Origin of the sequence: Nonomuraea sp. NPDC050663 (assembly GCF_044456985.1) — a bacterium.
Taxonomy (GTDB): domain Bacteria; phylum Actinomycetota; class Actinomycetes; order Streptosporangiales; family Streptosporangiaceae; genus Nonomuraea.
This window is the reverse complement of the sequence record NZ_JBITGL010000001.1, coordinates 274,596-331,292: the sequence shown is the minus strand read 5'-3', so window position 1 is coordinate 331,292 and position 56,697 is coordinate 274,596. Positions and strand designations below refer to the sequence as shown.

At 70.2% G+C, this 56,697-nt stretch carries 48 protein-coding genes (2 of these 48 running past the window's edge); 26 read left to right on the top strand and 22 right to left on the bottom strand.

What is annotated here, in order from left to right; all coding sequences use genetic code 11:
- Positions 1–213: the 3' end of a DegT/DnrJ/EryC1/StrS family aminotransferase gene (locus ACIBH1_RS01735; protein ID WP_397311619.1), read on the top strand. 912 nt of this gene lie to the left of the window's left edge; 213 of the gene's 1,125 nt are visible here — the last part of the coding sequence; the start codon falls outside the window, past its left edge; its stop codon occupies positions 211–213.
- Here the strand turns inward: ACIBH1_RS01735 and pseI are convergent.
- Complete coding sequence (pseI, locus tag ACIBH1_RS01730; RefSeq protein WP_397311618.1) at positions 206–1,270, bottom strand: pseudaminic acid synthase; 1,065 nt, start codon at positions 1,268–1,270, stop codon at positions 206–208. The two genes, ACIBH1_RS01735 and pseI, sit on opposite strands and share 8 nt — an antisense overlap.
- A gap of 68 nt (positions 1,271–1,338) precedes the next feature.
- Between pseI and ACIBH1_RS01725 the strand changes: the two genes are divergently transcribed.
- Genes ACIBH1_RS01725 through ACIBH1_RS01715 form a run of 3 tightly spaced genes read left to right on the top strand, consistent with a single transcriptional unit; the run spans position 1,339 to position 4,117 of the window.
- Positions 1,339–1,581: a phosphopantetheine-binding protein gene (locus ACIBH1_RS01725; RefSeq protein ID WP_397311617.1), complete on the top strand. Its 243-nt coding sequence runs from the start codon at positions 1,339–1,341 to the stop codon at positions 1,579–1,581.
- Positions 1,578–2,618: an HAD-IIIC family phosphatase gene (locus tag ACIBH1_RS01720; protein ID WP_397311616.1), complete on the top strand. Its 1,041-nt coding sequence runs from the start codon at positions 1,578–1,580 to the stop codon at positions 2,616–2,618. The genes ACIBH1_RS01725 and ACIBH1_RS01720 overlap by 4 nt, the downstream gene beginning before the upstream one ends.
- Before the next feature lie 5 nt (positions 2,619–2,623).
- Positions 2,624–4,117, top strand: coding sequence for an SDR family NAD(P)-dependent oxidoreductase (locus ACIBH1_RS01715; RefSeq protein ID WP_397311615.1), 1,494 nt, complete (start codon positions 2,624–2,626; stop codon positions 4,115–4,117).
- Here ACIBH1_RS01715 and ACIBH1_RS01710 read toward each other — a convergent pair.
- From ACIBH1_RS01710 to ACIBH1_RS01695, 4 genes are read right to left on the bottom strand one after another with little or no spacing between them, the layout of a single operon-like run.
- Positions 4,062–4,580: a GNAT family N-acetyltransferase gene (locus tag ACIBH1_RS01710; RefSeq protein ID WP_397311614.1), complete on the bottom strand. Its 519-nt coding sequence runs from the start codon at positions 4,578–4,580 to the stop codon at positions 4,062–4,064. The two genes, ACIBH1_RS01715 and ACIBH1_RS01710, sit on opposite strands and share 56 nt — an antisense overlap.
- A 9-nt stretch (positions 4,581–4,589) precedes the next feature.
- Positions 4,590–6,314 (bottom strand): class I SAM-dependent methyltransferase, encoded by a 1,725-nt coding sequence (locus ACIBH1_RS01705; RefSeq protein ID WP_397311613.1) that lies wholly within the window; start codon positions 6,312–6,314, stop codon positions 4,590–4,592.
- Complete coding sequence (locus tag ACIBH1_RS01700; protein WP_397311611.1) at positions 6,311–7,171, bottom strand: hypothetical protein; 861 nt, start codon at positions 7,169–7,171, stop codon at positions 6,311–6,313. Before ACIBH1_RS01700 ends, ACIBH1_RS01705 begins: the two co-directional genes overlap by 4 nt.
- Before the next feature lie 9 nt (positions 7,172–7,180).
- On the bottom strand, positions 7,181–10,633 hold the full coding sequence (locus ACIBH1_RS01695; protein WP_397311609.1) for a CDP-glycerol glycerophosphotransferase family protein: 3,453 nt from the start codon (positions 10,631–10,633) through the stop codon (positions 7,181–7,183).
- 210 nt (positions 10,634–10,843) lie between these two features.
- Here ACIBH1_RS01695 and ACIBH1_RS01690 point away from each other — a divergent pair, with 210 nt between their 5' ends.
- The 10 genes from ACIBH1_RS01690 (at position 10,844) to ACIBH1_RS01645 (ending at position 23,093) form a co-directional block, all read left to right on the top strand.
- A complete protein-coding gene (locus ACIBH1_RS01690) occupies positions 10,844–13,066 on the top strand; it encodes a hypothetical protein (protein WP_397311608.1) in 2,223 nt (740 codons plus the stop codon).
- Between the two features lie 177 nt (positions 13,067–13,243).
- A complete protein-coding gene (locus ACIBH1_RS01685; protein ID WP_397311607.1) occupies positions 13,244–14,485 on the top strand; it encodes a glycosyltransferase in 1,242 nt (413 codons plus the stop codon).
- 1 nt (position 14,486) lies between these two features.
- Entirely contained in the window at positions 14,487–15,182 is a 696-nt protein-coding gene (locus ACIBH1_RS01680; protein ID WP_397311606.1) for a class I SAM-dependent methyltransferase, read from the top strand.
- A 45-nt stretch (positions 15,183–15,227) separates the two neighbouring features.
- Complete coding sequence (locus tag ACIBH1_RS01675) at positions 15,228–15,881, top strand: class I SAM-dependent methyltransferase (RefSeq protein WP_397311605.1); 654 nt, start codon at positions 15,228–15,230, stop codon at positions 15,879–15,881.
- A gap of 212 nt (positions 15,882–16,093) precedes the next feature.
- A complete protein-coding gene (locus tag ACIBH1_RS01670) occupies positions 16,094–17,761 on the top strand; it encodes a CDP-glycerol glycerophosphotransferase family protein (RefSeq protein ID WP_397311604.1) in 1,668 nt (555 codons plus the stop codon).
- Positions 17,762–17,856: 95 nt separating this feature from the next.
- Positions 17,857–19,140, top strand: a complete 1,284-nt coding sequence (locus ACIBH1_RS01665; RefSeq protein WP_397311603.1) for a nucleotide sugar dehydrogenase — start codon at positions 17,857–17,859, stop codon at positions 19,138–19,140.
- A gap of 90 nt (positions 19,141–19,230) precedes the next feature.
- The gene (locus tag ACIBH1_RS01660) at positions 19,231–19,917 is read left to right on the top strand and encodes a class I SAM-dependent methyltransferase (RefSeq protein ID WP_397311602.1); all 687 of its coding nucleotides are present in this window, start codon (positions 19,231–19,233) and stop codon (positions 19,915–19,917) included.
- Entirely contained in the window at positions 19,917–20,609 is a 693-nt protein-coding gene (locus ACIBH1_RS01655) for a class I SAM-dependent methyltransferase (RefSeq protein WP_397311601.1), read from the top strand. Before ACIBH1_RS01660 ends, ACIBH1_RS01655 begins: the two co-directional genes overlap by 1 nt.
- Positions 20,610–20,644: 35 nt before the next feature.
- On the top strand, positions 20,645–21,319 hold the full coding sequence (locus ACIBH1_RS01650) for a polysaccharide deacetylase family protein (protein ID WP_397311600.1): 675 nt from the start codon (positions 20,645–20,647) through the stop codon (positions 21,317–21,319).
- A 43-nt stretch (positions 21,320–21,362) separates the two neighbouring features.
- The gene (locus tag ACIBH1_RS01645) at positions 21,363–23,093 is read left to right on the top strand and encodes a hypothetical protein (protein ID WP_397311599.1); all 1,731 of its coding nucleotides are present in this window, start codon (positions 21,363–21,365) and stop codon (positions 23,091–23,093) included.
- On the opposite strand, the gene ACIBH1_RS01640 is transcribed toward ACIBH1_RS01645, so the two are convergent.
- Positions 23,020–23,439, bottom strand: coding sequence for a winged helix-turn-helix transcriptional regulator (locus ACIBH1_RS01640; protein ID WP_397311598.1), 420 nt, complete (start codon positions 23,437–23,439; stop codon positions 23,020–23,022). The genes ACIBH1_RS01645 and ACIBH1_RS01640 overlap by 74 nt on opposite strands.
- A 77-nt stretch (positions 23,440–23,516) precedes the next feature.
- Between ACIBH1_RS01640 and ACIBH1_RS01635 the strand changes: the two genes are divergently transcribed.
- Positions 23,517–24,905: an MFS transporter gene (locus ACIBH1_RS01635; RefSeq protein WP_397311597.1), complete on the top strand. Its 1,389-nt coding sequence runs from the start codon at positions 23,517–23,519 to the stop codon at positions 24,903–24,905.
- Between the two features lie 12 nt (positions 24,906–24,917).
- On the opposite strand, the gene ACIBH1_RS01630 is transcribed toward ACIBH1_RS01635, so the two are convergent.
- From ACIBH1_RS01630 to ACIBH1_RS01605, 6 genes are all read right to left on the bottom strand, one after another.
- Positions 24,918–25,097, bottom strand: coding sequence for a hypothetical protein (locus ACIBH1_RS01630; RefSeq protein ID WP_397311596.1), 180 nt, complete (start codon positions 25,095–25,097; stop codon positions 24,918–24,920).
- A 51-nt stretch (positions 25,098–25,148) separates the two neighbouring features.
- Complete coding sequence (gene guaA / locus ACIBH1_RS01625) at positions 25,149–26,696, bottom strand: glutamine-hydrolyzing GMP synthase (protein WP_397311595.1); 1,548 nt, start codon at positions 26,694–26,696, stop codon at positions 25,149–25,151.
- A gap of 51 nt (positions 26,697–26,747) precedes the next feature.
- The gene (locus tag ACIBH1_RS01620) at positions 26,748–27,578 is read right to left on the bottom strand and encodes an SDR family NAD(P)-dependent oxidoreductase (RefSeq protein ID WP_397311594.1); all 831 of its coding nucleotides are present in this window, start codon (positions 27,576–27,578) and stop codon (positions 26,748–26,750) included.
- Between the two features lie 34 nt (positions 27,579–27,612).
- Positions 27,613–29,088, bottom strand: coding sequence for a DUF885 family protein (locus ACIBH1_RS01615; protein WP_397311593.1), 1,476 nt, complete (start codon positions 29,086–29,088; stop codon positions 27,613–27,615).
- 38 nt (positions 29,089–29,126) lie between these two features.
- Positions 29,127–30,377: an MFS transporter gene (locus ACIBH1_RS01610; protein WP_397311592.1), complete on the bottom strand. Its 1,251-nt coding sequence runs from the start codon at positions 30,375–30,377 to the stop codon at positions 29,127–29,129.
- A 207-nt stretch (positions 30,378–30,584) separates the two neighbouring features.
- Entirely contained in the window at positions 30,585–31,592 is a 1,008-nt protein-coding gene (locus ACIBH1_RS01605) for a LacI family DNA-binding transcriptional regulator (protein ID WP_397311591.1), read from the bottom strand.
- A gap of 40 nt (positions 31,593–31,632) precedes the next feature.
- On the opposite strand from ACIBH1_RS01605, the gene ACIBH1_RS01600 reads away from it, so the two are divergent.
- On the top strand, positions 31,633–32,337 hold the full coding sequence (locus ACIBH1_RS01600; RefSeq protein ID WP_397311590.1) for an alpha/beta fold hydrolase: 705 nt from the start codon (positions 31,633–31,635) through the stop codon (positions 32,335–32,337).
- On the opposite strand, the gene ACIBH1_RS01595 is transcribed toward ACIBH1_RS01600, so the two are convergent.
- Together ACIBH1_RS01595 and ACIBH1_RS01590 are read right to left on the bottom strand one after the other, a co-directional pair.
- Positions 32,334–33,167, bottom strand: a complete 834-nt coding sequence (locus ACIBH1_RS01595; protein ID WP_397312178.1) for an NAD-dependent protein deacetylase — start codon at positions 33,165–33,167, stop codon at positions 32,334–32,336. The two genes, ACIBH1_RS01600 and ACIBH1_RS01595, sit on opposite strands and share 4 nt — an antisense overlap.
- 14 nt (positions 33,168–33,181) lie before the next feature.
- Complete coding sequence (locus ACIBH1_RS01590) at positions 33,182–34,558, bottom strand: pyridoxal phosphate-dependent decarboxylase family protein (protein ID WP_397311589.1); 1,377 nt, start codon at positions 34,556–34,558, stop codon at positions 33,182–33,184.
- Positions 34,559–34,648: 90 nt separating this feature from the next.
- Here ACIBH1_RS01590 and ACIBH1_RS01585 point away from each other — a divergent pair, with 90 nt between their 5' ends.
- Positions 34,649–35,395 (top strand): N-acetyltransferase, encoded by a 747-nt coding sequence (locus tag ACIBH1_RS01585; RefSeq protein WP_397311588.1) that lies wholly within the window; start codon positions 34,649–34,651, stop codon positions 35,393–35,395.
- Here the strand turns inward: ACIBH1_RS01585 and ACIBH1_RS01580 are convergent.
- From ACIBH1_RS01580 to ACIBH1_RS01570, 3 genes are read right to left on the bottom strand one after another with little or no spacing between them, the layout of a single operon-like run.
- Positions 35,385–36,125 carry an MBL fold metallo-hydrolase gene (locus tag ACIBH1_RS01580; protein WP_397311587.1) on the bottom strand — a complete coding sequence of 247 codons (741 nt, stop codon included), beginning with the start codon at positions 36,123–36,125 and terminating at the stop codon, positions 35,385–35,387. The genes ACIBH1_RS01585 and ACIBH1_RS01580 overlap by 11 nt on opposite strands.
- 8 nt (positions 36,126–36,133) lie before the next feature.
- Entirely contained in the window at positions 36,134–37,123 is a 990-nt protein-coding gene (locus tag ACIBH1_RS01575) for a pyridoxal-phosphate dependent enzyme (protein ID WP_397311586.1), read from the bottom strand.
- Positions 37,124–37,136: 13 nt separating this feature from the next.
- Positions 37,137–37,571 (bottom strand): VOC family protein, encoded by a 435-nt coding sequence (locus ACIBH1_RS01570; RefSeq protein ID WP_397311585.1) that lies wholly within the window; start codon positions 37,569–37,571, stop codon positions 37,137–37,139.
- A 70-nt stretch (positions 37,572–37,641) separates the two neighbouring features.
- Here ACIBH1_RS01570 and ACIBH1_RS01565 point away from each other — a divergent pair, with 70 nt between their 5' ends.
- Positions 37,642–39,663, top strand: coding sequence for a protein kinase (locus ACIBH1_RS01565; protein WP_397311584.1), 2,022 nt, complete (start codon positions 37,642–37,644; stop codon positions 39,661–39,663).
- Positions 39,664–39,677: 14 nt separating this feature from the next.
- Positions 39,678–41,621: a beta-propeller domain-containing protein gene (locus ACIBH1_RS01560; RefSeq protein ID WP_397311583.1), complete on the top strand. Its 1,944-nt coding sequence runs from the start codon at positions 39,678–39,680 to the stop codon at positions 41,619–41,621.
- Here ACIBH1_RS01560 and ACIBH1_RS01555 read toward each other — a convergent pair.
- Positions 41,605–42,816: an MFS transporter gene (locus ACIBH1_RS01555; RefSeq protein WP_397311582.1), complete on the bottom strand. Its 1,212-nt coding sequence runs from the start codon at positions 42,814–42,816 to the stop codon at positions 41,605–41,607. The genes ACIBH1_RS01560 and ACIBH1_RS01555 overlap by 17 nt on opposite strands.
- A 111-nt stretch (positions 42,817–42,927) precedes the next feature.
- On the opposite strand from ACIBH1_RS01555, the gene ACIBH1_RS01550 reads away from it, so the two are divergent.
- Positions 42,928–45,825 carry a M36 family metallopeptidase gene (locus ACIBH1_RS01550; RefSeq protein WP_397311581.1) on the top strand — a complete coding sequence of 966 codons (2,898 nt, stop codon included), beginning with the start codon at positions 42,928–42,930 and terminating at the stop codon, positions 45,823–45,825.
- A 347-nt stretch (positions 45,826–46,172) separates the two neighbouring features.
- Here ACIBH1_RS01550 and ACIBH1_RS01545 read toward each other — a convergent pair whose 3' ends face one another.
- A complete protein-coding gene (locus ACIBH1_RS01545) occupies positions 46,173–47,459 on the bottom strand; it encodes an aspartate aminotransferase family protein (protein WP_397311580.1) in 1,287 nt (428 codons plus the stop codon).
- A gap of 86 nt (positions 47,460–47,545) precedes the next feature.
- Between ACIBH1_RS01545 and ACIBH1_RS01540 the strand changes: the two genes are divergently transcribed.
- The 3 genes from ACIBH1_RS01540 to ACIBH1_RS01530 all read left to right on the top strand — a co-directional run bounded on the left by ACIBH1_RS01540 (position 47,546) and on the right by ACIBH1_RS01530 (position 51,010).
- Complete coding sequence (locus ACIBH1_RS01540; RefSeq protein ID WP_397311579.1) at positions 47,546–48,493, top strand: GntR family transcriptional regulator; 948 nt, start codon at positions 47,546–47,548, stop codon at positions 48,491–48,493.
- A 146-nt stretch (positions 48,494–48,639) separates the two neighbouring features.
- Positions 48,640–50,064 carry a VWA domain-containing protein gene (locus tag ACIBH1_RS01535; RefSeq protein ID WP_397311578.1) on the top strand — a complete coding sequence of 475 codons (1,425 nt, stop codon included), beginning with the start codon at positions 48,640–48,642 and terminating at the stop codon, positions 50,062–50,064.
- A 49-nt stretch (positions 50,065–50,113) separates the two neighbouring features.
- Positions 50,114–51,010: a toll/interleukin-1 receptor domain-containing protein gene (locus ACIBH1_RS01530; protein WP_397311577.1), complete on the top strand. Its 897-nt coding sequence runs from the start codon at positions 50,114–50,116 to the stop codon at positions 51,008–51,010.
- Here ACIBH1_RS01530 and ACIBH1_RS01525 read toward each other — a convergent pair.
- From ACIBH1_RS01525 to ACIBH1_RS01515, 3 genes are read right to left on the bottom strand one after another with little or no spacing between them, the layout of a single operon-like run.
- Positions 51,007–51,489: a GNAT family N-acetyltransferase gene (locus ACIBH1_RS01525; RefSeq protein WP_397311576.1), complete on the bottom strand. Its 483-nt coding sequence runs from the start codon at positions 51,487–51,489 to the stop codon at positions 51,007–51,009. The two genes, ACIBH1_RS01530 and ACIBH1_RS01525, sit on opposite strands and share 4 nt — an antisense overlap.
- Positions 51,490–51,544: 55 nt before the next feature.
- Positions 51,545–53,287: a glycerol-3-phosphate dehydrogenase/oxidase gene (locus ACIBH1_RS01520; protein ID WP_397311575.1), complete on the bottom strand. Its 1,743-nt coding sequence runs from the start codon at positions 53,285–53,287 to the stop codon at positions 51,545–51,547.
- A 30-nt stretch (positions 53,288–53,317) separates the two neighbouring features.
- Entirely contained in the window at positions 53,318–54,082 is a 765-nt protein-coding gene (locus ACIBH1_RS01515; protein WP_397311574.1) for a DeoR/GlpR family DNA-binding transcription regulator, read from the bottom strand.
- Positions 54,083–54,168: 86 nt separating this feature from the next.
- Between ACIBH1_RS01515 and ACIBH1_RS01510 the strand changes: the two genes are divergently transcribed.
- The 3 genes in view from ACIBH1_RS01510 to ACIBH1_RS01500 are tightly spaced (each overlapping or abutting the next) and all read left to right on the top strand, a layout consistent with a single transcriptional unit that may run on beyond the window.
- Complete coding sequence (locus tag ACIBH1_RS01510) at positions 54,169–55,041, top strand: SIS domain-containing protein (RefSeq protein ID WP_397311573.1); 873 nt, start codon at positions 54,169–54,171, stop codon at positions 55,039–55,041.
- Positions 55,038–56,165: an N-acetylglucosamine-6-phosphate deacetylase gene (gene nagA, locus ACIBH1_RS01505; protein ID WP_397311572.1), complete on the top strand. Its 1,128-nt coding sequence runs from the start codon at positions 55,038–55,040 to the stop codon at positions 56,163–56,165. Before ACIBH1_RS01510 ends, nagA begins: the two co-directional genes overlap by 4 nt.
- A protein-coding gene (locus ACIBH1_RS01500; protein ID WP_397311571.1) for a 1-phosphofructokinase family hexose kinase crosses the window boundary here: on the top strand, positions 56,162–56,697 show its 5' portion. 430 nt of this gene lie beyond the right edge of the window; only the first 536 of its 966 coding nucleotides appear in the window; its start codon is at positions 56,162–56,164; its stop codon lies off the right edge, out of view. The genes nagA and ACIBH1_RS01500 overlap by 4 nt, the downstream gene beginning before the upstream one ends.

Here is a 56,697-nt window from a genome sequence, read left to right as displayed (position 1 = left end):
TACGACCGCATGCGGGCCGCGGGCATCGGCGTCCAGGTCAACTACATCCCCGTCTACTGGCACCCGGCCTTCGAAGACCTCGGCTACCGCAGGGGCATGTGCCCGCGGGCCGAGGCCTTCTACTCGGAGCAGCTGTCGCTGCCGCTCTACGCGGACCTGACCGACGCCCAGCAGGACCGTGTGATCGAAGAGCTGTCCGCCATCCTCAGATGAGGTCCCAGGTGAGGGGCGTGCCACGGGAGACGTCCCGGCGGAACGTGCGGCCGACGACCGAGCCCATCGCGTGCGGCATCAGGCCGCCGGCCGGCCGGATCGACCGCACGTTGTCGGGTGTCACCGGCTGCCCCTCCCGCACGTCGGCGATGACGTAGAGCGAGCGGCGGAAGCGCAGGCCCTCGCGCTCGGAGTCGCGGGGGCCGATGACGGCGCGGCCGAGCGCCCGCCAGCCGCGCTCGGTCTCGGCGACCAGTGCCGCCAGCTCCGCGGGCTCCAGCGAGAACGCGGAGTCCACGCCGCCGCCCTCCCGCGACAACGTCACGTGCTTCTCCACCAGGCAGGCGCCCAGAGCCACCGCGGCGACGGGCGCACCGATGCCGGGTGTGTGGTCGGAGAGTCCGACCGGCAGGCCGAAGGCCTCCGACAGGACGGGAAGCGCGCGCAGGTTGCTCTCGGAGACGTCGGCCGGATAGGAGGCCGTGCACCCGAGCAGGATCGGCCGCGGGCACCCCGCCTCGCGCGCCGCCCGCACGGCCGCGTCGATCTCCGACAGCGTGGCCATGCCCGTCGACATGATGAGCGGCTTGCCCGTGGCGGCCACCTGCTGGATCAGGGGCAGGTCGACCAGCTCCGACGAGGCGATCTTGTAGGCGGGCACGCCGAGATCCTCGAGGAAGGCGACCGCCGAAGGATCGAACGGACTGGAGAAGGCCGCCAGCCCGAGCTCCCGGGCACGCTCGAAGATGGGCCCGTGCCACTCCCACGGCGTGTGGGCCTTCTCGTAGAGGTCGTAGAGCCGTTCCCCGCCCCACAACTCGTGACCGTCGCTGAGCCGGAACTGCGGTCCGTCGGCGTCGATCGTGATGGTGTCGGCGCGGTAGGTCTGCAGCTTGACGGCGTGCGCTCCGGCCTTCGCCACCGCCTCGACGATCTCGAGCGCGCGATCGAGCGATCCGTCGTGATTTCCCGACATCTCCGCGACGATGTACGGCGCGCTGTCAGGGCCGATCGCCCGGCCCTCGATCTCCACGACGCCCTGCGATTCAGAATTCACGGCCCGTATACTACTCAGCGTTATCGTGCGGAGGCTAGACGTAATCACATCCCTGGAGGCCCACCCCGATGCGCACCTCGAACGACGAGCGGACCGCTCTGAGGGAGTTCCTCGAACCCCGCCTCCCCTCGACGGGCTGGTCCGACGACGAAGACCTGTTCGACGCCGGCCTGGTCGACTCGTTCATGGCCATGGAGATCGTGACGTTCATCGAGGGACATCTCGGCACCGCCGTCCCCGACGAGGAGATCGACATCGCCAACTTCCGCACGATCGACGCCATCGCCGCCCTGATGGAGCGCCTCGGGTGAGCGAGCGCAAGATCAAGTGCGTGGTCTGGGACCTCGACAACACCCTGTGGGACGGCGTGCTGCTGGAGGACGGCGAGGTCACGCTGAACGAGGCGTGCGCGCAGGCCGTTCGCGTGCTCGACGAACGCGGCATCCTGCATTCGATCGCCAGCCGCAACGACCCCGAGGCCGCCATGGCGCAGCTGAAGCGCTTCGGCATGGACGAATACTTCCTCCACCCGCAGATCGGCTGGGAGGCCAAGTCCGAGTCGATCGCGGCGATCCGCGAGGCTCTCAACATCGGCATCGACACCTTCGCCTTCGTCGACGATCAGCCGTTCGAGCGTGAAGAGGTCGCCTTCCGTCACCCCGAGGTGCTCTGCATCGACGCCGTCGAGGCGGCGGAGCTGCCCGGGCGTCCCGAGTTCACTCCGGCGGCCGTGACGCCCGACGCGCGGGCCCGACGCGAGATGTATCGCAGCGGCATCCAGCGCGACCAGGCCGAGCGCGAGTTCGGCGGGACGCCGAAGGAGTTCCTCTCCAGCCTCGGCATGACGTTCACGATCTTCGAGGCGGAGGAGGACGACCTTCCCCGCGCCGAGGAGCTCACCGTCCGGACCAACCAGCTCAACTCCACCGGCATCACCTACTCGCTCGACGAGATCCGCGAATACGCCGGTGCGCCCGACCGTCTCCTGCTCATGGCCGAGCTCGACGACAAGTACGGCTCCTATGGCCGCATCGGCCTGGCGCTGGTCGACTGCGGCCAGGAGACGTGGACCCTGAAGCTCCTGCTCATGTCGTGCCGGGTCATCTCGCGCGGCGTCGGCACCGTCCTGCTGCACCACATCATGCGTCTCGCCCGCGACAACGGCGTGCGGCTGCAGGCCGAGTTCCGCGAGACGCCCCGGAACCGGGCGATGTTCGTCACCTACCGGCTCGCCGGATTCACCCGGGTGGCGGAGGGCGCCGACGGCGTCGCCGTCCTCGAGTCCGACCTGGGGCGCATCCCGCCCGCGCCCGACCATCTGCGGCTGCGCATCGGCCAGCGGGCGTGACCCCGGTGACCTCGTTCGTGCTGCGCGGCGAGGACATCGCGCGCTTCGCCACGGCCAGCGGCGACGTCAATCCGCTCCACGTCGACGACGCCTACGCCCGCCGTACCTCCTTCGGCCGGCCGATCGCGCACGGGATCCTCAGCACCGTCGCCGCGTTGTCGGCGGTCCCGGCCGGCGTGCTGGCCTCGGCCGGGCGGCTGGCCGTGCGCTTTCCCCGGCCGATCCTCGACGGCGTGACCTACCGGGTCGCGGCCGAGACCAAGGACGACGGCTCGGTCTTGGTCGTGGCCCGCGAGGGTGACATGCCCGTGCTGACGGTGGGGCTCATGCCCGGCCGTCCGCTGGCCCGCGCGGGCACGCCCGTCGACCGGGTGCTCCCTCCGGCGCCGGAGGTCGGCAGGCTGGACGACTGGGAGGCGGGAGTCCGGTTCGCCGGAGAGTACGCCGTCGCCTCGCTCGATGCCCTGCGCGAGCTCGCCGCGCGGCTCGGAGGCTCGGCGATCCCGCCCTCCGTGCTGGGGGCGCTGGCCTGGAGCAGCTGGTTCGTGGGCATGCGGTGCCCAGGACGCGACGCGCTGTTCTCCTCGCTCACCATCGAGCTCGCCGAACCTGCCCCGCCCGGCGGGTCGCCGGCTGACTACACGGCCACGATCCGCTCGGTCGACACGCGGACCGGCACGCTCGTGATCGACGCCGTCTGCGGCGGCCTCTCGATGGAGATCCGCGCCTGCCTTCGCTCGCCCGTCCCGCGCCCGACGTGGGAGTCGGCCACCAGCTCCCTTCCCCGCTCCGAGCGCCTGGCGGGCTCGTCCGTCCTCGTGGTCGGCGGCGGACGCGGCCTGGGCGGGGCCATCACCTCGGTGCTGGCCGCCCAGGGCGCCACCGTGTGGGCGACCCAGCGCACACCGGGAGCCGTGGAGGAACTCCAGCGCACGTTCGGCGACGACCGGGTGCGTCCGCTGCTCCTCGACGCCGCCGACCCCGAGGTCGTACGGCACGCCGCCGGCGCGCTCGACGCGGCCGGGGTGAAGCTCGACGGGCTGGTGCTCAACGCCGGCCCGGCCGTGCGCCCCCTGACGGTCCATCCCGACAACGTCGCCGCCATCGCGGAGTTCGTGAACTCCAGCCTGCTCACGGCGCTGACCCCGCTGGCCGCGGCTGCCGAGCGGATGGCTCCGGGAGGCTGGCTCACGGTCATCTCGTCCTCCGCCGTGGAGGACACCCCCGAGCAGTGGCCGCACTACTCCGTCGCGAAGGCGGCCGTCGAGATGCTCGGGACGTACTGCGCCCGGCGCCGCGGGCTGCGGGTGCTCGTCGCCCGGCCGCCCAAGATGTGGACCGACATGTCCAACGGCCCGCTCGGGAGGATCGGGGCCATCCCCACCGAGCAGGTCGCCTCCGCGATCGCGGAGTGGGTGATCGACGGCGACACCGGCGCGGGCGTCACCCTGCTCGGCTCGGCCGGCCTTCGTGGCTGGAGCGCTGCTCGATCACGATGATCTCCTGGCCGTGCCCGTCGATCTCGATCGTGCGCCGCTCCGTCTCGGTGAAACCGCACCGCCGGTGCATCCACCGCACGGGGCGGTTCCACTCCAGGACCTCACCGGTGAGCAGCTCCACCGACAGCTCGTCGAAGGCGTACTTCACCGCCGCCCGTTCCATGCCGACCCAGGCGGCCATCAACGCGCCGCTCTGGGCCAGCCCGGTGTGGTCGAGGTAGAAGCCCCAGTAGACGCTGCGCCGTACGGGGTCGTGGTCCTTGAACAGCACGGCCCCCACGGGGACGCCCGCGTGCTCGTAGACGAGCACACGGCGCCCGCTGTCGGCGCGCACCGCCTCCCACCAGCGCCGGTGTTCGGACTCGGAGATCTCATGAGTGGTGAAGGACGCCTTGCGCACCTCCGGATCGTTGCGCCACCGGCGCAGGGCGCCCAGGTCCTTCTCCGTGGCCTCGCGCAGCATCGGCTCCCCCTATCCCTGGCGGCGTACGACCCGCAGCGGCGCCGTCACCATCTTGCCCACGCGGAAGCTCGTCGAGTGGCGGAGCTGCCGCAGGCCGCGGTTGATCTTCCTGAGCCGGTCGAGCTGGGCCTGAAGCTTCTTGAGCTGTGCTTCCTTGACCGCGAGCTTGTCGTCGGACCAGGCGCACCGCTCCTGCAGCATCGTCAGCTGGTCGGTGAGCCGCGCGTTGACGGCCACCAGCTCGCGGCGCCCGCGGGACGGGCTGCCCCTGAGCACGTGCTCGAGAACCTTGGCGACAGGTCTTTCCTGCTGGAGCGAGACGACCTCCGCCTCCAGCGTGACGCCCTTCTCACGGACCGGACCACTGGCAGGGTAGCCGCACATGGCGTGCAGCGTGGCGCATACCCCGTCGATGTCCAGATTGTTCGGCCAGGGGTGACGCTGGCCGCTCGCCAGCAACCGCAGGGCGAACCGGCGCAACGCGCGCGCGATCACCTGCTCCACGGCGACCGTCCCCGCCCATTCCCAGCTGGGGTCGAGGAGCACGTGATCGGCATGCTCGATCACCACGTTGTCCATGGTGGCGAACACCAGGTGCCCGCCGACCTGGCCGTCCACGGCGTGCTTGCCGAGCCAGGCCGCGTAGTCACGCAGGAGCGCCCGGCATCCGCGCACGTCGGCTCGCTCGCACGCGGCGAACACGGCCTCCTCGACCGTGAGACCGACCGGCATCCGCGCGTGCAGCCGGTCGGGGTCACGGGTGACGTCTCCGGCGGAGCGCAGGCGGCGGGCCCGCTCCCCTCCGCAGGGCCGGCGCTCGACGCGTCCGTCCGGCTCCACGGTCAGCTCGCTGACGACCGCCCAGCCTCCGACGCCCTCCGCGATCAGCACGCCGGGCAGTTCCCGGTGATCGGCCGTCCCCCTGCTCGCCACGGCGACCCAGCCCGGGGCCAGGTGCGCCGCCAGACCCGCCCGCACGGCACCGCGCGCGATCCAGCGCGGGTCGCTCACGACCGGACGCCCCGCGAACTCCCCGCCGCAGGCCATGGCCACCAGGGTCGCGAAGGTCTCGCCGGGAAGCGGCGAATCCTTCTGGACCAGGAGCGACGGGCCGAACGCCGCGTAGCTCCGCTCCAGCGTCATCCCGGCCTCGGACAACACCGCGGCCAGCCCTTCCGGGTTGGCCGGGCGGCTGCTGTCCAGCCCCACGCCGTCGCCCCAGTCCTCGTCGTCCCGGTGGGCCGTGGGAGACATGGCGTCGCTCAGCCGGTGCAGTCCCAGGTCGTTCTCGACGACGACGACGAGCCGCCCGCCGGGCTTGAGCATCGCGGTCAGATGATGGAGGACCTCGGCCCAGGGCAGTTGCGGGCTGTCGGTGGAAAGGGCGCGCTCCAGCCCTGACGGCACGACCACGAGGTCGTACTCGGCCTCGGCGGCGATCTTCTCAATGCCGCCGCACGCGACGGTGACGGCGTCTCGGTCGGCGTGACGGCGGGCCGTCTCCTGGGCGTCGGGCAGCGAACGCATCACGCATGCGACGCGCGCCCGGCGCTCGACCAGCAGGTCGAGCAGGGAGGCCTCGTGCGCTCCGGCCAGGAGAACCCGGTCGCCGGCTGTGGTGAGGCGGGCCACGAGTTCGTCGATCGCCCCGGGGGTCGAACCGGGTGCGTCGCTCCATCGCAGCATCTCGCCGCCGATCAGGCGGACACCCATCGGCGTCGCGGTTTCGATCATGATGACATCGCTCCTGAATTTCCCCAGCAGAACAGTTCCCGGATCTCCTCCGGGGCGGCGATATGGTGGTAGCCGAGCTCTTCCTCGGCGATCTCCCGCGCGACCGCGCGATCGATCTGCGGCCCGACGAGCTGGGGCCGCATGCGGTGTCCGCGCTCCGAATCACCGTAGAGCGGCGAGGCGCCGTCGAGTGCCGCCTGGCTCCCGGCGCCGGTCAGATGCATGGGATCCCCGTACACCGCCGCTTCGCAGCCGGCCGCGATGCCGTAGAACAACGCGCTGGACAGCCGGTTGGAGGCCACCCGGCGATGCCGGCGCAGCTCCGCCAGCTGGCGGTAGAGGAAGTGGTCGTCGACGCCCGAGGCGCCGCCGTAGGTCCCATGGCAGACGACCCGGAACCCGGCGTCCTCGTAGATGCCGCGCACTCGAGCGTCGGAGTACTCGATGTAGTGGAGACAGACCGTGACGTCGCCGGATTCCGTGTCCTTGATCTCCGAGATCAACCGGGTGTGATCCCCCGTCACCTCGTTGCGCGCCGACCCGTGGAAGGGATACCAGATGGTTCCCTTGCGTTCCGTCCCGGGCTCACGGCCGAGGTCGGGCTCCATGGTCAGCAAGTAGACCCAGGGCGCACCGAGCACGTAGTAGTTACGCCAGCCGATGGACCACGCCCGTCGCCTGACCACCTCCGACCACACGAACTTCGGATGTCCGTGGGCGACGTTGTGCGGGAAGCCGAAGCCGTGAACGAGGTTCCAGCCGTGCTGGATGGTGCCGCGGATACGCGGCGCCTCATCCATTCCGCAGTAGCGGGCGAATATCTTCGCGTGCCCGTAGAAGTGATTCGTCGAATGCATGGGCCACCCTCACTGGCGGGAGAAGAAGCGTTCGGCGACGAGATCGGCCACTCGTTCGGCTGCGCGGCCGTCGTCGTAGGGGCAGAACTTCGCGGCGAACGCGTCGTAGGCCGACGCGTACCGCTGCCTCACGTCATCGATCTCCTTGATCGCCTCGATGACGTCGTCGGAGGTTCGCAGCAGCGGGCCGGGGGCCTCCGCCTCGAAGTCGAAGCAGAAGCCGGGCCCCTGATCCCGGTAGCGCTCCAGGTCATAGGTGAAGAAGAGCATCGGGCGACGGGTGCCGGCGAAGTCGAACATGCTGGAGGAGTAGTCGGTGATCAGAACATCGCTGATCAGCAAGAGCTCCGCCATGTCGGGATAGCCGGACACGTCGCGCACGATGTCGTCCTCGAGCACGACCTTGCGATGGGTCGTCGAGTAGTGGGCGCGCAGCAGGATCACGTGGTCCTCGCCCAGCTCCTGCTGGGCGCGCTCGAGGTCCAGTGCGAGGTCGAAGCGGTGCCGCCCCCGGGAGATCTGGTCGTCGTCACGCCATGTGGGCGCGTACAGGACGACCTTCTTGCCCTGGGCGATCCCCAGCCGCTCTCGCAGGCGCTCGGCGGCCTGCCCGGCGCCCGGCGCGTGGAGGACGTCGTTGCGCGGGTAACCCGACTCCAGGACCTCCCCGTCATACCGGTAGGCCCGGCGCATGACCTCTGTCGTGAACGGGTTCGGAGAGACCAGCACGTCCCACTGGGACGCCTCGCGGATGATCTGCTCGCGCAGCCGGGCGTGCTGGGGGCCCTCCAGGTCCAGGCCGAGCCGCTTCAGCGGCGTGCCGTGCCAGCACTGCACGTAGACCTGACCCTGGCGCTTGCGGAACCAGTCCCACTGCATGCCGTTGCCGACCAGCACGCGGGCGCGGGCGAGCGCCTCGTAGTAGGCCTTCGAACCCAGCAGCAGGCCGGGAACGCCGTCGGGCAGCCGGATGTCGCCGTGGCGGGACAACCACGCGGTGTCGAAGGAGTCGTCGCGTCGGCGTAGCTCCTCGAAGACCGCCCGCGGACTGCAGGAGTACTGCCTGCCGCGATAGGCCTCGAAGAGGATGCGGTCCTGCACCGGCTCGGCCCTGCACTGCGCGTAGTACTCCTCGCGCAGCTTGCGCTGCCGGTAGGCCCCGCTCTCATCGACGGCGAGGCCCAGACCGATCCGGAGGCACAGCGCATCGGTCGTATGCGTGTCCATCTCCGCCTCCAGCAGCCCCACCCTTCGGGCCGCGGGCAGGGTGGCGACGGCTTCCCTGGCGATCAGCACATCGGCCGCCGCTTCGCCGGAACGGGCCAGCACATCCCAGATGCCGAGGTCCATGACCCGCGTCTCCTGGGCGTCGGCTCCTGGCGTCAGGTCCAGCTCGGCGGTGAACGCTCCGTCGTTCCACGCGGTCCGCAGCGGGATCTCCGCGCCCGTCCTGCGATGCCGGACTGCCAGCAGGGGCGGCTCGTCGCCGAGGAACTCCCCGGCCAGCCGCGGGCCCCTCTCTGTCCAGTCCACGCGGGCGACCACCGGCCTGCTTCGCCGGACGATCGCCCTCAGGTCGCCCTTGCGCCCGCGGGCGAGAACCAGTTCCCCGCCCGCCACGCGATGCCGGGAGTCCTTGAACTTCGGCAGCGGCCGCAGGCGCTGGGTCTTGCCACCGCTCTGCAGTGCCAGGCCCCAGTCGGCTCCCGCACCCGTCTCGTGAACCGCCATCGGGATGGGCAGGAAGGCCCTGAACTCCACGTCCCCGCCTTCCGAGGCCGTGGCGTCGGCGCGTGTCTTCACCTCCTGGCCGGTTTCCTTGCAGGTCGCCACCACGTCCAGGGGAAGCTTCAGATTCCGGCCTGCGCGGCCCTCCACCTCCAGCCGTCCGCCGGCGAGCCGATGGGCGGTGACCCTCGCCACCTGCCTCATCACCTGCACCACGAAATCGTGGGATCGGGACGTCGGATGCACGACGGTGCCGTCGGCCGTCTCGTGGTCAGGGAACCATCGCAGGCCTGGCAGGACCGGCTTTCCGAGCGTCGCCGATCGTCGCAGGCCGTGGGAGGTCACCTCCACCTGGAAGTCCCACTCGGAACTCCTGGCGTGAACCTCCCCGAGGTCGCCGAAGCCGATCTCGAAGACGAATCCCGAATCGTCGTGGCACGCGGCGAGAGACTGCGAGTTCGCCGTGACATCGGGGCGCCGCACACGCTCGATGGCGAGCCGGACCCTCTTTCCGCTCTTGGAGTTCCTTCGCCAGACAGAGATGTCGGTGTTCTCCGAAGGAATGCCGGGGATGTAGGCGAACCCTTCGATCCGCAGGCCGTGCGCGGTGCGGGTGATCCCGTGCACCCCGGACCTGACGGCGAGCTCGTCGGTCACGTCGTAGACGCCCTGCGGAGCGGCGCGGGCCGGATCCTCGAACGAGGGATAGGCCGCGTACCAGCGCGGGCGCAACAGGCCCCGACGGACCAGGGGCGCTCCATCGATGGCGTCCTTGCCGGCGTTCTGGATCTCGATGAGATCGCGAACCCTCCCGCTGGACAGCAGGTGCAACTGGAGCCGCTTGATCGCCGGCAGCCGTCCCACGACCCGTCGGTCACAGAGCTCGCGCAGTCGCCGCCTGTCCGGCTCCGTCAGCTCGGACAGGGATTTGGCCAGTGCCAGCAGTTCGTTCCCGAGAACCCGCTCCTGGTAGGAATCCAGCAGTTCAGGAGCCTGATCGCGGACGATCGCCAGCTCTGCGGCGACCCTACGCAACCAGCCGTCCAGCCCCGTCTCGGTGTGGGAGCCGTCGACGCGACGCCGGTGGTAGACGGCGCTGTCCACGACGTCGACCGACGAGGCGCGCAAGTGCGCCCGCACCATGAGGCCGGGGTCGCGATACGAAAGTCCCGCCGCCTGCCAGAACGACATCCGGAACATCGCCCGCCGCGGGTCGCGGTCGTGCAGCAGGGTCGTGTCCATCGTCACATGAGTCCGCCGGAGCGAGCCGACGTCCGCGTGAGCGACGGTGAGCATCCGGCCGCTGACCGCACGTCCCCAGGCCAGCTGCGACGTCCCGGAATCGAGCGCTGCGGCGAGCACCCGGTAGGCGTCCGCGGGAATCGAATCACAGCCGTCCACGGTGACGAGGTAGTCGCCCGTCGCCAGACCCACGCCGATGTCGCGGGCGGCGTCGAGATCGGATTCCGGAGAGGCGACGAGCGTGAGGCGGTCGTGCTTCTCCGCGTACTCCTTCGCGATCACCGCCCCGCCGTCGCTCGACCGCGCGTCCACCATGATCACTTCAAGGTCCACGCCGCGTTGCCCGAGAAGGGAGTCCAGACATCTCACGAGATGCGGCTCATCGTCACAGAAGGGGACGACAACGCTCACCCTGGGCGACAATCGGGCCTCCGTTGCATGTTCGTGTACCGGGGACACGCGCCATCTTGAGCTGGCGGGCCACGGAGGCATCGGGCGTTAGAGATGTCAGGGCGATGCGTTAACTCAGATTTGACCCGCCGACGCGAGTCGCGTCCGACGCCCGGAAGGCCAGGCCCGACGACCCGAACGCCCACTACACTCGGTGACTCTTCGTAGCCGATAGTAGTGAATCGGTGCCGCCCGCTAAGTCACCCGACCGTCGGCCCGGCGCGTTCTCGTCCTGTCCCGCATGGAGGACCCATGACCATCGCACCGTCTCCACCTGCCGCGACAGCCCAGGAACGCGGCCGGCAACGGCGATGGTTCGCCTCCTCCTGGATCCCGGCCGGTCTCGCGGCCGCCGCCGTGCTCGGGCTGCTCCTCGCGTACGGGGTGACGGTCCGCGACCTCGCCGCTTTCACGGCCTACGTGAGCCTGGGGATCGCCCTGCCCGGCACGCTGCTCTGGCGCGCCTTCCGCGGCCACGCCGGCAGCCTTCCCGGGGACATCGCGGCCGGGCTCGCTCTCGGCTACGCGGTGGAGACCCTGACCTACATCGCCGTGCGCGCGATCGATCTTCCGTTGCTGGTGCTGGTCTGGCCGGTGACCACGATCGTCCTGTTCGCGACAGTGCCGAGGCTGCGCAGGCACTGGCGCTCAGGAGGGGCGCAGACCCGGGTGCCGGCCGCGTGGGCCTGGGCGCTGTCGGGAGTCGTCACCTTCCTCGTGGGCTACACCGCCCTGCGGTTCTTCCGGCTCCACGGCCTCAGCTGGCCCGGCTACGCGACGCCGTACGTGGACATGCCCTACCACCTGTCGCTCCTGGGCGAGCTGCGCAATCACGTGCCCCCGACGGTGCCGGGGGTTTTGGGCGAGCGGTTGTCGTACCACTGGTTCGTCTACGCCGAGATGGCGGCCACCGGCTGGGTCACGGGCATCGAGACGCAGACGCTGGTCTACCGCCTGTCGATGGTCCCGATGGTGGCGGCGACCCTGGTGCTGGTCGCCATGATCGCCCGCAGCGTGACGGGCCGCTGGTGGGCGGGACCGGTGGCGATCGGGCTGGCCTACCTCGCCTACAGCCCGGCTCTGGCCCAGTCAGGCCGGCAGCTCTTCACCATCGGCGCCATGCTCAACCCCTGGCTCAGCCCCACCCAGACCTTCGGCGCGCTCCTGTTCGCCCCGGCGGCCGTGGTGCTGATCGACCTCCTCAGGAGGCGTTCCACCGGGCCCCGCGCCTGGTTGCTCCTCTCACTCCTCCTGCTCGCGCTGGCCGGGGCCAAGGCCACATTCCTGCCCCTGATCATCGCCGGGCTGGTGTTCGTCGCCGCGGTCCACCTGCTCACCACGCGCAGCCTCCATCGTCTCGCCCTCCTCGCGATGGTCCCGGTCGCGGCCAGCCTGGTCATCGCCCAGGCGGTCATCTTCGGCGGAGCCGGTCAGGGCATGGCGATCAGTCCGCTGTCGCTGAGCAGGCATGTATGGGGGCTGGCCACCGGCATTCACGGACCGCAGCAGGCCGAGGTCCCCATGGCTTCCCTGCTGGTCCTGGCGGCCGTGCATCTGGTCTGTTTCGGCTGCATCTGGGGCGGCCTGGCCGGCCTGATGAGGCGTGACTCCGGCAGGGACCCCGCTGCGCTCTTCTTCTGCGGGCTGGGCATGGCCGCCGTGTGCGTGGCGATGACCATGGGGCACCCGGGTCTGTCCCAGATGTACTTCGTCCAGTCCGCGCGGCCCTACCTCTCGATCGCGGCCGTGTACGGCATGCTCCAGTTCGCGAGGTGGTCCTGGGCATGGACCGGATGTGTCCTGGGCGCGGGAGCGGCGCTCGTCGCCGCCGATCTCCTGGGCCCGGTCCTGCCGGTGCGCTCCGGCGGTCTGTGGTCGATCGCCTTGCCGTACCTGGCGTTGATCGCCCTCGCCCTCGCCCTCGCCGTGTGCCTGCTCGCCCTGCGCAAGCCCGTCGGGCTGGCGCTGGTGACGCTCCTCATCGGCTTCGCCGTTCCGACCACGGTCAAAACGGTCGGATTCGGCACCGTCAAGACCTCTCCGACGATGGCGCGCGGCGCGCTCCAGGCCGGCCGCTGGCTGCGGCAGCACTCCCATCCCGACGACATCGTGGCGACGAACGCGCACTGCCGGACGGGCGGACCGGTGTGCGACAGCCGTTCGTTCTGGGTCTCGGCCTACACCGAACGCCGCGTCCTCGTCGAAGGCTGGGCCTATTCGAGCCAGACCCTCGCCCGCACCGAGTTGTTCACGGTCAGCCACACTCGCCTGCCGTTCTGGGACCAGCAGCGCCTGCGCGACAACGACGAGGCCTTCCGCGACCCCGCGCGACTGCCCGCCCTGCGGAGCAAGTACGGCGTGAAGTGGCTGTTCGTCGACACCCGGCGGCTCACGCCGCACCCGGCGATGGCCCTCTACGCCCAGCTTCGTTTCCGGAGTGGCCGTTGCCTGGTGTACGAGCTCGCCGCGGCCTGAACGGCCCCTTTTGACCCGCTTCCGAAGCCATCGGCAGCGGGCGCGACCTTCATGAACAGGTAAAGACCTCCGCCCGCAACGGCATAGCATCGCGCGATCAAGCTTCCCGTCACATGATCGGCCAGGACGATTCTTAGACGTCATAACCGCTGGCCGCACCACTTTGGGGGCGCTTTGATGGAAACACCCGTGGCGGCGACGCTCTCCGCAACCCTTCCGCCCGCGCTCGACCGGCCATGGAAGCTGGCCACGGTCGACGTCATCGTCCCGGTGCTCAACGAGGAACGGGCCCTGCGCGGTTGCGTGGAAACGCTCCATTCCTACCTGCGTGACTCCCTGCCCCTTGGCTGGCGGATCACCGTGGTCGACAACGGCAGCACCGACGCCACCTGGGAGATCGCCCAGGAGCTGACCCGGAGCCTGGACAACGTCTTCGCCCGCCGCCTGGAGGTGCGCGGCCGGGGCCTGGCCCTGCGCACGGCATGGCAGGAAAGCACAGCCGACATCGTCGCCTACATGGACGTGGACCTGTCCACCGGCCTGGACGCCCTCTTCCCGCTGGTCGCCGCGCTGGCCAGCGGCCACTCCGAGCTCGCCATCGGCACCCGGCTGGCGCACAACTCGCGCACGAGCCGCTGCCTCAAGCGCGAGTTCGTCTCGCGCTCCTACAACGCGCTGCTGCGGTTCGGATTCGGCGTCAAGTTCACCGACGCGCAGTGCGGCTTCAAGGCCGCCAGGGCCGACGTGATCAAGCCGCTCCTCGACAAGATCGAGGACAACGCCTGGTTCTTCGACACCGAGATGCTCCTGCTCGCCGAGCACAACGGGCTGCGCGTGCACGAGGTGCCGGTGGACTGGATCGAGGACATGGACTCCCGGGTGAAGGTCGTCAAGACCGCCGTGGACGATCTGAAGGGGCTGGCCCGGGTCACCCTGGCGATGTCGGCCGGCCGGTGCGAGGTCGACCTGCCCAAGGCCGCGCCCGCCCCGACGCACCCCGACGCCGTGCTCTCCCGGCCCCGCGCGGTCACGCTCGCCAAGTTCGCCAGCTTCGCGACGATCGGCGTCTTCTCCGCGCTGCTTTACGCGCTCGCCTACCTGCCGCTGCGCGAGGTCTTCTCGCCCGCCGTCGCCAACCTCGTCGCACTCGTGGCCACCGGCATCTGCAACACCGAGGCCAACCGCCGCTTCACCTTCAACCGGCTCGGCGGCAGCCGCGTCGGGATGCACCTGCGCGCCGCCGTGCTCTTCCTGGCCAACTACTCCCTGACCACGCTGGCCGTCCTCGGCCTGCACGCGGCCGTCCCCAACGTGAGCACCGTCGGCGAGGTGGCCACCGTCGTCGCCACCTACTGCATGCTCACCCTGGTGCGCTTCATCGCCCTCGATCGCTGGGTCTTCGCCCGGACAAGGAAGTGACATGGAAGCAACCGAGATCCGCCGGCTGGTCATGCTGGAGGACAGACACTGGTGGTACCGCGAGCGCCGCGCGATCCTGACCCGCGAGCTGCGCCGCTTCGGCCGTCCCGGCAAGGCGCTCGACATCGGCGCGGCCGGCGGCGGCAACACCAGGGTCCTGGTACGGCACGGCTGGGACGCCACCGCGACCGACTTCTCCGAGGTGGCCGTGGAGGTCGCCAGGGAACGCGGGCTCAAGGCCATCCAGGCGGACGCGCGGGATCTTCCGGTCGAGTCGCGGAGCCTCGGTCTCGTGACGGCCTTCGACGTGCTGGAGCACATCGAGGAGGACTACCTCGTCACCGAGCAGATCGCCCGCGTTCTCAAGCCGGGCGGCCACACGCTGATCGCCGTGCCCTGCGACATGGCGCTCTGGTCGGCCCACGACGACGCCGTCGGCCACGTCCGCCGCTACGACCGCGAGTCGCTGGTGCAGGTCGTGGAGAAGGCCGGGCTCGTGGTCGAGCGTCTGTGGAGCTGGAACGTCCTGCTCCGCCCGGTCGTGGCCAGGCGCCGGAAGAGCTCCACCGGCAGTGATCTCGAAGACACGCCGCCGCTCGTCAACCTGGCGCTTTCGGCCATCGTCCGTGCCGAGAGATACCTTCCCGTGAAGTCCTGGCGCGGAGTGACTCTCTTCCTGCACGCTCGCAAGCCCTAGGAGCTCGCTTTGTCTGCATCGCCCCCCGTAGTGACGGGTGTCGAGGTGATCGACAGGAAGCTCCTCATCCAGGACGCCTGGAACCTCTACATCGACGCCCCCAAAGCCCTGCGACTCAAACAACGCCTGCGCGTCCTGGTCTGCCCCTTCGAAGAAGTCGTCGGCTTCGTCCCCCAAGGCGCCACCGTCCTCGACATCGGCTGCGGCTCAGGCCTGTCCCTCGCCCTCATGGCCGCCCGCGGACGCCAGATCACCGGCCACGGCTTCGACCCCAGCGACGTCGCCATCAGCCTCGCCCAGAAGATGACCGCCCACATCACCCACACCGGCTCCACCCTCACCTACGAACGCCGCGACGCCCGCACCGAATGGCCCCAAGGCACCTACGACGTCGTCAGCATGCAAGACGTCATCCACCACGTCCCCGTCGCCCACCAACGCGACGTCTTCGCCAAAGCCTGCCGCTCCGTCCGACCCGGCGGCATCTTCATCTACAAAGACATGAGCATGCGCCCCCGCTGGCGCAACTTCTTCTGCCGCCTGCACGACCTCATCATCGCCCGCGAATGGATCTACCCCATCCCCGTCGCCACCATCGAGACCTGGGCCGCCGAACACGGCCTCACCACCGAGGTCGCCAAAACCGCCCACCGCGTCGTCTACGGCAACGACCTGCGAGTCTTCCGCAAGGCGGTCTGACATCCCGGAAGGCGGCGGGGACGACCCCGCCGCCCTTCGCGTGTACGACATGCCATCCGGTAACGAATGTTCCGGACTTCGCAAGCATTCGTGCAAGAAGGCAGGAAGGCGATCATTCCCCCGTTAGCGTCGATTCGACGCCTGCCGCCGTCCAGTGGGGGATCTTCGTGACTCGTGCGTGCGCTGTACTCCTGGCCGCGACCCTTCCCGCGATGCTTCTCGCCGCGCTCTGGCCGGAGCCCACGGCTTTCCTCGTCACGATCCTGATCAGCTACCTGTGCGAACTGGCCCTGCGCGGCCGCTCTCCCGCCCTGTTGACAGCGCTCTGCCTGCGGCCACGAGTCCGTCCCCGCCTGCGCGAGTTCGCGGCGCTCTGCCTGCTGATCCGCGTCGACGACGCGGTCGGCACGGGCGCCGTGGTGCTGGCCGTCGCGTTGTGGATGGCGAACTGGCTCTGGCCCGTGTGCTTCGACCGCGCGACCGCCCTGGCCAAGCGCCAGACGCGCCAGCCGCCCATCGTCACCCGCAACCTCGGCCCGCGACTGACGACCGGGGGCAAGCCCGCCCCCATCGCGGTCCCCAGGACGCCGATGGAGGCGCTCCTGGTGATCTCCGCCGCCCTGTGCGCCGTCACCGGCACGTTCTGGTTCGTGGCCGCCGCCGCGGCGGCCCAGTTCGTCCTCGCCGCGCTGGTCACCGTACGGCTGGCGCGGCGGCTCCGCGGGCTTCCGCCGATCGACGACCAGCAGGTGCTCGACGACGCCGGAGCGCGGCTGGCCGCCCACGATCCGCAGGTCATCCTCTACTTCTCGGGCCCGGACGCCACCGCCTACCAGGTCAACATGTGGTTGAGCACGCTGGAACAGGTGGACGCCCGGGTGGTCGTGCTGCTGCGCGAACGCCAGGTGCTCAGGGACCTGGCCCCCACCACGCTGCCGGTCGTCTGCATCCCCGACTCCGTCGTCATGATGAACTTCACCGCGCTCGACTCGGCCAAGGTCGCGCTCTTCCCGGCCAACGTCGGCAAGAACATCCACATGCTCAGGGTCGCCGGTGTCCGCAGCGTCTTCATCGGTCACGGCGACAGCGACAAGGAGGCCTCGTTCAACCCCTTCTCCAAGGTCTACGACGAGATCTGGGTCGCCGGGCCCGCGGGGCGCGACCGCTACCTCCGGGCCGGCATCGGCGTGCACCCGTCCCGGATCGTCGAGGTGGGCAGGCCGCAGCTGACGGCCATCACCACCGAGCGCACGGCCACCCCGACCCCCACGGTGCTGTACGCGCCGACCTGGGAGGGCTGGAGCGACGACCTGCACCACACCTCGGTCCTGTCCATGGGCCCGCGGCTCGTCCGGGAACTGATCGGGCGCTCCGTCCGCGTCATCTACAAGCCGCACCCGATGACCGGCACCCGCGACCCGAGAGCGGGGGTGGCGCACGAGGAGATCGTCAGAGTCATCGCGGGCGCCGGCGGTGACCACCAGGTCGTCACCGGCGCGACCCCGCACCTGTACGACTGCTTCAACCAGGCGGACCTGCTCATCGGCGACATCTCCAGCGTGGTGAGCGAGTTCATCGCCAGCGGCAAGCCGTACGCCGTCACCAACGTCGCGGGCCTGCCGGACGAGGACTTCAAGCAGCGCTATCCCACGACGGCCGCCGCCTACCTGCTGACCGCCGAGATGGCGCACCTGGAGACGATCCTCGCCGCGTGCGCGCAGCTCGACGATCCCCTGGCAGAGGAGCGTGACCGGCTCAGGGCCTACCTGCTCGGACCCGAGCACCCCGGGGCGCCGGCCCGCTTCAACGAGGCACTCAACCGCCTGCTCAGCGAGAACCGGGGTGACCTGCTCGAACTGAGCGAGATTCCGGCGAGGTAAACCTTCTCCCAACGCCGGGAGCCGCACCGGGATCTCCGACCTGGCAGCGCCTACTGTCCGTTGCGGACTTCGACCGCCCTTCGCCGGAGGAATCAGTGAGAATCTGCGTGGTCGGTCTGGGCAGGATCGGCCTGCCCCTGGCCGTCCAGTACGCGTCGAAGGGCCACCAGGTCATCGGCGCCGACATCGACCCCCGCGTGGTCGGCCTCGTCAACCAGGGCCTGGAGCCCGTCCCTGGCGAGCACGACCTGGACGTGATGCTCAAGCGGGCGGTCGGCGACGGTGTGCTCCGCGCGACCACCCGCACGCGCGAGGCCGTGGCCACGGCCGACGTGGTCGTGGTGGTGGTGCCCCTGGAGGTCGATGCCGCCGGGGTGCCCGACTTCTCGGCGATGGACGCCGCGACCGAGGAGATCGCCGCCGGGCTCCGGCTGGGCACGCTGGTCTGTTACGAGTCGGCCCTGCCGGTCGGCACCACGAGGCAGCGTTGCGCTCCCCTGCTGGAGCTGGGATCGGGGCTCACCCAGGGTTCCGGCTTCCACCTGGCCTTCAGCCCTGAGCGGGCGCTCACCGGACGGGTCTTCGCCGACCTGTGCCGCTTCCCCAAGCTCGTCGGCGGGGTCGACGGGGAGTCGGCGCGGAGGGCGTGCGCCTTCTACGAGGCGGTGCTCGACTTCGACGAGCGCGACGACCTGCCGCGGCCCAACGGGGTGTGGGACCTGGGCTCCTCCGAGGCGGCCGAGCTGGCCAGGCTGGCCGAGACGACCTACCGCGATGTGAACATCGCCCTGGCCAACCAGTTCGCGCTGCACGCGGGGGCGCTGGGCGTGGATGTGATGCGGGTGATCGAGGCGTGCAACAGCCAGCCGTACAGCCACATCCACCAGCCGGGGATCGCGGTCGGCGGGAGCCGCGTGCCGGTGTATCCGCGGATGTACCTGTGGAACGACCCGTCGGCGAGCGTCGTGCGTGCCGCCAGGGCGGCCAACGCCGCGATGCCCGGCCACACCGTGGACCTGCTGGCCGCGGCGTACGGCGAGCTGTCGGAGGTCGAGGTGCTGGTGCTGGGCGCGTCCTATCGGGGCGGCGTCAAGGAGAGCGCGTATTCGGGGGTCTTCGGCGTCGTGGGCGCGTTGCTCGAGCGCGGGGCGGTGCCGTACGTCTCCGACCCGCTGTACGGCGCGGCCGAGCTGAGGGCGCTGGGGCTGGTGCCGTACGGCGGGCAGCCGGTGGAGGCGGCGATCGTGCAGGCCGACCACGCCGACTACCACGTGCTGGCGGCGAGCGACCTGCCTTCGGTGCGGGTGCTGGTCGACGGGCGGCGGGTCACCGACCCCGCGTTGTGGAAAGGCGTCCAGCGCGTGGTCATCGGCGGCTGACCAGCGCATCCGCGCTCCACATTGGTCCTGACCCCGGTCAGGCGGTAGCGTCTCGTCACGCGCGCGCACCCGCCACCAAGGAGTACTGTCGTGTCCGCAGACCCCATCCCGTTGGGCACCGAGGTGTTCGACAGGAAGCTCCTCATCCAGGACGCCTGGAACCTCTACATCGACGCCCCCAAAGCCCTGCGACTCAAACAACGCCTGCGCGTCCTGGTCTGCCCCTTCGAAGAAGTCGTCGGCTTCGTCCCCCAAGGCGCCACCGTCCTCGACATCGGCTGCGGCTCAGGCCTGTCCCTCGCCCTCATGGCCGCCCGCGGACGCCAGATCACCGGCCACGGCTTCGACCCCAGCGACGTCGCCATCAGCCTCGCCCAGAAGATGACCGCCCACATCACCCACACCGGCTCCACCCTCACCTACGAACGCCGCGACGCCCGCACCGAATGGCCCCAAGGCACCTACGACGTCGTCAGCATGCAAGACGTCATCCACCACGTCCCCATCGCCCACCAACGCGACGTCTTCGCCAAAGCCTGCGACTCCGTCCGACCCGGCGGCATCTTCATCTACAAAGACATGAGCATGCGCCCCCGCTGGCGCAACTTCTTCTGCCGCCTGCACGACCTCATCATCGCCCGCGAATGGATCTACCCCATCCCCGTCGCCACCATCGAGACCTGGGCCGCCGAACACGGCCTCACCACCGAGGTCGCCAAAACCGCCCACCGCGTCGTCTACGGCAACGACCTGCGAGTCTTCCGCAAGAAGAGCTGATGGAGAGCACGGAGATCAGGCGTCTGGTCGAGCTCGAGGACACGCACTGGTGGTATCGGGAGCGGCGGGCGATCCTGCGCAAGGAGCTGCGGTCGCTGCGGCCTGGGCGGGCTCTCGACATCGGCGCCGCGGGGGGCGGCAACACGCGGGTGATGCTGGCGGCGGGCTGGGAGGCGACCGCCACCGACTTCTCCGAGGTGGCCGTCGAGGTGGCCAGGGAGCGCGGCATCGACGCGGTCTGGGCCGACGCCCGCGAGCTGCCCTTCGACGACGCGAGCAAGGACCTGGTGACCGCCTTCGACGTGCTGGAGCACATCGAGGAGGACGACCGGGCGGCGGCGGAGATCGTGCGTGTGATGCGGCCGGGCGGCACGGCGCTGATCGCGGTGCCGTGCGACATGAGGTTGTGGTCGCAGCACGACGTCGCGGTGGGTCATGTCCGGCGTTACACCAGGCAAGAGCTGGTCGATGTGATCGTGCGAGCCGGACTCGTTATCGAACGGGTATGGAGCTGGAACGTTCTGCTGCGGCCGGTGGTCGCCGTGCGGCGCCGACGCTCCACGGGCAGCGATCTCGAAGAGCTGTCGCCGCTGGTCAACACCGGTCTGAGCATGATCGTCGCAGTGGAGCGCCACCTGCCGGTGAAGTCGCTTCCCGGCGTCACCCTCTTCCTCAGGGCGCGCAAGCCCTAGCCGCACATCGGTAAAAGAGTTGGAAGAATGGTCGTGTGCTCGTAAACGGACTGATGGCGCTCGCTCTGGCCATGACCCCGGTTCAGGCCGCCCCGGCCAAGGTCGACTGCGCGAAGATGAAGTGCCTGGCGCTGACCTTCGACGACGGCCCCGGCCCCTACACCACGACGTTGCTCAAGACGCTGAAGAAGGCCAAGGCGAAGGCGACCTTCTACCTGGTCGGCAAGTCGGTGGAGAAACGGCCCGAGGTGGCCGCGCAGATCGTCAGGGCGGGGCACGAGGTGGGCAACCACACGTGGTCGCATCCGAGTCTGCCGACGATGCCCGACGAGCATGTCCTGGGTGAGCTCAGCTCCACTCAGGATGTCATCGAGCAGGCCACCGGGGTGCGGCCCAGGACCTTCCGCCCGCCGTACGGCCACAGCGACGAGCGGGTGCTGCTGCTGGCCCAGGAGCTGGGGCTGGCGCAGGTGAAGTGGACCGACACCACGCTCGACTGGAGCCTGCGCGACAAGGACCGGATCCGCAACAAGGTGCTCAAGCTGGCCAGGCCGGGTGGGGTGATCCTCATGCACGACCCGGTGCCGGCCACGGTCAAGGCGATGCCCGAGGTGCTCAAGGAGCTGAAGAAGCGTGGTTACCACCTGGTGACCGTTTCGACGCTGCTGGGCAAGAGGAAGCTCGCCCCGGGCGAGGCGTACCCTTCGTAATCCGGATAAGTCCTGATAAGTGAGTGACGCCGTGCGCCGGATCGTGAGAACGCCGCTTGCGACGTTCGGCGCGATCCAGGCGATCCTCCTCATCTGGTGGGCCGCCTTCTACCCCGGCCTGTTCAGCCGCGACTCGGTCCTGTACCTCAGCCACACCATGGCCGGCCCCTGGGTCAGCGACCACTCGGTGCTCTACGACGCGCTGATGTGGCTCAGCTTCACCCGCACCGGCGACCTCGGCGCGCTCACCCTCGTCCAGACCACGGCGATGGCGGGCGCGCTCACCTTCCTCGCGCGGTCGCTCACCCGCATCGGCGCTCCCCCGCGGACCACGACGGCCGTGGCGATCCTCCTGCCGCTCCTGCCACCGGTCGGCGCGTTCACCGTGGCGTTGTGGAAGGACGTGCCGTTCACCATCTGCGCCATCGCCGTCGCGGCCGTCGCCTGCCGCGGCATGAACGGGCGCACGCTGCTCGGGCTCGCCGCCCTCTTCGCCGGGCTGGGGCTCTTCCGCGCCAACGGCTTCCTCGTCGTGGCCGTCGCCGTCGTCGTGCTGCTCCTGGTGACCAGGACCATGAGGGTACGGCTCGCACTGGTCGGCGCCGTGGCCGCCGCCGTGCCGCTGCTGCTGAACAACCTGGTCTTCCCCTCGACCGGCATCCAGGCGCCCAGCGCGACCTACGTCTACCACACCGCCTACGGCGACCTGGCCCACGCCTACCGGCAGCACCCCGAACGTTTCAGCCATCAGGATGTGAGCGTGCTCGGCCGCGTCGCACCGCTGTCGCGCTGGTGGGAGGGCGGCGGCAGCTGCGCGTCGATCAACGATCTCATCTGGCGCCGCGACTTCAGCTGGGAGCAGGCCGAGGCCAACTCCGCCGCGCTGCTCGACATGTGGCGGCGGCTGCTGCTGGAGCGCACCGGCGAGGTGATCGACGCCCGGTTGTGCCGCGGCGCGATCGCCTGGCGCGTGACCGCCGACCTGACGCAGAAGGACGGCTGGACGTACATGTTCTCCAGGCGTGCCAACGCCGACGACTACACCGGGCCGTACCAGGTCACCGACTTCCCGGGGCGCGCCGAGGTCTTCACGCTGCGGCCGGCCGCGCAGTGGCTCAACCAGGGGCTCAACGTATGGCTGGAGACCACCTACCCGGTCGACTGGCTGATGTGGCGCGGGGCACTGTGGGCCTACTTCACCTACCTGGCGGCCGCTCTGGCGGCCTGGGCGGCCCGCCGCAAGGCGGTGGTCGCCGTGGCGGCCATCGTGGCGGGGCAGCAGCTGGCGGTGCTGGCCAACATCTCGGCGCAGGACTTCCGCTACATGGCCTCACCGATCGTGGTGGGCGTGCTGGTGCTGCCGCTGCTCGTGGTCAGCGTCATGCGGCTGGTACGGCAGGCGGCGGTCTCCGTCGCCGTGGCGGCACGGCAGGGGGCGGTACGGCGGGCGGTGGTGGCGCCTCCTGAGGAGCGGCCCTCCCCGGTCCCCATCCCGCGCCCGGCTCCCGAGGTGGAGATCACGCCCGTCCCAATGGAGGCGCCTCCCCCGCCCGCCCCGGCCCCGGTTCCAGCCCCGGTTCCGGACGACGGCCCGCACCGGTGGCGGCGGCTGCCCATCACCGGGGGCTTCGTGTGCGTGTGGCGTCTCCCTGCGCCCTCTCGCGCGCGGCGCACCACCCCGGCGCCCCGCCTGCGCGTCGTCAGGAAGCTCGCCGTGCGTCGTAGTCCTCGCGTGAGCGAGCCACGCAAGCACTATGCCTCTGTGACCAGTTAGTCAGCGTCAGCATCGCCTCGTAGAGCTCCAGCGCCATCGGCGTGGCTTCGTACTCCACCTTCGGCGGCACGGTCGGGTACACCGTGCGCTTGAGCAGCCCGTCACGCTCCAGGTGACGCAGGGTCAGCGTCAGCATGCGCCGGCTGATCCCCTCGATGAGCCGCTCCAGCTCGGTGAAGCGCATCGGCCCGCGGGCGGAGGCGACGATGAGCTGGATCGCCCACTTGCCGCCGATGGTGTCGAGGATCTCGCGCGGCGGGATCGGGCAGTATCCGGCGTCGATCAGCGCGTCGGCGTCGGCAAGGCTCCTGAGCTCGTCTGGTACAGCGGTGTGCCTCTGGGACATGAAAGTGCCTTCTTCCGGGAGAACTCGATGGTCACACATCATGGCCACTGTTACAAAAGGTGTCCTTAGGAGTCCTCGTGAGAAGCAAGTGGAGCGCGCTGGCCCTGCTGGCGGCGACCCAGTTCGTCCTGATCCTCGATCTGACCATCATCGGCATCGCGTCGCCGCCCATGGGCCGGGAGCTGGGCCTGACCGCCCAGGACCTGTCATGGATGACCACCGCCTACTCCCTCACGTTCGGCGGGCTGCTCCTGCTCGGCGGCCGGCTGGGCGACTATCTGGGCAGGCGCCGCGTCTTCATGGCGGGCATGCTGCTGTTCGCGGCCGCATCGCTGGCGGGCGGGCTGGCCGGTGACGGGGTGGTGCTGATCGCGGCTCGTGCCGTCCAGGGGCTGGCGGGAGCGCTCGTCGCGCCCGCGGCGATGGCCCTGGTGATGACGACGTTCAAGGACGACCCCGCCCTGAACAAGGCGCTGGGCGTCTGGGGCGCGGTCGGCGGCGTGGGCGGCGCGGCGGGCGTGGTGCTGGGCGGTCTGCTCACCGACGGGTGGGGCTGGCGCTCGGTCTTCTTCGTCAACGTGCCGGTCGGCGTGATCGTCCCGGTGCTGGCGATGGCGGTCCTGGCCGCCGATGTCCGTACGGCACGCGGCGGCGGGTTCGACGTGGCAGGGGCGGTCACCTCGACGCTCGGCCTCGGCCTGATGATCTACGCCTTCTCGGAGTCGTCGGTCCCGGCCGGGGCCGTGGCGGTGATCCTGCTGGCCGCCTTCGTCGCGATCGAGGCACGCTCGTCCAGCCCGCTCATGCCGCTCGGCATCTTCCGCCGGCCGCTCCTGCGCGCGGGAAACGCCGTGATGTTCCTGGTCGTCTTCGCCATGCAGGCGGTCTTCTTCGTCCTGACCCTCTACACCCAGCTGATCCTCGGCTACAGCGCCACCGAGTCCGGCCTGTCGATGGTCGCCATCGCGGTCGCCATCGCGCTGACCGCCTCGCTGCTGGGCGGCCGGGCCGTGGCCCGCTTCGGGCTGCGCGCCACCGCATCGACCGGCATGGCCTTCATCCTGGCCGGCGTCGTCTGGTACACCACGCTGGGTCTCGACAGCACCTTCCTGACGGGCCTGCTCGGCCCTGAGGTGGCCACCGGCTTCGGCTTCGGCCTGGTGGTCGTCGCGGCCACGGTCGCCGCCACCGCGGAGGCCGCGCCCTCGGAGTCTGGGCTCGCCTCGGGGCTGTTCAACGTGACGCAGCAGGTCGGCATCTCGATCGGCATCGCCGTACTGATCGCCATCGCCTCCGCCCGCACGGGTGGCTCGACGGCTCCCGCCGAGCTGATGGCCGGCTATCACGCGGCCTTCGTCGCGGCGGGGGTCGTGATCGCCCTCGGCCTGGTGGCGTCGCTGACACTGCTGCCGCGCAAGAGCACGCCGGAGGCGCAGGCCGAGGCCACGCTGCCGGTCGGGGCCTGAGCGCCCGGCAGCTCAGCTACGTCTGCTGCCCCTCATGGCGCCGATCAGGACGACCGCGGCGAAGGCCAGCAACGCCACGACGCTCACCGCCATCGCCCAGCGCACCGCCAGGTAGAGCCAGCCCAGCACGGCTCCCGCCACGGTGAGGGCAGCGGCGGCGAACAGCAGCAGCCAGGACACGATGTTCCTCATGGCCCCTCCTTCGCCGGAGGTGTACCCGATGCTCGGCCAGATATGAGGGAATTACTCCCACTCGATGGTGCCCGGGGGCTTGCTGGTGACGTCGACGACGACGCGGTTGATCTCGCGGACCTCGTTGGTGATCCGCGTGGAGATGCGCGACAGCACGTCGTACGGCACGCGCGCCCAGTCGGCGGTCATCGCGTCCTCGGAGGTGACCGGCCGCAGCACCACGGGGTGGCCGTAGGTGCGCCCGTCGCCCTGCACGCCGACCGAGCGCACGTCGGCCAGCAGCACGACGGGGCACTGCCAGATGTGGCGGTCGAGGCCGGCGCGCGACAGCTCCTCGCGGGCGATCGCGTCGGCCTCGCGCAGGATCTCGAGTCGGTCGCGGGTCACCGCGCCCACGATGCGGATGCCCAGGCCGGGGCCGGGGAAGGGCTGGCGCCACACCATGGCGGCGGGCAGGCCGAGCTCCTCGCCCGCGCGGCGCACCTCGTCCTTGAACAGGGTGCGCAGCGGCTCGACGAGGGAGAACTGCAGGTCGTCGGGCAGGCCGCCGACGTTGTGGTGGGACTTGATGTTGGCGGTGCCGGTGCCGCCGCCGGACTCCACCACGTCGGGGTAGAGCGTGCCCTGGACCAGGAACTCGACGGGGCCGTCGGCCATGATGGCGCGCTGCTCGTCCTCGAAGACGCGGATGAACTCGCGGCCGATGATCTTGCGCTTCTCCTCGGGGTCGGTCACCCCGTCGAGCGCCTTCAGGAAACGGTCGGAGGCGTCGACCACACGCAGCTTGACGCCGGTGACGGCGACGAAGTCGCGCTCGACCTGCTCGGCCTCGCCCTTGCGCAGGAGCCCGTGGTCGACGAAGACGCAGGTCAGCCGGTCGCCGATGGCGCGCTGCACGATCGCGGCGGCGACCGCCGAGTCGACGCCACCGGACAGGGCGCAGATGGCCCGGCCGCCCTGGACCTGGTTGCGGACCGCCTCGACGGCGTCTTCGACGATGTTGAGCATGGTCCAGCTGGGCCGGCACCCGGCGGCCTCGAGGAAGTGCTTGAGCACCGCCTGGCCGTGGTCGGAGTGGAGGACCTCGGGGTGGAACTGCACGCCGTACAGGCCCATCTCGGGGTGCTCGAAGGCGGCGACGGGGGTCTCGGGGGTGGAGGCGGTCACCGTGAAGCCGATGGGCGCGGCGGCGACGGCGTCGCCGTGCGACATCCACACCTTCTGCTTGGTGGGCAGCCCGGCGAACAGGACGCCCTCGCGGGTCACGTCGAGGTCGGTGCCGCCGAACTCGGCGGTGCCGGTGCGCTTGACCTCGCCGCCGAGCGCCTGGGCCATGATCTGGAAGCCGTAGCAGATGCCGAAGGTCGGCACCCCGGTGTCGAACAGGCCTTCAGGGGCGGCGGGCGCGCCCTCGGCGTAGACCGAGGAGGGGCCGCCGGACAGGATGATCGCCTTGGGCTTCCTGGCGAGCATCTCCTCGACCGGCATCGTCGAAGGGACGATCTCGGAGTAGACGTGGCACTCACGGACCCGCCTGGCGATCAGCTGCGCGTACTGCGCGCCGAAGTCGACTACGAGCACCGTGTCAAAATCAGACACCGAGAAGACCCCCAAGCAAGGTGAATGCGGTGCCCCAAGTGTATCGGCGCGCTATTCGTAGAGCGGCAACGGTGGCAACTTCCCCTCCAGCAGCGCCTCGGTCTGCCCGCGCAGCCCCTCGCCGTAGCCGGGATGGGTGAAGACGAGGAACCTCTCCTCACGCACCGCTTCGACCGCGATGTCGGCCACTCTGGCGGGGTCCATGCCCCGCTCCACGATGCCGTCGATGATCTTCAGCGAGTCGCCTTCGTCCTGGGTGCGGGTGGTGGACAGGTCCGACGGCCGCACCCGGTCCGACCTGTTGATCCCGGTCTGCACCCCGCCGGGGCACAACGCCGTCACCTTCAGCTTCGAGCCGACCATCGCCAGGTCCTGCGCCAGCGACTGCGAGGCGGCGAAGGCGGCGTACTTGGTCACCGAGTAGGCCCCGCTGTACGGCGCGGCGAACAGGCCCGAGATCGACACGGTGTTGATGATGTGCCCCTCGGTGTCCTGCTCGATCATGCGGGGCACGAAGGCGTGGATGCCGTGGAGCACGCCCCACAGGTTCACGCCCAGCAGCCAGGCGAAGTCGTCGGGGTCGCGCGTCCACATGTGGCCGCCCTGGAAGACCCCGGCGTTGTTGCACAGCAGGTGCACCGCGCCCAGCTCGCCGAACGTGCGGTCGGCCAGGTGGTGCACGGCCGCACGGTCGGAGACGTCGGTCACCTGGGTGAGCACCTTGGCGCCCTTGGCCAGGGCCTGCGTCTGCGCCAGCCCGCCGGGTTCGACGTCGGCCAGCATGAGGGTCATGCCCTCGGCGGCCAGGCGGAGCGCGAGAGCCCTGCCGATCCCGCTCGCCGCGCCCGTGACGACGGCGACCTTGCCGGAGAGCTCCCGCATCCCATGCCTCCCAAGCGCACGCTTGGGATCGACGTTAGAGGATCCCGTCCAGCAAGCCAAGCGGTGGTGATCCCAGATCCAGCATCGCCTTGTGGAACTGCTGCAACGATCCGGGGTACCGGTCGCGCAGATCCATGATGACCAGCTTGCCCCAGGTGTAGCGGCCGTAGGTCGGGTCGAAGCTCGCGCGCCTGGCCTCCGACAGCGCCGCCGGTCCGGCCAGGTGCGTGTCGCTCTCGAAGCGGCGCGCGCCGTCCTCGACCGTCATCTGGCCGGTGTGCACGCCGATCGCGCAGGCCAGCCGGGTCACCCGCAGCAGGGCCTCCAGCCAGACGCCGATCTCGAAGCGCGGGTCGTCGGCCTCGAAACCCTGCTCGACGCAGAGCTCCTCCGCGTAGTGCGCCCAGCCCTCGGCGAACGACATGGAGTGCAGCAGCCTGCGCACGTCGGAACGCGCGTGCCGCAGCGCCCTGCCGTGCGAGAAGTGGCCCGGCGCGACCTCGTGCACGTTGATCGCGGGCAGCGTGGTGTCGCTGAAGACCTCCAGCCACTCCTCCTGCTCGTGCTGCGGCCAGCTCGGGTCGGGCGGGGTGATGTGGTACCACGACGGGCCGTCTGGCTCGCCCGGCGCGTTCCAGCTCATCATCGCCATGCCCCACCGGCGCGACTCGGGCGCCAGCCCGACGAGGCACTCGCCGTCGTGGTAGGGCACCAGGTCCTTCTCGCGGGTGAAGGCGATGGCCTTCTCCGTGCCGATCCTGGCCGCCTCGATCACCCCGTCGGCGTCGGGGTGCCGCTTGACCAGCTCGCGGGCGACGTCGAGCGGGTTCTCGCCCTTCCTGCCGAGCTTCTCGCAGCCTTCCCTCAGCCTGGCCATCAGCCGGTCGCGCTCGGCGTCGGCCCGCTCGGCCAGCCTGCCGAGGTCGACCTCCAGGCCTTCACTGGCCCCCATCAGCCTGGCCAGGGCCGGGCCGCCGAGCGCCGCGTCGGGCGAGCCCTCGGCCGCCGCCTTCTCGATGTGGGCGACCAGGGTGCGGTGCGCCAGCAGGGCCTTGTCGTCGGTGACCCCGGTGCCGACCCCCTTCGCCGCTCCGAGCAGCGACTCGGCCACCGGGGCGCTGAGCTGGTCGAGCGACTCCACCGCCTGCCGTACGGCCTCCGGCCACAACGCCAGGTGCTCGGCCTTGGCCCGCTCGCGCTCCCCGGCGGGGGCGTAGTCGCGGTCGTAGCAGGCCAGGTCGAGGTTGCTGAGGTGCACCAGGGGGTTCTTGCGATGCAGCTCCAGCTCGCCGAGCTGGACCCGCAGCGCCTCCTCGAAGACCCTCAGATGCGCGGCGTCGTGCTCGTCGCCGGGCTCGTCGCCCTGCCCGAGCCGGGCCAGACCCGCTCTCACCCCGGACGGGGACAGGTCCTGGATCTTCCCGTCGTATTCGTGCCGGCCGCCGTACTCCCTGGCGTCGGCTGCGATCAGGTCCACCACGGCCCTCAGTCGGGCGTCGAGTTCGGTCATGGTTCCTTTGTACGGCACGCACGGGAAGATCCCCGGAGCTACCGGACGCCCTTGATCTTGACCACCGCGAACGACGCGATGAGCGAGACCGCGATGCCGACGTAGAAGAGCGTCGTGTAGCCGCCCAGGTTGAGCACCAGGAACGCGGCGATGGAGGGCGCGAGGATCTGGGGACCGGCGTTGGCGATGTTGATGACGCCCATGTCCTTGCCCGCCTCGGCGTGGTTGGGCAGCACCTTGGTGATCAGCGCCAGGTCGACGGCCATGAAGACGCCCAGGGCCATGCCGTGCAGGATGTTGTAGATGATCATGCCGTTGAAGGTCGGCAGGAACAGCGGGACCGCCAGGGTGACCGCCGCGGCCAGGCCGGAGATCAGGGCGAAGAGCTTGAAGCGGTTGATCCGGTCCGAGATCGGGCCGATCACCATGACGGCCACGATGGTGGCGACCTGCCCGATGAGGGCGAGGATGCCCATCTTCGAGATGACCTCTTCGCGCGGGATCTTGATGTAGTCCTCGAGCAGGAAGAGGTTGAAGGTGAAGATGACCATGTAGCCGAACATGATGCCGAAGCGGCCGATGAAGGCCCAGCGGAAGTCGGCGCTCCTCATCGGCCGGACGAATCCGGCCATGAACTCGCCGAGGTTGAACGGCTCGCGCGGCAGGCCGGCCGACGACTTGTCGGGGCTGACGAAGACGATGGCCAGCGCCGCCACGGCCAGGACCGCCATGATCAGGTAGTACGCGCCGCCGGCCGCGAGCTGCGGGAAGGCGATGAACAGGCTCGACATGACGACGGTGCCGATCGGCACGCCGAATCCGACCAGGGCGGAGAAGGTGCCGTAGCGGTTGGCGGGCACCCGGTCCGGCATGATCGCGGTGATCGCCGCCTGGTAGCCGTTCATGATCATCTGAACCACGGCCCAGCTGATGCCGAGCATCAGCACGGTGCTCGCGCTGGCCTGCACGGCCAGGGCGATGATGCCCACCGCCACGCAGGCGAGGATCCAGGGGCTGCGACGGCCGAAACGGGAGCGGGTGCGGTCGGAGATCTGGCCGAAGATCGGGTTGGCGATCGTGGCCATCAGCGGGCCGATGGTGTTGGCCAGGCCCAGTGCGGCGACGCTGTTCTCACCGGTGATCCGCTGGACGTGCACGGGCAGGACGAATCCTCCGATGCCCATCCACAGCATGAAGAGCGCGATGTTCGCCAGGGGCAGCGTCAGGTACAGCGGGCCGAGCCGGTAGCCGGTCTCGGCGGAGGGGGTTGCACCCTGCACTTGGGTCATAGGGGTGACCTTTCCTGATCAAACGTGTGGTGATACGTATCACCCGACGATTGCTCTGGACTGTAGGTCGCCGTGAAGGGGCTGACAAGACGCGCGGCCAAGTTGTTACCGCACAGCGGTTCGCCTGCCGTACACGGAAAACGCCTTCCCGGACCAGCCCGGGCACGCTCGCGCCGGGGCAGGTCAGACCTCGCGCGTTAGGGCGGGTCAGGCGCTCTCGCGCACCACCAGGCGCGGGGCGAACAGGTCGACGACGGCGCCGTCGGCGGCCTCGCGCTCGCCGCGCACGATCTCGTCGAGCATCGTCACCAGCTCGGAGGGGTTGGCGGTCGGGTCGAAGTGCACGCTGGTCAGGCGGGGCCGCATCAGCGAGGCGATCGGCAGGTCGTCGGCGCCCACGACGGCCACGTCGCCTGGCACCCGCAGCCCGGCGTCGTGCAGGGCGCTGATCAGCAGCATGGCGTACTCGTCGTTGTAGGCGAAGACGCCGTCGGGCAGGTCTCCCCCGGCCACCAGCTCGCGCGCCTCCTCCTCGGAGAAGGCCAGGTCGAGCCGGACGGCGTCGGGCGCGACCCGGCACACCCCGCGCCAGCGGTTGGCGCCCATCGCGTCGATGCCCGCCTCGCGCGGCACGATCGCGCCCAGCCGCCTGCAGCCGCGCTCGACGAGGTGGCGGGCGGCGAGCTCGCCGACCTGCCGGTGGTCGAGGACCATCGAGGGGACCAGGGGCGACGGCTCGGAGCCGATGCCGAAGACGGCGCGGGTGCCCGACGACTTCAGCAGCTCCACCGAGGCCTTGGTGAGCCGTTCGGAGTCGACGATGATCGAGACCGGGCGCAGCGCCGCCCAGTCGCGCGCGGCGGCGATGCCCTTCAGCTTGCGCTCGCCGTAGTAGACGAGGGTGTATCCGGCGTCGTTCAGCGCGTCGCCCAGCGCGTCGAGCCATTCCTGGGCCAGGCGCCCGGTTCTGGCCATCGGCAGCGGGAGGAGCACGAGGCCGCTGTGCCCGGTGCGCAGCGCGCGGGCGCTGGCGTGCGGAACGTAGCCGAGGCGTTCGGCCGCCTCGCGCACACGCTCGCGCGTCTTCTCGCTGACCCGGGCGTTGGGGTTGTCGTTGAGCACGTAGGAAACCGTCGCCTGCGAGACCCCAGCGGCCCTGGCAACGTCGACACTGGTCGGAGGCCGACGTTGAATGTCCTCAGTCACTCCTGTCATGCTATCAAGTGCTTATACGTATAAACGATGGAGGGCTTCCGTGAAGCTGAACACTCGCGAATGGGGCCACGGCGACCGGCTCGCCGTGGTCATCCACGGCATCATGGCCGACTCACGATGCTGGTGGCGGGTGGGGCCCGCGCTGGCCGGGCGCGGCTACCGCGTCATCGCCGTCGACCTGCCAGGCCACGGCCTGAGCCCGCGCGCCGACGACTACCCGCCCGAGCTGTTCGCCTCCTCCGTCGTCGAGTCGCTGCCCGCCCGTCCCGACCTGGCCATCGGCCACTCGCTCGGCGGCCTGACCCTCGGCCTGGCGGTCGAGCGCCTGCGGCCCGGCAGGGCGATCTACTCCGACCCCGCCTGGCGCCTGCCGATCATGGAGGGCGGCGTGCCGCTCACCGACATGATGGCCGCCGCCGCCGCGCTGACCGGCGAGCAGATCGCCGCCATGCACCCCGGCTTCTCCGCCGACGAGGTCGCCGTCGAGGTCGAGATGCTCAAGCACTGGGACCCGCGGACAGCTCTGTCGTTGAGCAAGGTCGCCGGATCCGACTTCACCCCCGCGCCCGTCGTGCCCTCGCTCGTCCAGCTCGCCGACCCCAGCTTCCTGGTCGCGCCCGCCTACGCCGCCGAGCTGGCCGAGAAGGGCTTCGAGGTCCGTACGGTCACCGGCGCGGAGCACACCATCCACCGCCACCTGTTCGACGACTTCATGACCGGCCTCGACGGCTGGATCCAGGCCTAGCAGGGCGGCTGGGCCACCTCCGCCAGCAGCCGGGTGAGCGTGGCGCCGAGCGGCGCGTCGAGCGAGAGCAGCGCGTCGCCGTCGCCACGGGTCGGGCCCTGGTTGATGATCGCGACCGGGATGTCGTGCTCGGCCGCCCGCCGGACGAACCGGTAGCCCGACATCACCGTCAGCGAGGAGCCCAGCACCAGCAGGGTGCCCGCGCACTCGGTCAGCTCGAAGCACTCCTGCACGCGCGGGCGCGGGACGTTCTCGCCGAAGAAGATCACATCCGGCTTGAGCAGGCCGCCGCAACTCTCGCAGTCGACCACCTGGAAGCTCGCGACCAGGGAATCCTCGACGGCCGCGTCACCGTCGGGATTGACCCCGGCGTCGCCGTCGGGAGCACCCAGCATCGCCGTCCACGCCGGGTTGGCCGCACGCAGCCGCTCGTCGAGGCGCTCGCGCCTCGAACGCTCGCCGCACGACAGGCACCGCACCCGGTGCAGGCTGCCGTGCAGCTCGACCACCTGCTTGGCGCCCGCCGCCTGGTGCAGGCCGTCGACGTTCTGCGTGATCACGGCCGAGACCAGGCCCATCGCCTGCAGCTCGGCCACCACCCGATGGCCGTCGTTGCTGGCCGCCCGCGCGATGTGCTGCCAGCCCAGGTGGCTGCGCGCCCAGTAACGTTGCCGGGCCGCGGCGCCGCCCACGAAGGTCTGGTAGGTCATCGGCTCGCCCTTGCGCGCGCGGCCCGTCTCACCCCGGTAGTCGGGGATGCCCGACTCGGTCGACAGGCCCGCACCGCTCAGCACCACGACACCGCCGTCGGCGACCAGATCCACCAGCATGGCGAAGGCATGACTCACTCCTCCATGCTGCCACCAGGCGAGCCATGCTCCGCCACCGCGTCGAGCAGCGCCTCCAAGGTCTTGTCGTCGGTCGCCGGCGCCATCACCGTGATCCTCAGGTGCCTGACGCCGCCGAGCTCGGCCGAGGTCAGGTGGAAGCGGCCCGAGTCCATGAGGCGCTCCCGCAACACGGCCTGGTCGCCGGTGCCGTACCTGAAGCAGACGATGTTGCTCTCCGGCTCGTACGGGAAGGCGAAGCCTGGCCGGTCGCGGCCCAGTTCCCAGAAGCGGTGCGCGGTGGCGTACTGCCCGGCCACGTAGTCGCCGAGGCCGCGCTCGCCGCGCCAGGCGAGGTTGAGGAAGATCTTCAGGCCGAGCTCGGCCTTGGTGCACTCGACGGTGCGGTTGATGAGGTCGAAGCCCTGGTCCCCGTAGAACAGGTAGCTGGCCTCCTGCTGGAAGGCGGCGTCCAGGTCGCTCTCGCGCCGCATGAGCACGGCGGCGGCCAGGGCGGAGGTGCGCAACATCTTGTGGGCGTCCCAGATCACCGAGTCGGCCAGCTCGATGCCGTCGAGGAGGCCGCTGTGCCCGGGGCTGAGCAGGGCCGAGGCGCCGTGGGCTGCGTCGACGTGGAACCAGACGTCGCGCTCGCGGCACCAGCGACCGATCGTGCGCAGGTCGTCGTGGAGGCCGGTGCCGGTGGCGCAGGCTCCGGCGACGAGCGCCATCACCCTCTTCCCCGCGATGTCGGGCAGCCTGCCGGTGTCGATCCGGCCGAGCTCATCGGTCGCGAGCGGCACGATCGCCCGCTGCCCGAGCCCGAGGATGGACACCGCCCGCGACACCGAATAGTGCGCCGACGGCGGCGCCAGCACCACCAGATCCCCCGGCACCCCCTCGTCCCAGGCCTCGGGTACGGCACGCGCCCTGGCCGCCAGCATCACCGTCAGGTTGGCCAGCGACCCGCCGTGCGTGAGCACGCCCCCGCCCTCGGGGAAGCCCACCTTGGCCAGCATCCAGCGCAGCACCTCGAACTCGGCGGTGGCCGCCGCCGCCCCCATCTCGTAGATGGCCATCGGATTGTTCGTCGCCCCGTGGACGAAGTCGGCCAGCGCCGCGGGGAAGTCGGGCGAGGCGGTCTGGTGCGCCAGGTAGGCCGGGTGGTGCAGCCGGGTGCCCTCGCGCAGGAAACACCGCAGGAACTCGCGGAAGGCCTCGGGCGTCATCCCGCCCTCCGCGATCCACTCGCGCAACCCGAGCATCCGGGCCAGCTCCCCCGGCGGGCGCCTGGCGAGCACCGGGACCGCTCCACGCTGGCTCTCGTCCACGTAGGCGGCCAGTTCCTCCACCGCGATGCCGGCCGCGTCGACGAACTCCTCGATGTTCCACATAGCAAGCAATATGCGCGAAGGCCCCGGATGATCGGTAGGGACACGCCCTCCGCGTTGCGCCGGCGTGAACGGTGCACGAAGATCACGCCCATGGCTCTCCGCGTCACCACCCTCGCAGAACGCCCTGAGCTCGCCGCGGACCTCTGGAAGATGGACAACATCTGGCCGGAGTTCATGATGCACGACCCGCTCGCCGACCTGTACTACCCGTTCTGCGAGCGCCAGTACGCCGACTACGTGCTCGTCGCCGACGACGACACCGAACCGGGCAGGCTCATCGCGCGCGGCTGCTCCATGCCGTTCACGATGAGCGGCGACGACCTGCCCGACGACGGGTGGGACGGCGTGATCAGGCGCGGATGGCTGGCACGCGAGCGAGGCGTCGCCCCCGACCGGATCTCCGCGCTGGAGATCACCGTCCGGCAGGACCTGCTCGGCCGGGGCCTGTCAGGCATGATGCTCGCCGCCATGCGCGCCAACGCCGCCAGGCTCGGCTTCGGCAAGCTCGTCGCGCCCGTCCGGCCCAACCGCAAGCACCTCGAACCGCTGACGCCCATGGCGGAGTACGCCTTCCGCACCCGCGACGACGGCCTGCCGTACGACCCCTGGCTGCGCGTGCACGTGCGCGCCGGCGGGCGGATCGTCAAGGTCGCACCACGCTCCATGACCGTGTCGGGCACCCTCGCCGAATGGCAGGGGTGGCGGGGTGCGGCGTTCGAGCGGAGCGGGGCGGTGGCGGTCGACGGCGCCCTAGTGCCGGTGCACGTCGACCTCGACCACGACCACGCGGTCTACGTGGAGCCCAACGTGTGGGTGGCGCACCCGCTCACAACGTGACGGACTCGCCGGGCTCCAGCAGGTGCAGCCCCTCGAACCCGGCGAACGCCTCACGCAGCGACTCCCTGCCCTGCGTGAAGTGCTCCCACTGCTCGAAGTGCAGCGGCACCACCGCGCCCGCGCCCAGCACCCTGGCCGCCTCGGCCGCCGCCGCGCTCGACAACGTCAGGTCGGCGTCGCCGAGCAGCTTGGTGCGGGCCGCGCCCGCGAACAACACGGCCACGTCCACCCGCCCGACCCGGCCGGCGATCAGCCTCACCACGTCGAGCGAGGCGTTGTCGCCGCTCACGTAGACGACCGGCAGGCCCTCGCCGGAGAGCACGAAACCGGTCACCTCGCCGACCAGGTGCTCGGTGCCGTCGGGGCCGTGCTGAGCGGGCACCCCGGTGATCGTCAGCATGCCGCCGTCGGGCCGCTCGACCTCGACGGCCGTCCAGTTCGGCACCGCTCGTACGGCGCCGCCGAGGCGCTCGGCCGCCGAGCCCGTGGACAGGACCAGGGGCGCCTGCTCCAGGAACGCCCTGCCCGAGGTGTCGAGATTGTCGGGGTGCTGGTCGTGGGAGAGCAGGACCACGTCGGCGCGCTCCGGCACGAAGGCCGGGCCGGCCGTCTTGGTCAGGCCGCTGCCCACGGGGTAGTGGCCGGGCGGGTCGAACGTGGGGTCGGTGACGAGGTGCACGCCGCCGAGGGTGATCGTCGCGGTGGGGCCGCCGATGTAGGTGAGGTCCATGCCATGGGTCAGCTCCGGGGGAGGGCGGAAGATTCCGGGTAGCGGTGGATGTGCCGGGGGTGAGCGTCACCGACGATCGTCACGATGGGCCCGTCGCCCTCGATGCGCCCGGCGTCGCCACCCCGCCTCGCGTCGCCACCCCGCCCCGCGTCGCCACCCCGCTCCGCCAGCTTGAGGGCCGCGCGCAGGGCCGTGCCCGAGGACGGGCCCGCCGGGATGCCGGTCGTCTCCCAGATCCACCTCGCCGTCGCCAGGCTCTCGTCGTCGGCGACCGGGATCACCAGGCGCACGGCGTCGAAGTCGAACCCCGGCTCGACCCGCGGCCTGCCGATGCCCTCGATGCGGGAGGGCATGCCCGTCGCGTAGTCGGGCGCGTCGAGGGTCCACCCGGGGAAGTACGCGGAGTTCTCCGGATCCGCCACCGCCACGCGCAACCCCGCCGCGGCCAGCGACGCCGAGGTGGCGCCGGTGTTGGCCCCCACCACCACCCAGGCGGGGTCGATCTGCCCGGCCAGCTCGTCGCCCAGGTCGTGGGGCGCGGCACGGCCGAACTGGTCGAGATAGTGCGCGGAACCACCCTCTGCCAGTCGCCGGGCCTCGTCGTAGATCGCCAAGGGCGGCGTCACGAACCGCACCCGCCCGCCCAGTTCCTCGACGGGCCGCGCCCGCTCGGGGCTGGGGGCACCGGGCATCACCGCCACATACGCGAGCCCGAGGCGCTGGGCGAACCACGCCTGGGCCACCGCCGCGTTGCCGCCGGCCGCCTCGATCACGGTGGTGCCCTCGGTGACGAGGCCGTCGACGACGGCGTTGCGGAACAGGATCCGGGCATGGCGGTGTCGCAGCGTGCCGGTCGGCTGCCGGGATTCGTCCTTGAGCAGCACTCGCCCACCCGGCAGCGCTATCAGCGGTGTCGGGTCGCCGGGCTCCAGGATGGCGAGCGCACGCTCACGCCAGGTCAGGTGCGCCCCCGGCTCACGTCGAGGAGGGTCGGCCATCTCGCGCCTTGTCTCACGTGATGCAGAGCTCGTTGCCCTCCGGGTCGGCGATCGTGACCCATTTGTGCACCGGCCCCTGCTGCCCTTCGTGGAGCACCGTGGCGCCGCGCCCGACGAGCCGCTCGACCTCCGTCTTGACGTTGTCGGCGCCGACCCTGACGTCGAGGTGCACGCGGTTCTTGACCGTCTTGCCCTCGGGCACGAGCTGGAAGAGCACCCGTGGCGCCCGCTCGATCCCCTCGGGGTGGCGGATGGCCGCGCCCTCCTTCCACACGAGCGCGCCCTTGTGGACGATGGTGTCGTCTTCCTTCGCGTGCCCCTGCTCGATCATGCTGCGGATGAACGCCGCGTCCTGCGCCTCCACCTCCCACCCCAGGGCGTCTGCCCACCAGTCGGCCAGAGCGTGGGGATCGTGCGAATCGACCGTCACCTGGAAGTCGTAAGCCATGCCGGGGACCTTACCCAGCCGGCCCGACAAAATTGTCCTCACGCAAATGGGCAGGTAAGAATGGGCCCCTATGACAGCGTTCCCCCCCCTTAGACCATCGGACCCGGAGCGGCTGGGAGATCACCGCATCCTCGGCCGCCTGGGCGAGGGCGGGCAGGGCGTCGTCTATCTCGCCGAGAACTCCGAGGGCCGGCGCGTGGCCATCAAGTGGCTGCGCGCGGAGCTGGCAGGCGACGAGGTGAGCGTCACCCGGTTCATGCGCGAGGTCCAGGTGGCCGAGCGGGTGGCGCCGTTCTGCACCGCCGCCGTCCTGTCCAAGGGCGTGGAGCAGGAACGCCCGTTCATCGTCAGCGAATACATCGAGGGCCCGTCGCTGCAGCGCATCGTCCTGGACGAGGGCCCGCGCAGCGGCAGCGCCCTGCACCGCCTGGCCGTCGGCACCGCCACCGCGCTGGCGGCGATCCACCAGGCGGGCATCGTGCACCGCGACTTCAAGCCGGCCAACGTGCTGCTGGCCGCCGACGGGCCCCGCGTCATCGACTTCGGCATCGCGCGGGCGCTGAACGCGAACGTGACGATCAGCAACATGCCGGTCGGCACCCCTTCCTACATGGCGCCGGAGCAGATCATGGGCGAGCAGGTGGGCGCCGCGGCGGACCTGTTCTCCTGGGCCAACACGATGGTGTTCGCCGCCACGACCCAGGCGCCGTTCGGCAACGACACCATGCACGCCGTGATCAACCGGGTGCTCAACCAGGAACCCGACCTCGGCAACCTCGACGGGCCGTTGCGGGACGTGGTCGCGCAGTGCCTGAGCAAGAACCCGGCGATGCGCCCGACCGCCGAGCAGGTGATCATGCGCCTGCTGCAGCACCCGTCGGCGGCGCCCGTGGTGCTGCAGGACGCCGCAGCGGCGGCCGCGGGTCCTCCCTCGCCGATGACGGGGCCCGCCCCGATGCCGGCCGCCCCGCCGTACCAAGCACAACCGGGCCCGCTTCCGGGACCGCAACCGGGACCGCACCAGCAGGCACCACAGCAGCAGCCGCCCTCGCGCCGCGGTTCCAGGAAGGGCCTGCTGATCGGCGCCGTCACCGCCTTCGTCGCCGTCCTGGTCGCTGGCCTGCTGATCCTGGCCCCCTGGAAGCCGGCGTCGCAGACGACGCCGCCCGTGACGCAACCCACCAGGACCGCGCAGCAGGAGCCGCAGGTCACCCCGGTCCGCCTGCCCGGCGGCGCGGCCACCCTCTACGAGTCGGCCAAGGACCCGGTCAGGCTCACCTCCTACGAGATCAAGAACGAGTCCGGCGAATGGGCCGACTACGCCCGCGCCTCTCTGACCGGCACGTTCGCGCCGCAGCCCAAGCACTGGGAGTCGCTCGTCTCCCCCGACGGCCGCTACCTGGCCGGCAGGGCGCGCAACTACACCGCCGACGGATTCGACCCGGTGAACATCATCGACCGCAAGAGCGGCGAGAACTTCACCGTCAAGACCGTCCGCGAACCCGCGGGAGCCCAGGTCAGGGGCTGGTCACGCGATGGCAGGAAGGTCCTGCTCAACGTGGAGCGCCAGATCGACGGCGCGTGGGCGCACCTCGGCTTCGCCGTACTGGACGTGAAGACCAGGAAGGTCAGGATCACCCAGGTCGCCAAGGGCCCCGGGCTGGCTCCGTTCGGCTGGGACGGCACCGACGACGGCGTCGTCACCTGGGACGAGCGCAACAGGGCGCTGGTCTTCTACGACCTCGACGGCAAGCGCACCCGCACGCTCAAGGACCTGGGCACCCTGCCCGCGGGCACCGACCGGCTCTTCTCCCCCAGCGGCTCCACGTTCGTCACCACCTGCCCCGGCGGCGAGGAGCACTGCGTCTGGGACACCGCCTCGGGCGAGAGGAAGCAGAGCTTCACCTCCGACTGCGACAAGGTCCTCGGGTGGTACGACGAGAACCACCTGTACTGCTGGGAGCTGAACAACGGCAAGCAGTACGAGGTGCAGGTCGTCGACTTCGAGGGCAAGGCCGTACGGCGGCTGCTGGAGAGTAGCAAGGCCCTGTCGATCAGCCCGGTCTTCACCGTGAACCCCCGGACCTCCTGATTCGTGTAGAGGACATGAAGTTGATCCGTACGGCAGCAGCAGCCGCAGTCCTGGCGGCCGCCTGCGCCGCGTGCACCTCCTCGGCGCCTCCGGCCTCCCAGAAGCAGCGTCCCGCCGCCGTGGCGAACATCCGGCTGGTCTCCTACAGCAGCTGTGACGACATGCTGGCCGGCCTGCGCGAGAACGCGGTCAAGAGCGTCGGGCCGTACGGCTTCGGTGGCGGCATGATGCCCTACGGCGACATGGCGACGGCGGAGAACGCCGATGCCAGGGCGGCCAAGGACACCGGCGGCGGCAACTCGCCCGAGCACTCCACGACCAACGTGCACGAGGCGGGCGCCGACGAGCCCGACCTGGTCAAGACGGATGGCAACCGCATCATCACCGTCCACCAGGGCACCCTGCGGATCATCGACACGGCGAGCAGGCAGGTGACGGCCTCGCTCAAGCTCACCGACGACCAGAACGGCGGCTACGCCCCCGCCGACCTGCTGCTCCAGGGCGACCGCGTGCTCGTGCTGATGCAGAACTTCGAGCCGATGACCAAGGACAGGATGATCGCCGACTACGTCGGCGCGATGTCCTCGAAGTACATCCTGGTCGACCTGGCCGGCGGCCAGCCCAAGGTCCTGTCCACCATCAAGCCGCAGGGCTCCCACGTGGACGCCCGCCTGGTCGGCTCGACCGTGCGCCTGGTCACCCGCAACCAGCCGAAGATCGTCTTCCCGCAGGCCCGCGGCGACGTGTCGGAGGAGGAGATGAAGAAGGTCAACCAGAACGTCGTACGGCAGGCGCCGATCGACGCCTGGTTGCCCAAGGTCGAGATCACCGACGCGTCGGGCGCCACGCGAACCGACAGCCTCAAGTGCGAGCGGGTCAGCCACCCCGCCGACTACACCGGCACCTCCATGCTGACCATGCACACCCTGGACCTGGCCCAGGGAGTCACCGCGAGCGGGACCGACCCGATCGGCGTGGCCGCCGACGGCGACACCGTCTACAGCAACGGCGCCGGCTTCTACGTGGCCAGCAATCCGCGCTGGTGGTTCCCCATCCCGTGGGGTCCCGCCGACGCGGGCCGGCCGCGCTCGTCGGCGACGCCCGCCGTGCCTCCGGAGGAGACCGAGGTCCACCGCTTCGACATCAGCCAGCCCGGCGCGCCGCGCTACGTCGCCTCGGGCAAGGTGCCGGGGCGGCTGCTGAACCAGTACTCCCTGTCGGAGCACGAGGGCAACCTGCGCGTGGCCACCACCCAGGCCACCGCCGAGACGAGCTCCAGCGGCGTCTACGTCCTCAAGGCCGACACCATGGCCAAGGTCGGCGAGGTCACGGGCCTGGGCAAGGGCGAGCGCATCTACTCCGTGCGCTTCATGGGCCCGACCGGCTACGTGGTCACCTTCAAGCAGGTCGACCCCCTCTACACCCTGGACCTGCGCGACGCCGCGGCGCCCAAGGTGACCGGCGAGCTGAAGATCACCGGCTACTCGGCCTACCTGCACCCGGCGGGTGACGGGCGGCTGATCGGCCTGGGCCAGGAGGCCAGCGAGAAGGGCCGCACGATGGGCACCCAGATCTCGCTCTTCGACGTCTCCGACCCGGCCAACCCCAACCGGCTGTCTCAGCTGTTCCAGAAGAACTCGGGCTCCGAGGCCGAGTGGGACCCGCACGCCTTCCTCTACTGGCCCAAGTCGGGCCTGACGGTGATCCCGCTCAGCTCGCACGACGTCGGCAACGGCACGTCGGAGAGCGGCGCGATGGTGCTCAACGTGAGCGACTCGGCGGTGACCAAGGTCGGCATGATCAAGCACCCGATGATCAAGCAGGACCAGTACTCCTACGAGCCCTCCATCCAGCGCACGATCGTCATCGGCGACTCGCTCTGGACCCTCTCCGAGAAGGGCTTCCAGGTCAACGACATCAACACGCTGGCCGAGCAGGCGTTCATCCCGCTGTCGTAGGCACCGCCAGTTTCCGCAGGTCGCCGCTGCTCACCGCGAACGCGCAGGTGAGCAGCAGCACCACGCCCAGCACGACCATCGCCCGCGAGCCGCCGAGCACCTGCGCGAGCACGCCGCCGACGAGCGGGCTGAACGGCACCAGCGCCATCGACGCCGCCTGCATGAGCGCGCCGACCCTGCCCATCATGTCGCCGGGGACGAGGGTGGCCAGGATGGTCTTGAGTGCGACGTTCAGGGCGGGTACGGCCAGCATGGCCACCACCATGGGCACGACTGGCCAGTAGGAGCCGAAGGGCAGGGCACTGGCCGGCATACAGAGCGCGAAGAGGGTCAGGACGTACACGAACAGCATGCCCGCGGGGGCCAGCCGGGTGACGCGGGGCGCGATCAGCGCGCCGAGCAGCCCGCCCACCCCCAGCGACCCGATCACCACGCCGCTGGCGACCGGATCCCCCGCCCTGATCATCAGCGGCAGCATCATGGCGTTGACGGTCAGGTTGGCCATCAGCCCCAGACCGAGAGCCGCCCTGATGCCCCGGTGCCCCCACAACCACCGCAGGGCCTCGCCCGCCTCCTGGCGCATGCTCGGCCGCTCCGCCGCCGGCCTGGGCGCCCGGTGCGGCAGCCTGACCAGGGCGAGGCACACCATCGCGGCGAGGAAGCTGATCGTGTCGACGAGGAAGGGCACCGCGCGCCCCACGGTGAACAGCACACCGCCCAGCGGAGGGCCGCCCAGGTTGGCCGCGTGGCTGCGGGCCTCGTCCTGGGCGTAGGCGCTGGGCAGCTGTACGGCCGGCACGACCTGCCTGATCGCCACCTGCTGCGCGGGCTCGAAGAACGCGTCCGCCAGGGAGCCGATGATCGCCGCGGCGAAGACGTGGACCAGCGTGACCGAGCCGAGCAGGATCGCGACGGTCACCGATCCCCAGCAGACCATCTGCACCGTCAGGGAGGCCAGCATGACCTTCTTGAGCGGGTGCCTGTCCACCCAGACGCCGGCGGGGACCGAGATCAGCGTGCCCGCCGCCAGGCCGGCGAAGGCGACCGCTCCGGCGAACGCCGACGATCCCGTGATGGTGATCAGGAGCAGAGGGAGTGCCAGCCCGGTGACCGCGGATCCGAGCGACGACACCGCGCCGCCGATCCACAACATCTGGAACGGAAAGTTCCGCCTTAAAGGGGGGTTGTCAGGCACTCGCCGATCATCGCCGCTGATCAAGGGCGGTTCAACCCTTCCCGCCCTTTTTGGACCTTTACGCGCTCTTGTCAGGGTGTTACTTCTGACGAATCAGAGAGGAGACCACCCATGTCCCCGCGATTACGCGTATTCGCCACCGCGATCGCAGCACTCACCCTCCCCCTCACCCTCGTCGGCACCGCGGAAGGCCAGACCACCGCGGCCGCGCAGCAGGCGCCTCCCGCCCCACAGGGCGACCACCACGCCGACAAACCGGACCTGGACAACCGCCAGGGCCAGGTGGCCCCGCCAGGCCAGGCCAGAAGGCCCGCCACCGCCACCATCCGCTGGAACAACCTCGGCACGCCCGCCGTCGTCACCTCCGACCAGCCACTCGCCGAAGGCCTGCCCGCCGACCCGAACCAGGCCGCCCGCGCCTACCTCAAGGCCAGCGAATCGCTCTTCGGGCTGCCCGCCGAGGCGGTCGACGCCCTGGAGACCGTGGCGGTCAACCCCATCGGCGACGGCCACGCCGTACTGCTGCGCCAGAAGTTCGGCGGCCTGCCCGCCGGCGTCGACGGCATGGTCAGCGTCGGCGTGAACGGCGGCAAGGCCCTCTTCGCCTCCTCCAGCCTGTCCCGCGCGACCGAGGCCCCGCCCGCCGCGGCCATCACCGAGCAGCAGGCCCTGGAGATCGCCGCCCGCGACGCCGGCATCGACCCGGCCGCCGCCACGACCAAGCTGGTCACCGCGGTCGCCGTCCCCGCCCCCGACGGCGTGCACAGCGCCTTCCAGGTCACCCTCATCGGCGGCGAGCAGGGCTTCACCACCCACGTCGACGCCGTCAGCGGCGCCATCCTGACCAGGGAAGGCCTCGCCGACCAGCACGCCGACCCGAACAACCCCTCGTGGGAGGCCTTCCCGGCCAACCCGCCCGCCAACTACTCCTCCACCGACACCCGCCAGAAGTGGTGCTTCACCGCCGGACCCGGCTGCGGCCTGGTCGTCGGCGGCGACCCCGCCACCGGTCTGGCCTGGGACGTCGACCACGCCACCGGCACGCCGACCCTGACCAGCCTCGGCAACGCCGCCAAGACCTTCGAGAACCGCGCCAACGGCGACCCGTTCTCCGTCGGCACGCGCATCAACGCCCCCTCGGCGACGCGCACCTACCACTACCCGTGGCAGAACACCTGGTACACGGCCAAGTGCAACCCAGCCGTCTTCGACACGGCCGGCGAGAACGACCTCGAAGCGGCCATCTCCAACCTGTTCGCCATGCACAACCGCATGCACGACTGGTCCTACCGGCTCGGCTTCACCGAGACCGCGTGGAACATGCAGGTCAGCAACGGCGACCGCGGCGGGCTCGGCAACGACCCCGAGCAGGGCAACGCCCAGGCCGGCGCCCGCGTGCTGAGCGTGCGTGACAACGCCAACCAGATCACCGGGCCCGACGGGGTCGCCCCGATCACCAACATGTACCTGTGGCAGCCCATCGCGGGCGCCTTCTACGCGCCGTGCGTCGACGGCGACTACGACATGTCGGTCATCGGGCACGAGTACACCCACGCCATCTCCAACCGCATGGTCGCCGGCCCCAACGCCGGCCTGTCCGGCGCCCAGGCCGGCGCCATGGGCGAGAGCATCAGCGACCTGTTCGCCATGGAGTACCTCTTCGAGAACGGCTTCCGCCCGCGCGGCAACACCCCCTACGTCACCGGCGGCTACGTCACCGGCGACGCGGAACGCGGCATCCGCAACTACGACATGTCCAAGTCGCCGCTCAACTACAGCGACATCGCCTACGACATCGTCGGCCAGCAGGTCCACGCCGACGGCGAGATCTGGTCGGCCACGCAGTTCGACGTACGGCAGGCCTTCATCGACAGGTACGGCGACGCCAACCCGTGGGTGCAGCGCGCCTGCGCCAACGGCCAGCGGCCCGTCACCCAGTGCCCCGGCAACCGGCGCTGGGTCCAGCTCCACTTCGACGCCTTCCTGCTGACCGCCGTCGGCACGCTCAGCATGGTCGACATGCGCGACGCCATGCTCGCCGCCGACCAGATCCGCTTCGGCGGCGCCAACCAGGACATCATGTGGAACGCCTTCGCCCAGCACGGCCTCGGCTCCGGCGCCTCCAGCAACGGCCAGTCCGACCCCAACCCCGTCCCCAGCTTCGTCTCCCCCTCCAGCTCCAACGCCACCCTCACCCTCAAGGGCACAGGCGAGGCCTCCGCCGCCCCCATCCGCCTGTACGTCGGTGACTACGAGGCCCGCGTCGTCCCCATCGCCGACACCGACCCCGCCACCGACCTGCCGGCCACCTTCCAGATGACACCCGGCCACTACACCTTCGTCGCCGTCGCCCCCGGCTTCGGCCACCGCCGCCTCGACCTCACCGTCCGGCGCGGCCAGACCCGCGACGTGCCCGTCGGCATGACGCGCAACCACGCCGCCTCCGCCCTCGGCGCCACCGCCACCGGCGACGGCGTCAACCACGCGGCCCTCATCGACGAGACCGAGGCCACCAACTGGGCCTCACTCACCGCCCCCGTCGCAGGCCGCTCCGTCACCGTCGACCTCGCCGGCGACGCCGCCGTCCACGTCAGGCGCGTCCAGGTGTCGGCCATGCTCAGAACCGCCAACCCCGCCGACCCGGCCGATCCGGCCGGCCAGAACCGGTTCTCCGCGCTCCGCTCCTTCGAGGTGCTCGCGTGCGACGCCTCCGCGGGCAAGGACTGCGGGAACATCGCCAACTACCGCCGCATCTACGTGAGCCGGTCGAACGCCTTCTCGGCGTCACTGCCCCGGCCCCGTGGAGCCGACCTCATCATCAAGTCGTTCGACGTGCCCAGGACCAAGGCGACGCACCTCGCCCTCCGCACCCTGACCAGCCAGTGCACGGGCAACCCGCTGTACCTGGGTGAGCAGGACCTGGACCCGAACTCGTCGACCGACTGCGCCACCGCCAGCCCCGCCGCCCCGCACATCAGGGCAGCGGAGTTCCAGGTGTTCTCGCACTAGCGGCCTCGTCCCGCCCGGAGGGCTCGGTCCCTCCGGGCGGGCGCTTCGCGCCGGGCGTGGTCGGGGCTGTCACACCGGGGCTCCGCCCCAGACCCCGCACGGGGGGCTCCGCCCCCCGGCACCCCCGGCCCGCCCGTTACCCGCTTCCTGGGTCACCCGCTTGGATCCCACCCGAGTCTGCGGTCCTCGCGCTCCGCGCTCGGGCGTCCCGCCTCCGGCCTGGGCTGCGCCCGGGCAACCCATGGCGAGGCACGTCCCTGGGTGGACCACCGTGGACATGGCGTCCTGGCCCTGAGGTCAACCCCCGAACGGAAGGGGCGGCCCGTCCACATCCAAGAACGGCACTTTCACGCGCACTCCCCCAGTGCCTTGTCGAGAATGTCGAGCCCCCGCTCCAGATCCGATTCCCCGATGGTCAGCGGCGGCGCCATGCGGAAAACCCCGCCCATCCCCGGCAGCTGCACGATGTTCATATGCAACCCCCGCCGCAGGCACGCCTCGGTGACCTCGTGCCCGAGCCGGTCGGCAGGTTCCTTCGTCTCCCGGTCGACGACCAGCTCGATCCCCTGGAGCAGCCCGCGCCCGCGCACGTCCCCGATGGCGGCGTGCCGTTCGCGCAGTTCGGCCAGGCGGGCCGACATGAGGTCCCCGAGCCGGCGTGACCGCTCGACGAGGCCGTCGCGTTCGACCACGTCCAGGACGGTGCCGGCGACCATGGCGGCCAGCGGGTCGGACACGTGGGTGGTGAAGAACAGGAAGCCGCGGTCGTGGCAGACCTGCTCGATCTCGGGGGTGGTGATGACGGCGGCCACGGGCAGGCCCGCGCCGAGCGTCTTCGACAGGGTCAGGATGTCGGGCACGACGCCGTGGTGTTCGAAGGCGTACAGGTCGCCGGTCCTGCCGAGTCCGGTCTGGGCCTCGTCGAGGATGAGGAGCATGCCGCGCTCCTCGCATTTGGTCTTGAGGGCGGCGAGGTAGCCGGGTGGGGGTTCGATGATGCCGCCCGACGACAGGATCGGCTCGACCAGGCAGGCCGCGAGGCTGCCCGCCGACTGCTGGTCGATGAGGGCGAAGCCGTAGTCGAGTTCGGCCCGCCAGTCGTGGGTGCCGTCGGGGTGGCGGAAGGGCGAGCGGTAGGAGTTGGGGGTCGGCAGGGTGAGGTTGCCGGGTACGGCCGGGCCGTACCCTCGGCGTCCTGCGGAGTACGTCGCGGCGGCCGCGGCGGAGGTCATGCCGTGCCACGACCTGTCGAACGACACGATCTCGTACCGGCCGGTGTAGAGCTTGGCGAGTTTGAGCGCCGCCTCGTTGGCTTCGGCGCCGGTGCTGAGGAGCATCACCTTCTGCAGCGGGCCGGGCAGGGATTCGGCCAGGCGCCTGGACACGTCCACGACGGGGCGCGACAGCATGCCGCTGAAGAGGTGGTCGAGTTCCTTGACGCCGCGGGCGACGGTCGCGACGACGTCGGGGTGGCCGTGGCCGAGCACGGCGCTCATCTGACCCGAGGTGAAGTCGAGGATCGCGGCGCCGTCCTCGTCGAACACGTACGATCCCTCGGCCCTGCTGATGATGCGCGGGGTGAACCGCGCGCCGTAGCGGAGCACGTGACGGTCCACGTCGTTCCAGAAGTCCATGTCCTGGAAAATAGCCCAATGTCATAGGACAATCCAGACCGGTAAAATGACTCGCCTCCGATGAGACAAAGTCAGGCGGCCAGACGGTGCAGCGCATCACCCTCAACCGAGCCTCGGGCGTGCCGGTTTTTCGCCAGGTCATCGACCAGGTCGTGTTCATGATCGAGGCCGGCGAGCTCGCCGACGGCGATCGCCTGCCCAGCAGCCGGCTGCTGGCGGCCAACCTCGGGATCAACCGCAACACCACGGCGCGCGCATACACGGAGCTGCAGAGGTCGGGCTACCTGCGCTCGCACGGCCGCGGAGGGATGACGGTGCGCCGTTCAGCGCAGGCGCGGGAGCACCGGGCCGCCTACGAGGCCGCCGCCACCGAGCTGATCGGCGCGGTCCAGCGCTGCCTCGACATAGGATTGTCGGCCGACGAGATCGCCATAATCGCCTACCAGCAGAGCGTGCACGCCAGGACGACCCACCTACAGGTGGTCTTCGTCGAGTGCAACGAGGAGCGCGCGACGTTCTTCGCCGACGAACTGTCGTCCGAGGTGAACGCGACGGTGCGACCTCTGGTCCTGAGCGATCTGGGGACCGGCGACGTCGCCGGCGCCGACCTGGTCGTCACCACCTTCTTCCACCACGCTGAGGTACGGCGGAGCGTACGGGCGATGCGGTTGCCCAGCCCGCCGGAGGTCCTGGCGATCGTGGCCGCCCCGCACATCAAGACCCTGGCGCGCCTGGCCCGCATCCCGAAGGGCCACCGGGTCGGGATCCTCTACTCCACCGACGACCAGGCCGAGGCGATCAGGCAGTCGCTGGCGGACACGGGGCTCGACAACGTGCGCGTCCTGCGCGGCGCCGACGATCCCGAGCTCGACGGCTGCGACCTGGTGATCGTCTCCAGCGAGAACCCCGACCTCGGGAAGCGGGTCCGCGACCGCGCCACGGTCATCGAGTTCGGCAACGTCCTCGACGCGGCTTCGCGGCGCATGGTTTCCGAAATCGTCGACGAGATCAGGGAGAACAAGGCGGAGTCCTGATCATGCCGCGCCGAACCCCTTTTCGACCAACGAAAAACGCGGATCACGCAGCTCCACAATGCACCACCCCACCATTTTCCCGTCTTTGGCTGCAAAATGATTCACATGCCACCATGATGGGCACCTCGCGATCAGAGGAGCCCCTCATGGACGTGGCAAAAATCGATCTTCTCCCGGAGCGAGGAGTCGTCAGGCGGGACCTGCTCAGCGAAGTCGATCTCGTCATCGAGGTATCCACAGAACTGACCGAGAACCGGACGCGAACCGCGGGTTCCATGAATCTCTGCCTCGTCATCGATCGCAGCAGCAGCATGAGCGGCACCAAACTCAGCACGGCGAAGCAGAGCTGCGTCGATATCTTCCGGCGCCTCGACACCAACGATCAGCTGACAGTGGTCACCTTCGACCACGAGGTCAGTGTGATCGTCAACCCGGAGACCAGGCGGGACCAGGTCGAGTCGAAACTCCGCGCCATCCAGCCGGGGGGATCGACCAACCTCTCGCTCGGCTGGTACCAGGGCCTGCTCGAACTCCAGACCCATATGAACGACTCGAACTACAGCCGGCTCTTCCTGCTCTCCGACGGCCAGGCGAATCAGGGAGAAACGAAGCGCTCGGTGTTCGCCAACACGGCCACGCGTGCCCGCGATGCCGGAATCACGGCTTCCACCATTGGGATCGGCGACGACTTCCAGGAGGATCTCCTGGAAGCGATCGCCGCTTTTTCCGGCGGACGGTTCTGGAGTATTTCGGATTCCGACATAGAAGACATCCTCGAGGAGGAGTTCAAAGGCGCGCTGAGTGTCGTCTATGACCGCCCGCGCATAGCACTCGATCTTCCCCTCGGCGTGCGAGTGAGCCGAGACCTGAACGAACTCAAGAGGACGGCCAGAGGGTACCGGCTGCGCCCTCTCCAGGGCGAAGACACCTTCAACTTCGCGGTCCGCCTGGAGGTTGACCCGGAGCAGTTGTCCGGAGACCGGTTCACCATCACGGCCACCCTGCTTGAAGGCGAACGCGAGGTGGTGACGACAGGGCGGGAGTTGCTGCTCGGTACGGACGGGGAGGTGGCGACGAGCCCTGTGCATCCGCTGGTCCAGAGCGTGGTGCAACAGTTCGAGACGTCGAGGACGGACGAGAGGGTCCTGGCGGAACTCGATGCGGGCAACATCGCGGAGCTGAAGCAGATGCTCACCGCGGAGATCGCCAAGCTTCGCTCCGCCGAAGCACGCGTGCGCGACATGAGCGGCGTGCGCGCGGACGTGGAGGTCCGGCACCTGCTCCATTCGACCTCAAGGAAGGAGCTCGCATGGACGATCATGGAGTTGATCGAACCGTACAAGTCCAGCCCAGGCGTGTCCCTGTTCGTTGCGAAACTGCGCAAGTCGATGCGTCACGAGGGGCATCGCATGGCCATGAGGCGTCACAAGGTGTCGCCCTGGGACACCGACACGCCGATCATCCTGGAGGCGATCGAACTTGCCGAGACCCTCATGAACGAGAATCCCGACGACGCCGCCAGGCTTCACGACTGCCGCGAGAAGCTCCGTGGGTACCTGGAAGACTCCTAGCCCCCGCGAATGGACCTTCGGCAAGGTCATCACCGGATACGGTGCCGGCATGGGAGAGTTCGGCATCTCCTACGCCGTCGACACCGCCTCGGGCCCTCTGCTCAACGGCCGGATCAGCGCCGGGCTCCGGCTGATCCGCTCAAAGGCCGTCGGCTGCGGTCTGGTGTGCCGCTCGGACGAAGCCTGGAACTTCGTCGCGTTCTACACAGCGCCCGCGGACGCCGACAGCGACCTCACCTACGCCCGCTTCGGCGTGTGCAGAGACGGCCTCTTCAGGAACATCGCGGTTTCGGATGAGCCGTTCCGGCTCGGCACCACCCACAACAGATACTCCCTGGAGTTCTTCTCCGGCCAGGTCCGCGGTGAGATCCGCGTTGACGACAAGGCGTACGAGCTGAGGACGACGTGCGTGGACATCCCGTTCCCCGGCCATGCGGGCCTGCTCCGCCTCTACGGATCGAGCCTCATGGCCGGCGAGGTGGTCATCCAGGAGACCTCGATCCCGTTCTCCCGCGAGCTACCGGCATCCGATGCAGCCGCCGAGGACCATGACGTGGATGTCTTCCTGTGCCACTCGAGCGCCGACAAGGAGCCGGCGCGGCAGATCGCCAAGTCCTTCGCGGCCAGAGGAATCAGGTACTGGCTGGACGAGGAGCAGATCACCTTCGGCGATCGGGTGGTCGAGAGGATCGAGGACGGCCTGCGACGATCCCGCTACGTCGTGCCCTGCATCAGCTCGAATCTGGCGTCCTCGGGCTGGGCCAGGGCGGAGTACGGCGCGATTCTCAACGCCGAGCTCGGCGGCGACTCCGAGCGCGTCGTCATCCCTCTGGTGCTCGACGATTCCGACGCGGAGTACGTCCCGCCGCTGCTCCGCGACAAGAAGCGGGCCTTCTACGCCAACCAGACCGAGTTCGAGCACTTCCTCCGCTTTCTAGCCCGCTAGCGCACCGGCGACACCAGAAGATCCCGGGTCATGAAGACGCTGTTCGGATCCAGCTCATAGCCCGCGAACGGCTCGCAGTAGACGAACCCGAACTTGGCGTACAACGCCCGCGCCGGAGCGAAGAACTCGGCCGACCCCGTCTCCAGGCTGACCCGGTCGAACCCGCTCCGCCGGGCCTCGCCGAGGATGTGCTCCAGCAATGCCGAGGCCACCCCGCTGCGCTTCCTGGCCGCCCTGGTGCGCATCGACTTCAGCTCCGCGTGCCGTACACCGATCCGCTTGAGGGCACCGCACCCCACCAGGTCGCCGCCGTCGTGGACGGTCCAGAACACGACCTCGGGCGAGCGCAGCCCGTCGAGGTCGAGGGCGTGCTTGCTCTCGGGCGGCGAGGTTGCCCGCATGTCCTGGAGGTGTTCGTCCAGGAAGGCGGCGACCTCGGGGCCGCTGAGGTCGTCGACGGCGATGGTCAGAGTGCTCATGAACGTCATTGTTCACAAGAGCGATTTCGCCGGTGTTACCCCACGGTGAAGAGGATCATGCTCGTTCGGGCGTGACGACGGGGACGATCTCCGGGGCTCCCAGCCTGATCGCGTCGGCCTCCTGGTCGCTGTCCTGCTCCTGCGACAACCGCTCGGCCTCCACCCGCTTGGTGAAGTACTCCACCTCCCGCTTGACCTGCTCGCTGTCCCACTCCAGCGCTCCCGCCATCAGCTCGGCCGCCTCCGCGGCGACGGCGACGCCCCGGTGGAAGGTCTCGATGGAGATGTGGGTGCGCCTGGTGAGCGCGTCGTTCAGGTGGCGGGCGCCCTCGTGGGAGGCGGCGTAGACGATCTCGGCGCGCAGGTAGTCGTCGGCGCCCGACAGGGGCCGTCCCAGCGACGGGTCCTCGGCGATGAGCTCCAGCACCTCCTCGATCAGCGAGCCGTACCTCTGCAGCAGGTGCTCGATGCGGGCGACGTGCAGCCCCGAGGTGTGCGCGAGCCGGTGGCGGGAGTTCCACAGGGCCTGGTAGCCCTCGGCGCCGACGAGCGGGATGCGGTCGGTGCACGAGGCGGGCACACGCTGGTCGAGCCCGTGGGCCACGGCGTCGACGGCGTCCTTGGCCATGACCCGGTAGGTCGTGTACTTACCTCCGGCGATCATGACCAGGCCGGGGACGGGGTGCGCGACGACGTGCTCGCGCGACAACTTCGACGTCTCCTCCGACTCCCCCGACAGCAGCGGCCGCAGCCCGGCGTAGACCCCCTCGACGTCGTCGCGGGTCAGGGGTACGGACAACACCGCGTTGACATGGTCAAGCAGGTAGTCGATGTCCACCCGCGAGGCGGCCGGGTGCGCCTTGTCGAGGGTCCACTCCGTGTCGGTCGTCCCGATGATCCAGTGGCGTCCCCACGGGATCACGAAGAGCACCGACTTCTCGGTGCGCAGGATGATGCCCGTCAGCGAGTGGATGCGGTCGCGCGGGACGAGCAGGTGGATGCCCTTGGACGCCTTGACGTGGATCTGGCCGCGCCCGCCGACGAGTTCCTGGATGTCGTCGGTCCACACGCCGGTGGCGTTGACGACCTGCCTGGCACGGATCTCCACCTCGGTGCCGCCGCCCTCCAGGTCGCGCACGCGCACGCCGGTGACGCGCTCGCCCTCGCGCAGGAAGCCGACGACCTGGGCGCGCTGGGCGACGTGGGCGCCGTAGGCGGCAGCCGTACGCAGCATGGTCATGACGTAACGGGCGTCGTCGACCTGGCAGTCCCAGTACTGGATGGCGCCGGTGAAGGAGGTGCGGCGCAGCGCGGGAGCCAGGCGGAGCGCGCGGCGGCGCGACAGGTGGCGGTGCGCGGGCACCCCCCGGGTCAGGCCCGAGGTGAAGCCGAGCGTGTCGTACAACGCCACCCCGGCGCCCACGTAGGGGCGTTCCCAGCCGTAGTGGGTCATGGGGAACAGGAAGGGCACCGGTTTGACCAGGTGCGGGGCGATGCGCTGCAGCAGCAGGGCCCGCTCTTGCAGGGCCTCGCGGACCAGCTCGAAGTTGAGCTGTTCGAGGTAGCGCAGGCCGCCGTGGATGAGCTTCGACGATCGCGACGAGGTGCCGGAGGCGAAGTCGCGCGCTTCCAGCAGGCCGACGTCGAGGCCGCGGGTCGAGGCGTCGAGGGCGATGCCCGCGCCGACCACGCCGCCGCCGACCACCACCACGTCGAGCTCTCGGGAGGCCATGGCGGCCAGGGCCGCGGTGCGCTCCGCGGGTCCCAGCCGGGAGCCGCCGGTGACAGTGCCCGTCATAATTCCCCCTTACCCAACAGCGACGGCCGCTTACCCGGCACGGATGACCTTGACCCCGGCCTCGGTGAAGCTCGCCGCCAGCTCGTCGGAGAGCAGTTCGTCAGTGATCAACGTATCGACATCCGAGAGGGCGCAGATACGGGCAAAGGCCCGCCTGCCCACCTTCGAGGAGTCGGCGACCACCACGACCTGGGCGGCGCGGCTGACGAGCTGGTGGTTGACGCTCGCCTCGCCCTCGTGGTGGGCCGAGGCGCCCAGCTCCACGTCGATGGCGTCGACGCCGAGGAAGGCCACGTCGAGCGTGACCTGCTCCAGGATGCCTCCGGCCAGCGGGCCGATGAGCTCGTACGACTGCGGCCTGGCCACCCCGCCGGTCACCACGATCTTCACGTGCTGGCGTACGGCGAGCTCGGCCGCGATGTTCAGGGCGTTGGTGACGATGGTGAAGCCCGATTCGCGCTGGGCGAGCACCCTGGCCACCTCGGAGGTGGTCGTGCCGCCGTTCATCCCGATCACCGAGCCGGGCGTGACCAGTTCGGCCGCGGCGGCGGCGATCCTGTGCTTCTCGTCGGCGTGACGCGCGGTCTTGTAGCGCAGCGGCAGGTCGTAGCTGACGCTCTGGGAGACCGCGCCTCCGCGGGTGCGCATCAGCATCTGCTGCTGGGCGAGCTGGTCGAAGTCTCGCCTGATCGTCGCCGTGGAGACGTCGAGGGATTCGGCGGCCTGCTCGACCGTGAGCCGCCCCTCCTCGGCCAGCAGGGCGAGAATCGCGTTCCACCTGTCGTAGCGACTCATGCCGCCAAGACTAGCGAAAGCCAGCTCTGCCCAAAAGTGCTCATTTATGCTATAAAAAGAGCAGAAACCGGCAAAGGAGGCCATGGGTGACCACCCACACCGAAACCGAGATCGCGTCCCAGCCCGGCTGCTGGCAGCGGGCCGTCTCCGAGGTGCCCGCGGACGCGCTTCCGCAGCCCGGCGAGCGGGTCGCCGTGATCGGCTGCGGCACGTCGTGGTTCATCGCCATGGCCTACGCCACCCTCAGGGAGCAGGCCGGACTCGGCGAGACCGACGCGTTCGCCGCCTCCGAGGCCCCGCTCAACAGGAAGTACGACCGGATCCTGGCGCTCAGCCGGTCCGGCACCACGACCGAGGTCCTGGAACTGCTGCGCGGCACCTCCATCAAGAGCACCGCGATCACCGCCGACCCGAACACCCCGATCATGGAGCTCGCCGACCAGGTCGTCGTGCTCGACTACGCCGACGAGAAGTCGGTCGTGCAGACCCGCTTCGCCACGACCCAGCTGGCCATGCTCCGTGCCAGCCTCGGCTTCTCGCTGGACCAGGCCATCGCCGACGCCTCCGACGCGCTCGCCGTACCGATCTCCGACGACCTCGTGAACGCCGAGCAGTTCAGCTTCCTGGGCAGCGGCTGGTCGGTCGGCCTGGCGCAGGAGGCGGCGCTGAAGATGCGCGAGGCGTCGCGCTCGTGGACCGAGGCCTACCCGGCGATGGAGTACCGCCACGGCCCGATCAGCATCGCCGGGCCGAACCGCGTCACCTGGATGCTCGGCACCGCCCCCGAAGGACTGCGCGAGCAGGTCGAGGCGACCGGCGGCACGTTCGTGGAGTCGTCGCGCGACCCCATGGCCGAGCTGGTCCTGGCCCAGCGGGTCTCCGTCGCGCGGGCCTTCGCCCGTGGGCTGAACCCCGACGAGCCCCTCCACCTGACGCGATCTGTGATCCTTAGCCCATGAGTCTCACGCTTTCCGACGCCCGTATCGTCACCCCCGCCGGGGTGCACGAGGGGTGGCTGACCATCGAGGACGGCCGCATCACCCACATCGGCCAGGGCAGCGCCCCCGGCCAGGGTCACAGCCTCGGTGGCCGGCACGTCGTACCCGGCTTCGTCGACATCCACAACCACGGCGGAGCCGGCGGCTCCTTCCCCACGGGCGACCAGGCCAAGGCACGCGACGCCGTCGCGCTGCACCTGGCCCACGGGACCACCACGACCATGGCCTCCCTGGTCACCGGCACGGTCGAGGAACTGGCCGCGGCCACCTCCTCCCTGGCCGACCTGGCCGACGACGGCCTGATCGCGGGCATCCACTTCGAGGGCCCGTACATCAGCAAGGCCCGGTGCGGCGCGCACAACCCCACGCTGCTGCGCGACCCGTCGCCCGAGGAGTTCTCCCGCCTGGTCAAGGCGGGGCGCGGCCACGTGCGCATGCTGACCATCGCCGCCGAGCTGCCCGGCGCGCTCGACACGATCCGTACGGCCGTCGCGGAGAACGTGATCGTGGCGCTCGGCCACACCGACGCCTCCTACGAGCAGACCATCGACGGCATCGAGGCCGGCGCCACCGTCGCCACCCACCTGTACAACGCCATGCCGCAGCTCGGCCACCGCGCCCCTGGGCCCATCGCGGCGCTGCTCGAGGACCCGCGCGTCACCGTCGAGCTGGTCAACGACGGCGTGCACGTGCACCCGGCGATGCTCCGCCTGGCCTACAAGGCCGCGGGCGCCGGCCGCACCGCCCTGATCACCGACGCCATGGGCGCCACCGGCCTGGGCGACGGCACCTACATGCTCGGCTCCATGGCCGTGAACGTCGCCGAGGGCGTGGCCCGCCTGGTCGAGGGCGGCTCCATCGCCGGGAGCACGCTGACCATGGACGTCGCCTTCCGCCGCGCCGTCGAGGAGATGGGACTGTCGCTGCAGGAGGCCTCCGAGATCGCCTCGCTCACCCCCGCCCGCGTGCTGGGGCTGGCGCACGAGATCGGCTCCCTCGCGGTCGGCAAGCGCGCCGACCTCGTCGTGCTCGACGACGCCCTCGTCGTCACCCATGTGATGAAGCAAGGTTCCTGGATTTCATGATCCTCACAGTGACGCTCAACGCCGCCATGGATGTCACCTACTGGGTCGACTCCTTCACCTCCGGCGAGATGAACCGGGTACGCCGGGTCGTACGGCAGGCGGGCGGCAAGGGCGTCAACGTGGCCCGGGTGCTGCACGGCCTGGGCCACGAGGTGCTGGCCACGGGGCTGGCCGGGGGGACGACGGGGAACCTGATCCTCGCCGACCTGGCCGCGGCGGGCATCCCCGCCGACTTCACGGCCATCGCGGCCGAGTCGCGGTCCACGACCGTGGTGCACGACCTGGCGGCCCAGGAGGCGACGCTTCTCAACGAGCCGGGGCCCGCGGTGACGCCGCAGGAGTGCGCGGCCTTTCTGGAGCGGTTCGGTGAGCTGGTCGGGCGGGCGTCGGTGGTGGTGGTGTCGGGAAGCCTGCCGGCGGACGCGCCCAGCACGATGTACGCCGATATTTCGGGATTGGCGGCCAAGCGGGGCGTGCCCGTGATCGTCGACGCCGACGGCGCGACCCTGCTGCACTCGCTCGGCGGCGCTCC

What these genes read in the sequence shown, in the direction of transcription:
- ACIBH1_RS01725 (WP_397311617.1), top strand. Translation starts at nt 1,339, where the DNA reads ATGCGCACCTCGAACGACGAGCGGACCGCTCTGAGGGAGTTCCTCGAA.
- ACIBH1_RS01710 (WP_397311614.1), bottom strand. Translation starts at nt 4,580, where the DNA reads ATGCTGCGCGAGGCCACGGAGAAGGACCTGGGCGCCCTGCGCCGGTGG.
- ACIBH1_RS01705 (WP_397311613.1), bottom strand. Translation starts at nt 6,314, where the DNA reads ATGATCGAAACCGCGACGCCGATGGGTGTCCGCCTGATCGGCGGCGAG.
- ACIBH1_RS01700 (WP_397311611.1), bottom strand. Translation starts at nt 7,171, where the DNA reads ATGCATTCGACGAATCACTTCTACGGGCACGCGAAGATATTCGCCCGC.
- ACIBH1_RS01695 (WP_397311609.1), bottom strand. Translation starts at nt 10,633, where the DNA reads ATGCCTCCGTGGCCCGCCAGCTCAAGATGGCGCGTGTCCCCGGTACAC.
- ACIBH1_RS01690 (WP_397311608.1), top strand. Translation starts at nt 10,844, where the DNA reads ATGACCATCGCACCGTCTCCACCTGCCGCGACAGCCCAGGAACGCGGC.
- ACIBH1_RS01685 (WP_397311607.1), top strand. Translation starts at nt 13,244, where the DNA reads ATGGAAACACCCGTGGCGGCGACGCTCTCCGCAACCCTTCCGCCCGCG.
- ACIBH1_RS01680 (WP_397311606.1), top strand. Translation starts at nt 14,487, where the DNA reads ATGGAAGCAACCGAGATCCGCCGGCTGGTCATGCTGGAGGACAGACAC.
- ACIBH1_RS01670 (WP_397311604.1), top strand. Translation starts at nt 16,094, where the DNA reads ATGCTTCTCGCCGCGCTCTGGCCGGAGCCCACGGCTTTCCTCGTCACG.
- ACIBH1_RS01655 (WP_397311601.1), top strand. Translation starts at nt 19,917, where the DNA reads ATGGAGAGCACGGAGATCAGGCGTCTGGTCGAGCTCGAGGACACGCAC.
- ACIBH1_RS01640 (WP_397311598.1), bottom strand. Translation starts at nt 23,439, where the DNA reads ATGTCCCAGAGGCACACCGCTGTACCAGACGAGCTCAGGAGCCTTGCC.
- ACIBH1_RS01630 (WP_397311596.1), bottom strand. Translation starts at nt 25,097, where the DNA reads ATGAGGAACATCGTGTCCTGGCTGCTGCTGTTCGCCGCCGCTGCCCTC.
- ACIBH1_RS01620 (WP_397311594.1), bottom strand. Translation starts at nt 27,578, where the DNA reads ATGCGGGAGCTCTCCGGCAAGGTCGCCGTCGTCACGGGCGCGGCGAGC.
- ACIBH1_RS01615 (WP_397311593.1), bottom strand. Translation starts at nt 29,088, where the DNA reads ATGACCGAACTCGACGCCCGACTGAGGGCCGTGGTGGACCTGATCGCA.
- ACIBH1_RS01610 (WP_397311592.1), bottom strand. Translation starts at nt 30,377, where the DNA reads ATGACCCAAGTGCAGGGTGCAACCCCCTCCGCCGAGACCGGCTACCGG.
- ACIBH1_RS01605 (WP_397311591.1), bottom strand. Translation starts at nt 31,592, where the DNA reads ATGACAGGAGTGACTGAGGACATTCAACGTCGGCCTCCGACCAGTGTC.
- ACIBH1_RS01595 (WP_397312178.1), bottom strand. Translation starts at nt 33,167, where the DNA reads ATGCTGGTGGATCTGGTCGCCGACGGCGGTGTCGTGGTGCTGAGCGGT.
- ACIBH1_RS01590 (WP_397311589.1), bottom strand. Translation starts at nt 34,558, where the DNA reads ATGTGGAACATCGAGGAGTTCGTCGACGCGGCCGGCATCGCGGTGGAG.
- ACIBH1_RS01585 (WP_397311588.1), top strand. Translation starts at nt 34,649, where the DNA reads ATGGCTCTCCGCGTCACCACCCTCGCAGAACGCCCTGAGCTCGCCGCG.
- ACIBH1_RS01580 (WP_397311587.1), bottom strand. Translation starts at nt 36,125, where the DNA reads ATGGACCTCACCTACATCGGCGGCCCCACCGCGACGATCACCCTCGGC.
- ACIBH1_RS01575 (WP_397311586.1), bottom strand. Translation starts at nt 37,123, where the DNA reads ATGGCCGACCCTCCTCGACGTGAGCCGGGGGCGCACCTGACCTGGCGT.
- ACIBH1_RS01570 (WP_397311585.1), bottom strand. Translation starts at nt 37,571, where the DNA reads ATGGCTTACGACTTCCAGGTGACGGTCGATTCGCACGATCCCCACGCT.
- ACIBH1_RS01565 (WP_397311584.1), top strand. Translation starts at nt 37,642, where the DNA reads ATGACAGCGTTCCCCCCCCTTAGACCATCGGACCCGGAGCGGCTGGGA.
- ACIBH1_RS01560 (WP_397311583.1), top strand. Translation starts at nt 39,678, where the DNA reads ATGAAGTTGATCCGTACGGCAGCAGCAGCCGCAGTCCTGGCGGCCGCC.
- ACIBH1_RS01550 (WP_397311581.1), top strand. Translation starts at nt 42,928, where the DNA reads ATGTCCCCGCGATTACGCGTATTCGCCACCGCGATCGCAGCACTCACC.
- ACIBH1_RS01545 (WP_397311580.1), bottom strand. Translation starts at nt 47,459, where the DNA reads ATGGACTTCTGGAACGACGTGGACCGTCACGTGCTCCGCTACGGCGCG.
- ACIBH1_RS01535 (WP_397311578.1), top strand. Translation starts at nt 48,640, where the DNA reads ATGGACGTGGCAAAAATCGATCTTCTCCCGGAGCGAGGAGTCGTCAGG.
- ACIBH1_RS01530 (WP_397311577.1), top strand. Translation starts at nt 50,114, where the DNA reads ATGGGAGAGTTCGGCATCTCCTACGCCGTCGACACCGCCTCGGGCCCT.
- ACIBH1_RS01525 (WP_397311576.1), bottom strand. Translation starts at nt 51,489, where the DNA reads ATGAGCACTCTGACCATCGCCGTCGACGACCTCAGCGGCCCCGAGGTC.
- ACIBH1_RS01520 (WP_397311575.1), bottom strand. Translation starts at nt 53,287, where the DNA reads ATGACGGGCACTGTCACCGGCGGCTCCCGGCTGGGACCCGCGGAGCGC.
- ACIBH1_RS01515 (WP_397311574.1), bottom strand. Translation starts at nt 54,082, where the DNA reads ATGAGTCGCTACGACAGGTGGAACGCGATTCTCGCCCTGCTGGCCGAG.
- nagA (WP_397311572.1), top strand. Translation starts at nt 55,038, where the DNA reads ATGAGTCTCACGCTTTCCGACGCCCGTATCGTCACCCCCGCCGGGGTG.